Origin of the sequence: Halopseudomonas sp. (genome assembly GCF_036961105.1) — a bacterium.
Taxonomy (GTDB): domain Bacteria; phylum Pseudomonadota; class Gammaproteobacteria; order Pseudomonadales; family Pseudomonadaceae; genus Halopseudomonas.
In genome coordinates, this window is record NZ_JBALWW010000004.1 from 115,344 (window position 1) to 171,439 (window position 56,096).

Genomic DNA, 56,096 nt, shown 5'->3' on the forward strand with positions numbered 1-56,096 from the left:
CGCACCTGGTTGCTATCGGCGGCCGTGGCCAGGCCGGTGTGCAGACCCAGCGTACTGGCGAGCAGCAGAGCGCTTGAGAGTGACGACAGTCGCTGTCGCTGGAACGGGGGAAGACGCATGATTTTTCCTTGTTCTACTAAAAGTTGGCGTGTGGTTACCTTCCCTGTCACGCGAGAAGCAAAATCAGCTCAACTTTTTTTAAGAAATCTGACGGAGTTGTAAAAAAATCAGACCTGGCTGGCCGGTACCAGGCGCACCCAGTAGCGGCTCAGGCTGTGCAGGCGCACCGGCAGACTCTGGGTAAGGCTGGTCAGAATGCGGTCGGTGTCGGCCAGCGGGTAGGAGCCGGATATTCGCAGCTGTGCGATGGCAGGGTCGCAACCCAGATAACCGGGCCGATAGCGCGTCAGAGTCTGCACGAAACTGGCCAGCGGCATACTGGTGGCGACCAGCATTCCCTGGGTCCAGGCAAAGCGCTCTTCCTGCGTGGGTTGAGGGGCGGAAAGCCGATATTCGTCAAAGTGCGCGCTTTGTCCGGCGTGCATCACATTGGCGGCAACCGGTGCGTGGCTGGGGAAGACCTCCACCGTACCTGCCAATACGTCCACCCTGGAAACGCCTTCGCACTGCTGGACCGCAAAACGTGTCCCCAGGGGGCGCAGCATTCCTTGCGCAGTTACCACGCGGAGGTTGGGAGCAGGTGCGCGCGAGGCGGTGTTCAGCATCAGCTCGCCCTGCAGCAGCTCCACTTGCAGGCCGGTCGCGCTCTGCTCGAGGTTTGCCGCGCTGGCGGTGTTGAGATGTAGCTGGCCGCCACCGGGGAGCGCGACTGTGAGCTGTTCGCCGGTGGCGGTGCGAATATCGGCCAGCGTCTCGCGCCAAGGCAACTGATATCCCAGTGTGGCAAAGCTGCCGGCAAACAACAGCAGGCTCAAGGTCTTTACTGCGCGCCGGCGCTGCTCGCCGGCCGGACTGAGCAGGGCGGCGCGGGCAGCCGGGGTCAATGCCGTACCAAACTGCTTATTGGTCGTTTGAATGTGCGCCCAGGCGCGGCGGTGCAGTTCGCTCGCAGCCAACCAGGTTTGCAACTCCGCCTCGTCTGTCTCCCCCGCCAGTTGGGCAAGATGCCAGTCGACGGCTGCCAGCGCTACGCTGCGGGGAATGTTCATGGCTGGTTCAATCACTGGGTATCCAGCCCGAAATAGCAACGCAGGGCGGCGCGGCGCAGGTAACGCTTTACCGTGCTGATAGAGATGTTCAGCAGGCTGGCCACTTCTGCGTGGCCCATGCCGTCGAGCTGCACATGCAGGAACGCGCGGCGCACGACGCCGGGCAGGCCGTCGAGCAACTGGTCGATCTCGACCAGCGCTTCCATCAGCAGCGCCTGCTCCTCCGGCGATAACGCGTAGTGTTCGGGCTGCTCGGTCAGTGCCTCAAGATAGGCCTTCTCCAATTGCTCGCGGCGCCGCTGGTTTGACATCACCCGCTTGGCGACAGTGGTGAGAAAGGCTCGGGGTTCGCGTAGGCCGGGCAGCTCTTCCTTGGCCAGCAGGCGCATGAAAGTATCTTGGGCCAGGTCGGCAGCGCGGTGCGAGCAGCCGAGCCTGCCGAGCAGCCATCGCACAAGCCAGCTGTGGTGATCGCGGTAAAGTGCGTGCATGTCCATCGCCGGAACCTGTGCCTGTGCGCTGAAGGGCACCAGTCGTGCTTATTCAGCTAATGATAATCAGTCGCATTTTATGGTGAAGGCGTACCATTCGCAAGGGTGCTTTGCGCAGGTGGGAGATTCAGGACGGGAGGGGCGTGAGTGAATGCATTGAAAGCTGCGAGCGGCGGGCCGCTCGCGATGGCTAACGCTTCGCAAGGCGGCGCTGGTTCAGTTCAATTTCAGCGCAAAGTACATGAAGTCATGATCGTTACTGAAGCCGAGGGAGCGATACAGGCTTTGCGCGGCGACGTTGTCTTCGCCGGTCATGACGGTCATGCGCTCCACACCAGCCGCCTTGGCCAGCTCCTTGGCGTGGTTGATCAGTTTGTCGGCAACCAGTTGGCGGCGCGCTTCTTCTGTCACGTAGATACCTTTGAGTACCCAGGCGGCCGACAGCGTCAGCGCCGAGAAGCTGGGAATGAACTGGCAGAAGCCCATTGCCTTGCCGCTGTCCTCGTCTTCGGCGACGAGAATGATGGCCTGCTCGTGGACCAGGCGGGCCTCAAGGAAACGGCGTGAGGCTTCGGGTTTGGGCAACTGCCCGTAATACTCGCGGTACTTGATGAACAGTGGCGTGATTTCATCAAGGCGATCAACATCTGCCTGCACTATGCGCATACGAATACCTTGTTAATGGTCATTAAGTGGCTGAGAGGTTTTTTACGGTCATTGGCTTCATCCTGCATCAGCATGCGGCAATCTGCAATCAGCGACCATAAAAAAACCGCCGTACCTGAGGTAGGGCGGTTCTGGTGAGTGCGAGGCCTCTAGACCGAGAACGGTGGCAGCTTCTTGGCGACAGTCTGGCGTTTCAGGGTCACGTAATGGGGCATGCCGTTCTTGAAGGGAGGAAAGTCTTCCCCTTGAATCAGCGGCGACAGGTAGCGGCGACAGGCTTCGGTAATATGAAAGCCATCTTCGGTGATGAAGTCGCGTGGCATGAACTTCTCGACATTGGCCACATCCTTCAGCGGCGCTTCGATGATGTCCCATTCATAAGGTGCGTCGTTCAGGCGGCGAATCGCCGGCATGATCGAGTTCTTGCCTTCCAGGGCAATTCTTACCGCCGCTTGACCCAGTGCATAGGCCTGCTCCACATCTACCTTGGAGGCGATATGGCGGGCGGCGCGTTGCAGATAGTCCGCCACGGCCCAGTGGTACTTGTAGCCCAGCTCTTCCTTCACCAATTTGGCGATGGTCGGCGCCACACCGCCCAGTTGCGCGTGGCCGAAGGCGTCGGTCAGACCGGACTCGGAAAGGAACTTGCCATCACTGTTCTTGATGCCCTCGGACACGCCGATAACGCAGTAGCCGTAGGTTTTTACGCACTCATCAACGCGCGCCAGGAAGGCGGGCTGGTCGAATTCGATTTCCGGGAACAGCAGGATGTGCGGTGGCTGTCCCTCGCCTTCATTGGCCAGGCCGCAGGCAGCGGTGATCCAGCCAGCGTGGCGGCCCATGACTTCCAGGATGAACACCTTGGTGGAGGTGGCGGCCATGGAGGCGACGTCGAAGCCGGCTTCGCGGATCGAGGTGGCCACGTATTTGGCGACCGAGCCGAAACCGGGGCAGCAATCGGTGATGGGCAGATCGTTGTCGACGGTCTTAGGTACGTGAATGGCCTGGATCGGATAGCCGAGTGTTTCGGCCAGTTGCGAAACCTTGAGGCAGGTGTCTGCCGAGTCGCCGCCACCGTTATAAAAGAAGTAGCCAATATCGTGCGCCTTGAAGACCTCGATCAGGCGCTCATACTCGGCGCGGTTGGCTTCCAGGCTTTTCAGCTTGTAGCGGCAGGAGCCAAAGGCGCCGGATGGCGTGTGGCGCAAGGCGGCGATGTCATCGACCGACTCCAGGCTGGTGTCGATCAGTTCTTCGGTCAAGGCGCCGATAATGCCGTTGCGACCGGCGTAAACGGTGCCAATCTGTTCGGGGTGCAGGCGGGCGGTTTCGATCACGCCGGCGGCCGATGCGTTGATCACAGCGGTAACCCCGCCCGACTGGGCGTAAAAAGCGTTCTTGGCGGTCATGCGTACTCCATGTGTTGAGTCTGAAAATCGGTTGCCGCAAAGCTGCTGAGTCCGACCGCTGTTAAATTCGGTCAGCCTGGGTGCGAAGTGGTGCGGGCAGATGGGCGCAATGATAGCCCAAAGCAGTGTCGCTTGCATGACAATCGGGCCACAGCCCCTGTCGGCCGGACGGCCGTGCTAGTATCGCCACAACAAGGGCGCAGCAGGCCGGAAAGCAACTTTTCGGCCGCTGTACATGTCTGTTTGCCGGGTTGGCGAGTGATCAACGAAGGGTACAAGGCCTAATCAATGCATCTGCACATTCTGGGTATCTGCGGTACGTTCATGGGTTCGCTGGCGCTGCTGGCGCGCGAGCTGGGGCATCAGGTCAGCGGTTCGGACGCCAATGTCTACCCACCGATGAGTACACAGTTGGAGGCGCAGGGTATCGCGCTGCAGGAAGGCTATGATGCCGCGCATCTGCAGCCGGCGCCCGATCTGGTCATCGTCGGCAACGCCATGAGCCGCGGTAATCCCGCTGTGGAGTACATGCTGGATCAGGGAATGCCTTATGTGTCGGGCCCGGAGTGGCTGGCGCGCTACGTGCTGCAGGAGCGCTGGGTACTGGCAGTGGCGGGGACGCACGGCAAGACCTCTACCTCAAGTCTGCTGGCCTGGTTGCTGGAAGACGCGGGCATGAGTCCCGGCTTTCTGATCGGCGGTGTGCCCCAGAACTTCGGCATTTCAGCGCGTCTGGGCGATACACCTTTCTTTGTGGTGGAGGCCGATGAATACGACAGCGCCTTCTTTGATAAGCGCTCCAAGTTTGTTCACTACCGCCCCCGTACCGCGATTTTGAACAATCTCGAGTTCGATCATGCGGATATCTTCCCTGATCTGGCAGCCATTGAACGGCAGTTCCATCACCTGGTGCGCACCGTGCCCGCCGCAGGCCTGATCATTCGTCCGCAGGGCGTGGCGGCGCTGGATCGGGTGATCGAGATGGGCTGCTGGACGCCTTGCCAGACGACCGGCGAAGGCGGCGACTGGCAGGCGCGCTTGCTCAAGGCCGATGGCTCGCAGTTTGAAGTCTGGCTCAATGGCGAGCTGCAGGGCGTGGCTGATTGGCAGCAAACCGGCATGCACAGCGTGGCCAATGCCCTCTCGGCACTGGCCGCCGCACGCCATGTGGGGGTTACTCCAGCCCAGGGTATTGCCTCGCTGGGCGGCTTTCGCAACGCCAAGCGGCGAATGGAAAAGCTGGCCGAGATCAACGGCATCACCGTGTACGACGATTTCGCCCATCACCCCACCGCCATTGCGACCACACTCGCCGGGCTGCGCGCGCAGATTGGCGAACACAGACTGATTGCCATTATCGAGCCGCGGTCCAATACCATGCGCCTGGGCAGCCACATGCATGCCCTGCCCGACAGTGTGCGTGAGGCCAGCGAGGTGATCTGGTATCAGCCGCCGGGGCTGGACTGGTCGCTGGAGCCGGTGGTGCAGGGCAGCCTAGTGCCCGCACAGGTGATGACGGACCTGGATACAATAGTGCAGCAGGTGGTCGACAGCGCTACGCCTGATACTCGCGTGGTGATCATGAGTAATGGCGGCTTCGGTGGGATCCATCAAAAACTGGTGCGGGCTCTGGAGGCGCGGCATGGCTGAAGCGGTGGTCAAACGGGTTACCCTGGCGGTAACCGGTGCCTCGGGGGCGCAGTACGCCATGCGCCTGCTGGAATGTCTGGTGCAGGCCGGCGTTGAGGTCTCCTTCCTGATTTCCCAGGCAGCGCAATTGGTCGTGGCAACCGAAACCCAATGGCAATTGCCGGCCAAGCCGCAGGCGCTGGAAGCCTATCTAACCGAGCAGTTTGCTGCGCAGCCGGGGCAGATTCGCGTGTATGGCAAGCAGGACTGGATGGCACCGGTAGCCTCGGGTAGCGGCGCGCCGGCGGCCATGGTGGTCTGTCCCTGTTCTACCGGCTCCTTGTCGGCGATTGCCACCGGTGCCAGCAATAATCTGATCGAGCGGGCGGCAGACGTGGCGCTCAAGGAAAGGCGCAAGCTGATCCTGGTGCCGCGCGAAGCGCCGTTCTCCAGCATTCATCTGGAAAACATGCTGAAACTGAGCCAGATGGGCGCGGTGATATTGCCGGCGAGTCCAGGCTTTTATCACCAGCCTGAATCGGTAGCCGATCTGGTCGATTTTGTCGTTGCGCGCATTCTCAATCAACTGGGGATCGAGCAGCAGTTACTGCCGCGCTGGGGTGAGGCTGAGCCTCAGGGCAAGTGAGCTGCCATATGGCTGATATCGCGGGCGCCGCACGGCCTGCCCGCGATACAGGTGTTACGTCAGACGAAGTACAGTGACAACCCTTCGGAAATGAATGCGGGCTTGTCGACGCCCTCGATTTCCAGGGTGTTGCGTGCCTTCATCAGCCACTGCCCAGGGTTTTTCTCGGTGACGTCCAGGATGGTGGTGTGCAGGCGCACGCGTGAACCCACGCGTACCGGCTGGATGAAGCGCAGACTATCCATGCCGTAATTGACGGCCATCTTCAAACCTTCCGGGCGCGGCATCAGCCCAGCGGACAGCGCAGGCAACAGCGACAGAGACAGGAAGCCATGGGCGATGGTGCCGCCGAAGGGCGTCTGCTTGGCCTTTTCTTCATCAATGTGGATGAACTGGTGGTCGCCGGTGCACTCGGCAAACTGGTTGACCCGCTCCTGATCGATCTGCAGCCATTCCGAGTGGCCCATATCCTTGCCGATCAATGAGGTAAGTTCACTAACTGGTATAGCTGTCATGGCGTTCTCCGTGACTCTTATTGTGGCCCGCTGGGGGTGTGCGTAGCTGCCTGCTGCAATGCTAACCTTTGGAGCAAGCGTATCCGGCTGAATGGTTGCAAGCGCTGACGCAGGGGTCAATCAATCAGGACCTTATATTGGTTTGCTGAATGATCTGACCTTCTGCTGAAGGCTAAGCCCGACGGCTAACGATGACAAGAGGATTGCATGAGTCAGAAGATTGCGTTATTCCCACTTAAAACCGTATTGCTGCCAGGTTGCACTCTGGACCTGCAGCTCTTCGAGGCGCGCTATCTGGATATGGTCAGCCGGTGCTTCAAATCGGGCGAGGGCTTTGTGGTCGTGGCGCTGGAAAAAGGACCGGAGGCGGGTACCGGTGATTTGCGCTTCAGTGCCCTGGGCTGCGAAGCACGGATAGTGGATTTTCAACAGCGGGATAACGGATTGCTGGGGATCAGGGTGCTGGGCGCCCGCCGCGCGCAGGTGAGCCAGGTTGAGGTAGCTGAAGACGGGCTGGTCGTGGCACAAGTGCAGTGGCGCCCGGAAGCGGGAGATGCCGAGCTGGTAACCGAGCACGAAGAGCTCGAAGAGCTGCACGCCGCGCTATTGCAGCACCCGCTGGCGTCCGGGCTGGACTTGCCTCCCGTGGGCAACAGTCAGCAGGCCCTCGCGTATCAATTGGCCTATCTGCTGCCGTTCAGCCTGGATCAGAAAACCCATTTGCTGGCGCTTGATGAGCCGTCCGAGCGTTTGCAACAGATCCATGAATGGCTCGAGGTGCTGCAGGCATAACGGTAAATCTGGCGGGCGTGAGGTGGCGAGCTTTACCAGAATACCCAGGCTGCAGCCAGGAACGGCCAGCTGGCAATCAGCCAGCGCAGCGGTGTGGCCAATGGCGTCATCGGGCTGACCCGCTCGACCACCCAGCAGGCGAGGAGGCTGGCGCTAACGCCAACCAGCAGACTGCGAAGCATCTCCAGCGGTTCCAGTAAGCGGTGTTCGAGCACATTGCTGGCGATCATCAACAGCAGCGGCAGCAGATACAACAGCCAGGCGCTGCGTACCCAGAAATGCTGGCTGCGACTGCAGTTGACGACCAGCGCACAGAGTATGGTGGTGAGTAGGGCGTTGATGCTGGCACTGCCGCTTAGCGCTATGGCCCAGGCCATGAACAAGGCCAGGCTTAGTGCGCATAAATGCAGGACTGCGTGATTCCAGCGCCTGGCCAGTAGCAGAGCGGCGATAATCGGAGCTGCTACGAGTAAAATCTCCGGGGTGAGTATCTGTACCTCTCCCGCGCCCGGCAGGCGCAGATAATCTGCGCTGTCTACCAGGGTGCGATCGAATATCTGCAGGGCCCGCTGATTCATGCTCAAGGTCAGCAGTGATAGCAGGCAGCAGGCTGCCGCTACCAGGGAGCTCCAGCGTTTTTGCAGTTTCAATACGTACAGGCAGCAGCCGATCAGTATGCCTGCACCAATCAACAGGCTCAGCGCCTGATTCCAGAACAACGGTGGTACTGGCCATTGCGCAGCGCGGCCGGCGGTGTAACCGGGGATCAGATAGGCCGGAGCCCAGGCCAGCGCCGATAGCAGGTTGATTGCGACGAAGCGCCAGACCGGCATGTCGAACATGCCGGCCACCAGCGGGATCACTGGCCGTATCGGCCCGATGAAGCGCCCCAGCACCACGCTCAACCAGCCATAGCGACGAAAGAAGCGCTCGCCGCCGTCGATCCACTGCGGGTTGCGGCGGAACGGGCCGAAGCCGCGAATGTTGTGGTGGAAGTGGCGGCCGAGAAAGAAGCTGATCAGGTCTCCCAGCACGGCGCCACTGAAAGCCCAGATAACCGCAGTGCCCAGCGCCATGCCGCCGCTGGCAGCCATTGCCGAGACCGCAAACAGCAAAAAAACACCGGGCACTACCAGGCCTGCGATCGCCAGTGACTCGGTAAAGGAAATCAGAAAGATGGCCAGTCCCACCCATTGCTGATGGGCGGCCAGCCAGTCGGTGAGTTCAACCAGCAAAAGGCTGGCCCTCCAGCGCTGCTGTGGCGGCCTGCCCGGGTGTGAGCAGGCGGTAATCGCGCCCTTCTACGCGGGTTCGGCCCAGCGGCTTGCGCGTGCAGTAGGCGGCCAGTTCGGCGTCTACAAAGCGGTAGGGCAGGGCTTCATCGCGACCTGAGGGAATACCCAGGCGCGGAGTCTGGATGATCTGGCTCGGTTGGTAGCCGTCGTCCTCGATGAACAGCGTATCCGGGCAGAACGCCTGAGCATTCCAGTCTGCTACCCGTATCGCCAGTGAACGACATAGCAGGGTTTGTCCGGCGCACAAACGGTGAGCGGCCCGTGCGCTGCCATCGCGATTGGGGTTGAGCTGCTGCATGCGCTGCAGGCTTGCCGGCCCGCTGAGACTGTCGATCACCGGATAGCCTGATTTGAGCAGCACTCCGTTGCCGGCACCTGCGGCGCTGCAGTTCATCGAGTCGCCGCCGCGGGCGTAATACATGTAGATAATGCCGCCCTCCATGAAGAGCGCGCGTCTGGCGTGGGTGAAACCCAGCGAAGAATGACTGCCCTTTTCGTCCAGCATATAGGCTTCTGTTTCGATGATGCGCGCCGATAGCCAAAGCCCTTCCAGGTAGCGGCGAATCACCTTGCCCAGTAGGTCGACCGCCAGCGTGCGGGCGTCCTGCTGAAAAAACGAGGCTGGCAAGGGCCGCTTTGCGAGGTTGGAAAAAGGGTCAGGGTGCATGGTGCTCATTCTATCAGCATAGATATTGCAGACTGAATTGGTGCGTGGCTGCAGGATTCCTCTGGCGGCCCTGTCAAGTGCTGGGGGACCCGGCTATAATGCCGCATTTGCGTATACAGGTAACAGGTAACTGCATGAGTGCGGAACAGGTAGTCGTTTACATGACCGGGTTGGGCCAGAATGCCCGGCGCGCATCGCGGGTCATTGCCCGTGCAACGACCGCGGTCAAGAACGCCGCTCTGCTGGCAACGGCCGAAGCCATCGAGGCTGCGAGCGCGGAACTGGTCGCCGCCAACGAGCTGGATTTGCAGGCCGGTCGAGACAACGGCCTGGACGCTGCGATGCTCGATCGTCTGGCGCTCACGCCGGCGCGTATGCAGGCCATGGTCGAAGGTTTGCGGCAGGTTGCAGCACTGCCGGATCCGGTTGGTGCTATCGCTGATATGAAGTTTCTCCCGTCCGGCATTCAGGTGGGGAAGATGCGCGTGCCGCTGGGCGTGATTGGCATCATTTACGAGTCCCGCCCCAATGTGACCGTCGAAGCGGCCAGTTTGTGCCTCAAATCCGGTAATGCCTGCATTCTGCGCGGTGGCTCCGAGTCGATCCATTCCAATCGAGCGATTGCCGAATGCCTGCGCGTCGGGCTGGCGGCGGCCGGCCTGCCGAACGAAGTGGTACAGGTGGTGGAAACCACCGATCGCGCCGCCGTTGGCGCACTCATCACCATGCGCGATTACGTGGATGTGATTGTACCGCGCGGCGGCAAGGGACTGATCGAGCGCATCAGCAAGGATGCGCGGGTGCCGGTGATCAAACACCTGGACGGCATCTGTCATGTTTATGTGGATGATCGCGCCGATCTGGACAAGGCCGAAGCCATCGCTGTCAACGCCAAGACCCATCGTTACGGCGTGTGTAACGCCATGGAAACGCTGCTGGTGCACCAAGCGGTGGCAGCAGCATTCTTGCCCCGCGTCGCAGCCATCTATGCCGAGAAAGGTGTCGAGCTGCGCGGCTGTGCACAAACCTGCGCGTTGCTGCCACAGGCGACTGCTGCAACGGAGCAGGATTGGTCAACCGAATACCTGGCGCCGATTCTGTCGGTCAAGGTGGTGACGGACATGGATGCCGCCATCGAGCACATCAATACCTATAGCTCGCAGCATACCGACGCCATGGTCTCGGAAGACTTCACCCGCGCACGGCGTTTTTTGGCCGAGGTGGATTCCAGCTCGGTGATGATCAACGCGTCAACGCGTTTCGCCGATGGTTTTGAGTACGGTCTGGGCGCCGAGATCGGCATCTCTACCGATAAGATTCATGCTCGCGGGCCGGTGGGACTGAATGGTCTGACCAGCGAAAAGTACGTGGTATTCGGCGACGGCCACATCCGGCAGTGATGCGCGGATGAGGCAGCGAATCGGTCTGCTGGGCGGTACCTTCGATCCAGTGCACTTTGGCCACCTGCGCAGCGCGGTGGAGGTACTGGAGCGCTTGCAGCTGGACGAGCTGCGGCTGGTGCCCAGTGCTCGGCCACCGCACCGGGAGGTGCCTGGCGCCAGTGCCGATCAGCGCCTGGCGATGGTTGAGCTGGCGGTAACGCCGGGTTGCGGGCTGCAGGTCGATGACCGCGAGCTGCGCCGGGACCGGCTCTCTTACACTGTTGATACGCTGGAATCGCTGCGCGCCGAGCTGGGTGTTGAGGCTGCACTGTTCATGGTCCTGGGTTGGGACGCATTCTGCGGTCTGCCAAGCTGGCATCGCTGGCAGGAGCTGTTGCAGTTGGCACATATCGTGGTGTTGCAGCGTCCCGATTACAATCCGGACATGCCCGAGGTGCTAAAGGATTTGCTGGCTGCGCGCAGTGTCGACAGCCCCGAGCGTCTGGCGCAAAGCAGTAACGGTCACATTATTTGCCTGTCGCAGACGCCCTTGGCGATTTCTGCGACCCATATTCGCGGCCTGGTCGCCAGCGGCGCCTCACCGCGTTTTCTGTTGCCCGACGCCGTGCTTGACTATATTGAAACCCAAGGGCTGTATCGGCCCTGATATCGAGGATTTAAACGTCTTATGCAGATTGAAGAGCTTGCGCAACTGGTAGAGAACGCGCTGGACGAACTCAAGGCCAAGGATGTAGTACGGATTGACGTACGCGAACACACCAGTGTGACCGATTTCATGGTCATCGCCAGTGGTACGTCCAATCGCCATGTCAACGCCCTGAGCGATAACGTGGTGGAAAAGGCCAAGGAAGCCGGGCGCAAGCCGCTGGGCGTCGAAGGCAAGGGTTCCGGCGAGTGGGTACTGGTAGACCTGGGCGACGTGGTTGTGCACGTTATGCAGCCGGCGACCCGCGAGTTCTATGACCTTGAGCGCCTCTGGCAAAGTGCCGAATCACGCCGGGAACAGCAACAGCGGCCTGTGGAGTAAGCCTGTTTGCGTATTCGCCTGATCAGTGTGGCGTCACGCATGCCGCGTTGGGTGGAGCAGGGCTATCAGGAGTACGCCAAGCGGCTGCCGCCTGACCTGCCGCTGGAGCTGGTCGAGATTCCGCTGGCAACACGGGGCAAGAATGCCGATGTCAGTCGTCTGATGCGCCGCGAGGGCGAGCAGATGCTGGCGGCGGTGCAGCCGGGTGAACGCATCGTTACTCTTGAGGTAACAGGGCGGGCCTGGTCGACCGAAAATCTGGCCGAGAAGTTGGAGCAGTGGCGGTTGGATGCCCGCAACGTCAACCTGATGGTCGGCGGCCCCGAGGGTCTGGCCGACGAGGTGAGCGCGCGCAGCGATCAGCGCTGGTCATTGTCGCCGCTGACGCTGCCGCACCCGCTGGTACGCATTCTGCTGGCCGAACAGCTCTACCGCGCCTGGACCATTCTTAATCGTCATCCCTACCACAAGTGATTCATGGCCAAGCCCATCCACCTGAAAGACCACAGTAAGGACGCCGGCATAGTGCACCGTCGCCTGCTGCTGGCAGGCGTTTTTGTACTGGCGCTGATTGCCGCTCTGGTCGCGCGCATGTATTACCTGCAGGTCACACAATACGAGCATCATTCGACCCTGTCGGAGAACAACCGGGTTCACGTGCAGCCCATACCGCCGACTCGTGGCCGCATTTACGACCGCAATGGCGAGGTCCTGGCCGAGAACCGTCCCAGCTACAGCCTGACGATTACCCGCGATCGGGTAGCAGATCTGCCGGCTACCTTTGAGTTGCTCAAGTCGCTGCTGTCCCTGAGTGATGAAGATGTGGCCCAGGCCGAGCGCCGGCTGATGCAGGCCAGAAGGCCCTTCGAATCGGTGCCGGTGATGCTCGAGCTGACCCAGGAACAGATCGCGCGCATCGCCATCAATCAATTTCGCTTGCCCGGAGTAGAGGTGCAGGCCAGTTTTGTGCGCTATTACCCCTTTGCCGACCATTTTGCCCACGCTCTGGGTTACGTGGGCCGGATCAACGAGCAGGAACTCAAATCGATCGATACTGTGTCCTATGCCGGCACGCATTACATCGGCAAGACCGGTATAGAGCGCTATTACGAGGACTTGCTGCATGGCACCGTGGGTTACGAAGAGGTGGAAACCAACGCCCGTGGACGCGTATTGCGGGTGCTCTCGCGCACCGAGCCGGTACCCGGCAAGGACTTGACCCTGCATCTGGACGCCAACCTGCAGCGCGTGGCCGAGGAAGCCCTGGGCGACAGACGCGGCGCTGTCGTGGCAATAGACCCGGCCACCGGCGGTGTACTGGCCTTCGTCAGCAAGCCCGGCTTCGATCCCAATCTGTTTGTTACCGGTATCAGTTACGCCGACTATGGCGCCCTGCGTGATTCACTGGATCAGCCGCTGTTCAATCGCGTGCTGCGCGGCCAGTATCCGCCCGGCTCGACGATCAAGCCGGTGGTTGCCCTCGGGGGGCTGGATACGGGCGCGACCACCCGCAGTGCGCGGGTGTATGACCCTGGATTCTTTCAGTTGCCCAATTTCAGTCACAAGTACCGCAACTGGAACCGCAGTGGCGATGGCTGGGTAGACATGTCCTATGCCATCGCACGCTCCAACGACACTTATTTCTACGATCTGGCGAACAAGATGGGCATCGACAGGATGCATGATTTCATGAGCCGGTTTGGTATTGGACAGCGGGTGTCCATCGACATGTACGAAGAGGCGGCGGGTCTGATGCCCTCCAGCGACTGGAAGCGAACCAAGTACAGGCAGCCCTGGTACCCTGGAGAAACCCTGATCGCCGGGATCGGGCAGGGTTATATGCTGGCCACGCCGCTGCAGTTGGCGCAGACCATGGCGCTGATTGCCAATCACGGAAAATGGCATCGTCCCAGGTTGCTGATGGATGCCGAAGGGGTGCAACCGGATGAGTCGGATACGCCCGAGGATATCAAGCTGCGCAATCCTTCAGACTGGGATTTCATGACCCAGGCCATGCAGGATGTGATGCAGTCGCCGCATGGCACCGCGCGGGCCGCTGCCCAGGGCGCGCCATACAACATGGCTGGCAAAAGCGGAACGGCCCAGGTGGTGGCCATTGCCCAGGGTGAGCGCTACGACTCCAAGAGCTTGCGTGAGCGGCACCGTGACCACGCGCTGTTCGTCGGCTTTGCTCCCAGTGAAAAGCCCTTGATCGCCGTGGCTGCGCTGGTTGAGAACGGCGAATCCGGCGGCCGCGTCGCCGGACCTGTCGTGCGGGCGGTATTCGATGCCTGGATCTTGCCGCGCCTGCCCAAGCCCGAAGAAGAGGGCGAGAGCGCAGCTGAGGTCGGCAGCGCTACGCCATCCCAGGAGGCCGCACAATGAAGCGCCCCACGCCCATGCCGGCAGCGGCGGGTCTGCGTCGCCGCGAATCATTCTGGATGCGCATCCACGTTGATCCCTGGTTGCTGTTGTTGATTCTGGGCCTGGCGGCAGTGGACGCCTTTGTGCTTTATTCCGCCAGCGGCAAAAGCATGGGCATGGTTTATCGGCAGATGGCCTATTTTGCCGTGGGTATAGCCGTGATGGTGGTGATAGCGCAGTTCCAGCCACGTTTCATGCAACGCTGGGTGCCGGTGGCTTACGTTGGAGGGACATTGCTGCTGGTGGCGGTGCTGCTGGTCGGCACCGAGGCCAAGGGTGCGCAGCGCTGGTTGACCATTCCGGGGGTGATGCGTTTCCAGCCGTCGGAAATACTCAAACTGGTGATGCCCATGAGCGTCGCCTGGTACCTGGGTGCCAGGACCTTGCCGCCGCGCTTCAAGCATGTGGTGGGTACGCTGTTGATCATCTTTATACCCGTGGTGCTGATTCTCAAGCAGCCGGACCTGGGCACCTCGTTGCTCATTGCCGCCTCGGGCATCTTTGCTCTGCTGCTGGCCGGACTATTGTGGCGCTATATCATCGGCGCGCTGTTGCTGCTGGCTCCAGCGGCCGCAGGTATGTGGTTCTTTGTCATGCACGGCTATCAGAAGCAGCGGGTGTTGACCTTTCTCAATCCCGAAAGTGATCCTTTGGGCTCGGGCTGGAATATCATCCAATCCAAGGCTGCGATAGGGTCCGGCGGGGTATTCGGCAAGGGCTGGCTCCAGGGGACGCAATCGCACCTGGATTTCCTGCCGGAAGGTCACACCGACTTTATCATTGCGGTGTTGGCAGAGGAGTTCGGCATGGTCGGTGTCTGCTTGCTACTGTGCGTCTACATGCTGCTGATCAGTCGCGGTATGGTGATCACGTTGCAAGCGCAGGACGCATTCTGCAAACTGCTGGCAGGCAGCATCACTCTGACGTTCTTCGTCTATGTTTTCGTCAATATCGGCATGGTCAGTGGGCTGTTGCCGGTGGTGGGGGTGCCGCTGCCCTTTATCAGTTACGGCGGTACTTCGCTGATTACCCTGCTGTCGGGGTTCGGTATTCTCATGTCCATCCACACGCACCGTAAATGGATGGCAAAAAGTTCATGACATCGGGTCGGGATTAAAACAGAACATGTACAAAAACAACGTGGGCAGTCGCTGCCGCGGTATTGCCCGTTTGGCAGCAACGCTGGTTGGCGGGCTCCTGGCTGCGGGGGTTCAGGCCCAGGACTATGGCCCGCAGCACAGCGATGTGCCGGCCTTCGTCGAGAAGATGCAGATCGAGCACGGGTTTAGCGCCGAACACGTCCAGCAGGTGCTGGATCAGGCGGTACGTCAGGAGGCCATCCTCAAGGCCATTGCCCGCCCTGCTGAACGGGTAAAGCCCTGGCATGAGTATCGTGCCATCTTTATAACCGACAAGCGCATCGAAAGCGGCCTGGCTTTCTGGGACGAGCATGCCGAGGCGCTGGCTCGGGCGGAAAAGGAATACGGCGTAGAGCCGGAAATCATTCTGGCCATTATCGGTGTGGAAACCTTTTACGGCGGCAACATGGGCTCCTACCGTGTGATCGACGCGCTGACTACCCTGGGCTTTGACTATCCGCCACGGGCCGACTTCTTTCGTCGCCAGCTGGAAAGCTACCTGGTGCTGACCCGCGAACAGCAGATGGACCCACTGACCCTCAAGGGTTCCTATGCTGGCGCCATGGGCTATGGGCAATTCATACCCAGCAGTTACCAGGCCTTTGCCGTGGATTTTGACCACGACGGCGTAGTGGATATCTGGAACAACCCGGTGGATGCCATTGGCAGCGTCGCCAATTATTTCCATCAGCATAAGTGGCAGCATGGCGCCGCGGTAGCCATCGCGGCAGATGTAGAAGGGGATCAGGTTGCCCAGGGTATAACCCTTGAGCAGGGTCTCGAAGCGCGCAAGACGGTGGCCGAGCTGCAGCGCCTGGGCTGGACGCCGCGCACACAGCTGGAACAGGATGCAGAGGTCATGGCGTTCGAGTTTGATGCCGGGGAACGAATGCAGTACTGGCTGGGTCTGAACAACCTCTATGTGATCACCCGCTACAACCGCAGCGTGATGTATGCCATGGTGGTGCACCAACTAGCCGATTTGTTACGTGAGGCACGGCCGCAATGATGCCAGCATCCATCTCCTTTGCGCGTTGTACCCTGGGCTGCGTTGTGCTGCTGGCACTGGCGGCCTGCTCATCGGCGCCGAGTCCCAGCGGCAGCAGTGCTGGGGCGCCCGCTGCCGGCACGCCTGGCCCGGTGCGTACGGTGCACGATGGCCCGCCAAGTTACATGCAGGATGTGTCTCAGATACCAGACGCGGTGCCGGTACCGCATACCGGCCGTTACAAGGCCACGCCCTATTCTGTGCTGGGGCGCGACTACAACCCCATGCAGGACGGTCGCAGTTATCGCGAAGAGGGCGTGGCGTCCTGGTACGGTACCAAATTTCATGGTCAGAACACCGCCAATGGCGAGCTGTATGATCTGTACGGCATGACAGCGGCGCACAAGACTCTGCCGTTGCCTACTTACGTGCAGGTAACCAACCTTGAGAACAACCGGACCATTATCGTGCGCGTCAATGATCGCGGTCCCTTCTACTCTGACCGCATCATCGACCTGTCTTACGCAGCGGCAAAGAAGCTCGGTTATGCTGACCAGGGTACTGCGCGCGTGCGCGTGCAGGGAATAGATCCGGTTGCCTGGCAGCAGCAGAACAATCCCAGCTATCTGGTGCAGAGTCAGCCACCGGTAGCAGCTCCGATCACAGAAATCATACCGCCAGAACCGGTGGAAACCGGCCATACGGGTTATTACCTGCAGGTAGGCGCCTTCTCCAATGCGCAGTCTGCAGAGCAACTGCGACAGCGCCTGCGCGGCGTGGTAACGGCCAATGTCTTTGTCAGTGAATACCACGACCAGACGCGCACCCTGCACCGGGTTCGCCTGGGGCCGGTCAGTAGCCAGGACGAGGCCAGGCAGCTGATGGAGACGCTGCGGCTGGCCAACATGGGTACGCCTACGCTGGTTACGGTCAACTGATGTATCCCTTTAGAACCAACGCACTCCACCACTGATTGTGAGTAACATGCTGAAAAATCTGATATCTACCCTGCTTGTCACCGGCGCCACCCTGTTGTCTGTCAGTGCTCTGGCACAGACGCCGGCGCCCAACGCCCCTACGCTGGATGCGCAGACGGCAGCGCCCATAGTGCCAGCTGCGCCGGAACTCGCGGCCTCCAGCTACCTTCTAGTGGACGCCAGCAGTGGCGCTGTGCTGGTAGAACATAACGCCGATGAGCCGCTGCCGCCTGCCAGTCTGACCAAGATGATGACCAGCTACATTGGCAGTCAGGAAATCAAGCGTGGACAGATTGGCGAGAACGATCCGGTGCTGATCAGCGAAAAGGCCTGGCGCATGGGCGGTTCGAAGATGTTCATCAGGGTAGGTAATCAGGTTCCGGTTATCGACTTGATGCGCGGCATCATCATTCAGTCCGGCAACGATGCCAGTATCGCGCTGGCCGAACACATTGCCGGTAGCGAAGACGCTTTTGCCGACATGATGAACGGCCAGGCCAAACGCCTGGGCATGACCAACAGTCACTTTGTCAATGCAACCGGATGGCCGGCGGAGGGGCATTATTCTTCGGCGCGTGACCTTGCGACGCTGGCCCGCGCGATTATCGAGGATGACCCTGAAGCCCATTACAAGATTTACGGTGAGAAAGAGTTTGTCTGGAACGAAATCCGCCAGCCCAACCGCAATCTCATGCTCTGGCGTGACAGCACAGTTGACGGCTTGAAAACCGGCCACACCGAAGAAGCCGGCTATTGTCTGGTGGCGTCGGCCAAGCGCGAGGACATGCGGCTGATTTCGGTGGTCATGGGCACCAGCAGCGAGCAGGCCCGCGCTGCCGAAACCCAGAAGCTGCTGACCTGGGGTTTCCGCTTCTTCGAGACCAAGAGCTTCTACCAGCCTGGCCAGGTGATCTCCAGTACCCGCGTGTGGAAAGGCGCGCAGGACAAGGTTGATCTGGGTCTGCAGCATGGCCTGCAACTGACCTTGCCAAAAGGTCAGCTCGCCCAGCTGGAAGCGGGAATTACGCTGCAGACGCCAGTTCAAGCACCAATCAAGGCCGGTGACGTGCTCGGTCAGGTGGAGGTCAAGCTTGGCGACAAGGTCGTGCATTCCGCGCCGCTGGTCGCCCTGGCGGACGTCGAGCAGGCTGGTTTCTTCGGTCGCCTGTGGGACAGCATTCGTCTGTTCTTCTATGGGCTGTTCAACTGAAGCTGGGAGGGTAGCGCAATGGCTGACCGGACTGAACCGCAGGCACCGAAGATCGAATTTCCCTGCCAGTACCCCATCAAGGTGATAGGTACGGCCGGCGACGACTTCGCCGAGGTTATCTGCGCCGTAGTGCGCAAGCACGCGCCTGGCATGGATGCTACCTCGGTGGATATCAAGGACAGCAAAAATGGCCGTTTCCTGTCGCTGCGCGTGATTATCACTGCGACCGGGCCGGAGCAGCTCGATGCCTTGCATAAAGACCTCAAGGCGACGGGCCGTGTGCATATGGTGCTCTAGTGGCGCCCGTCCCGGAATTGCTGATTCGTGATCTGGGGCTGGTGGATTACCAGCCCACTCTGGAAGCCATGCGCCGCTTTACCGATGAGCGCGGCGCCGAAACGCCAGACGAAATCTGGCTATTGCAGCATCCGCGGGTATTTACCCAGGGACAGGCCGGCAAGGCCGAGCATGTATTGGCGGCAGGCGATATCCCGATCATTCAGGCGGAGCGGGGCGGTCAGGTGACCTACCATGGCCCAGGGCAACTGGTCGCTTATCTGTTGCTCGATCTGCGCCGGCTAGGGCTTGGCGTGCGCGAGCTGGTGACTGCCATGGAGCAGGCACTGGTCGAAGTGCTGCAGCTACACGGGCTGGAAGCTGCGCCCAAGCCTGATGCCCCTGGCGTGTATGTTGATGGTGCCAAGATTGCCTCACTGGGTCTGCGCGTGCGCCGCGGCTGCTCCTTTCACGGATTGGCGTTGAATCTGGACATGGACATGGAGCCGTTTCAGCGCATCAACCCCTGTGGTTATTCGGGATTGCGCATGGTGCAGCTGAGGGAGTTGGTGGAAGAGCCGGTTTCGATTACCTTGATCCAGCAGCAGCTGAGCCAGGCGCTCAAGCGGCGCCTGGGGTATGTTGCGGACTGATCAGCTCAGATTCAGCGCAGGGATCAGACTGTCGTCGATGGTCTGACCCGGCACGGCTACCGGCGCGGCCAACCCCAGGTTGTTCTTCTCGAACACTCGATCGGCGCGGTAGCTGGAACGCACCAGTGGACCGGCAGCGACCTCCATGAAGCCTTTGGCCAGTCCCAGCTCGCGGAAGTGATTGAACTCCTCGGGGCTTACCCAGCGCTGCACCTGCAGGTGGTTGCGGGTGGGTTGCAAGTACTGGCCCAGGGTGACGATATCCACGCCAATGGCGCGCAGGTCGTCAAAGGTCTGTAGTACTTCTTCGTCGGTTTCACCCAGCCCCAGCATGAGGCTGGTCTTGGTCAACACATCGGGGCGATGACGCTTGGCGTGTGCCAGTACCTTGAGCGTTTTCTCGTAGCCTGCACGGGGATCGCGGACCACATGGGTCAGGCGTTTCACGGTCTCGACGTTTTGCGCAAAGACCTCGAGACCGGAATCGACCACCTGCTCAATGGCACTCAGGTCGCCGTCGAAGTCCGGCGTAAGGGCCTCTACCACCACCTGTGGTGTACGCTGTTTGATGGCACTGACGCAGGCTGCATAATGCGCGGCGCCGCCGTCGGGCAGATCATCGCGGTCCACCGAGGTCAGCACTATGTAGCGCAGCGCCATGAGCTCGACCGATTTGGCGGTGTTCTCCGGCTCTTCACGGTCCAGCCAGCCATTGGGATTGCCGGTGTCTACCGCGCAGAAGCGGCAGGCACGGGTACAGACCGAGCCCATGACCATGATGGTGGCAGTACCGTTGGACCAGCACTCACCCATGTTGGGGCAGTGCGATTCCTGACAGACAGTGCTAAGACGATGTTCGCTGACGTTGCGCTTGACCGCTTCAAAACGGTCACCGCTGGGCGCTTTTACCCGCAGCCATTTGGGCTTGGGGGCAAATACCTGGGGCTCGTTCGAATTGCGGCGTTTCTGGCCATCCTTGATGGCGGGAATACCTTGGGCGTTGCGGAATTTCTCGCCACTGGAAACGGTTTTCTGCGAACTGTCGGACATCGAAATCAGGGCTCCTGCGGGTAGCGGCTCCACGGGGATTGTGCTGGGCACGGATAGGCTTGTGGCCACGGCGGAGTTTATCACAGAAAGTGCCCGGCGCACCGGTCCGGGGGAGCGGTGCGCCGGCTTGTAATCGCAGTGCCCCAGGCAGGCTCGCCCGAGGTGGGCGGCTATCCGCGGCGCAGCTGCTCCAGCAACTCGGGTGTCGGGTAGCCGTCGGCTGGCCAGCCAAGTTGCTGCTGAAGCCGACGGATCGCGGTGCGGGTATTGGCGCCTATGATGCCGTCGATGCCGCCCGGCTCGAAGCCCTGCTCAGTCAGCAGAGTCTGCAGTTCAGTGCGTTCGCTACGCGAGAGTGGGCGGTCCTCGGTGGGCCAGCCAGCAACGACCTTGCCGCCGCCCTGAAATCGTTCGGACAGCAAGCCAATGGCCAGCGCGTAGCTGGTGGAATTGTTGTAACGCATGATCGAGCGGAAGTTGCTCAGCACCAGAAAAGCCGGGCCGCGGTGGCCGGCTGGCAGTAGCAGCGCGGCGGAGTGCTCGCGGATATTCGCTGGCAAAGGGGTGCCCTTGATATCAGTCACGCCAAGATCGGCCCATTGCTGCACCGTCTTGCGTACGCTGCTGTCAGCCAATGCATAGTCAAACGACGGGGGTAGCTTGACCTCTTGACCCCAGGGTTGGCCAGGCTGCCAGCCGGACTGTTGCAGATAGTGGGCTGCCGATGCCAGCGCATCCGCCGAGCTGTTCCAGATATCGCGCCGCCCGTCCTGATCAAAATCCACCGCGTATTCATTGTAGGTAGTGGGAATAAACTGTGTTTGCCCCATGGCACCGGCCCAGGAACCCAGCATCTGCTCGGGTTCAATGTCGCGGTGCTGCAGGATATCCAGCGCGCCCAGCAGTTGGTCGTGGGCGAAGGCAGGGCGTCTGCCCTCGTGGGCCAGCGTGGCCAGGGAGCGGATGACCTGACGATCACCCATATTCTGACCGAAGTTGCTTTCCAGGCCCCAGATGGCCGCCAGAATGTGACGATCCACACCGTAGCGCTGCTCTATGGCATCGATTGAGGTGCGTTGTTCCGCCAGTTTGCGCTGGCCGGTTGCCACGCGCTGGCTCGAGAGTGCGCCGTCCAGATAGGCCCATACCGGTCGGGAAAACTCCGGCTGGCTGCGGTCAGCCTTGATTACGTCCGGGTCCGGGCTGACGCCTGCGAAGGCGCGGTCAAACAGCTGCGGCTCTATGCCGAGTGCCAGCGCCTCGGCGCGGAAGTCTGCTCGCCAGTCGGCAAAGCTGCGCTGCATGACCACCGGCTCCACCATCACATTGGCGGCGCTGGGTTGAGCGGCAGCTGGCCTGACGGGTTCGGCTTGCGCAATGGCCGGCGTGTCGGCGCAGGCAGTGAGACTGAACAGGCTGGCACAGGCAAGCAGACGGATGCCGGTACGGCGGTGAAACTGAAGGCGCATGCGTTAATTCCTGAAAGCGGTCTGGCACCGGGCATGGTGGCAGGATTTTGATCACTGCCTTGGAGGATACTGGCGCGCGAAGGTTCCTGCCAGCACTGCGCAGTAATGCGTATCACAGCCGTGCGGTGGTCGACATCGGGGCCTTGTGGTAAAGTCCGCAGCCTCCCCAAGAATGAATGACGGACCACGGCCATGTTGTGCCCTAACGGCGTTACGCCACCTTAGTTTTCTATCCCACCCCTGCGCAGATGCTTTCCCGGCGTCCTGTGTCCGTATTTCCGTATTGTTGTGCAGGCGAGGCCTCGCGCGTTCAAGCCATGCGGCAGTTGCACCTGACGGACAGTCTTTTCATTTTTCTCGAACCGGCAGAATCCATTTATGACCTTGATCGAATCCCTTCGCCAGCAATGGTTTTCCAACGTGCGCGGCGACGTGCTGTCTGGCCTGGTAGTAGCGCTCGCGCTGATTCCGGAGGCGATTGCCTTCTCCATTATTGCCGGGGTAGATCCCAAGGTAGGCCTTTACGCTTCCTTCTGTATCGCCGTGGTGATTTCCTTTACCGGCGGACGGCCCGGCATGATCTCGGCCGCTACCGGTGCCATGGCCTTGTTGATGGTGACGCTGGTACGCGAGCACGGGCTCGAGTATCTGTTGGCCGCCTCCATTCTGTGTGGCGTGTTGCAGATAGCGGCAGGTTACCTGCGCCTGGGATCGCTGATGCGCTTTGTGTCGCGCTCGGTGGTGACCGGGTTTGTCAATGCGCTGGCGATCCTCATTTTCATGGCGCAGCTGCCGGAGCTGACCAACGTGACCTGGCACGTATATGCCATGACGGCGGCCGGTCTGGTACTGATTTACGGCCTGCCCTGGCTGGGCAAATACACTTTCCCCGGCATTGGCCTGTATGCGTTGATCATCGGCTTTGCTCTGGTACTGGGCAGCCTGGATGCCAGCTTGGGTTATGGCGCGGCGACCATTGGTATAACGCTGGCGGTAATCTCTGCGCGCTGGAGTAGAAACCTGGTGATTCCGTCGCCGCTGGTATGCATTGTGCTGCTCACAGGCGTGGCCATGCTGTGGAACCTGGATATCCGCAGCGTGGGTGATATGGGTGAATTGCCCGACACCCTGCCGATATTTCTCTGGCCACAGGTGCCGCTGAACCTGGAAACCCTCGGCATCATTTTCCCCTACGCCGCTGCGCTGGCGGTAGTGGGCCTGCTTGAGTCCATGATGACCGCCACCATTGTCGATGATCTGACTGATACCAGCAGCGACAAGAACCGTGAATGCAAAGGTCAGGGCGTTGCCAACATCGGTTCCGGGCTGCTTGGTGGCATGGCCGGTTGCGCGATGATCGGGCAGTCGGTGATCAATGTGAAATCCGGCGGCCGCACCCGCCTGTCATGCTTTGTAGCCGGTGTCGTGCTGCTGCTGATGGTGGTGTTCGCCAGTGACTGGGTAGGGCAGATTCCCATGGCTGCCCTGGTGGCGGTGATGATCATGGTGTCCATTGGTACCTTCAGTTGGGATTCGGTGCGCAATCTGCGCAAGCATCCTTTGTCGACCAATATCGTCATGGTTTCGACTGTCGTAGTGGTGGTAGCAACCCACAATCTGGCCTACGGCGTCCTGGCTGGGGTACTGCTCGCGTCGCTGTTTTTTGCCAACAAGATCGGGCATTTCCTTTATGTTGACAGCGAGGCGAATGCGGACGGCAGCGAGCGGTCCTACCAGGTAGTCGGCCAGGTATTTTTCAGCTCAGCCGACAAATTTACCGCCAGCTTTGATTTCAAGGAAGTGCTTGATAAGGTGATTATCGATCTGAGTCGCGCGCATTTCTGGGATATCACTGCCGTGGGCGCGTTGGACAAGGTAGTGATCAAGTTCCGGCGTGAAGGCACCGAGGTGACAGTGTTGGGCCTGAACGAAGCCAGCGCGACCATCGTTGACCGCTTTGGCGTGCACGATAAACCCGAGGCCGCTGATCAACTGATCGGACATTGATGGGCGACCCAGAGGAGAGAAGGCAGATGAGCGAGATGCAAGCCAGGGCGGCCAAGGTGATGGCCTGTATCGACGGGTCTGGCGCGGCAATCGCAGTTTGCGATTATGCCGCCTGGGCCAGCCAAAGGTTGCAGGCACCGCTGGAACTGTTGCATGTGCTGGATCAGGGGCACGCGCCGGCACATGCCGATTTGTCCGGGAGCATCGGCTTGGGCAGCCGCGAGCATCTGCTCGTGGAGCTGGCCGAGCTGGATGAGCAGCGCGGCCGGCTGCTGCGAGAGCAGGGCAAGGTCATGCTGGAAGCAGCGGCTCAGCGCGTGCGCGCTGCGGGTTCGGTCGGGCCGGTGACGCGACAGCGCCACGGCGAGCTGGTGGATACCCTGCGCGAACTGCAGGACGAGATACGGCTGCTGGTCATGGGACGCCAGGGAGAAGTCAGCGACTCGCTCGCGCGCCACGTAGGCAGCCATCTGGAAAGCGTGATTCGCACCCTGCACAATCCCATTCTGGTGACCACGGGCGAGTTCAGTGCGCCGCGCAACCTGATGCTGGCCTACGACAACAGCCCGAGCACGCGCAAGGGCTTGGACATGCTGGCGCAGAGCCCGTTGTTTGCAGGCCTGCCAATCCACCTGCTGATGGTAGGCAGCGACAGCAGCGAGAACCTGGCCGCATTGCAAGAGGGGCAGCAGAAACTGCAACAGGCTGGCTTCAGCGTCACTACAGCGCTGCGCACTGGCGAAGTGGAAGCGACGTTGCTGGCGTATCAGCGCGAGGCGAATATCGATCTGATCGTGATGGGCGCGTATGGCCACTCGCGGATTCGTCAGTTTCTCGTCGGTAGTACCACTACGGGCATGCTGCGCAATACGCAGTGCCCGTTGCTTCTGCTGCGTTGAAACCGATGCACGGAGCTGGTTGAGCCCTTACAGTGTGAGGCGCACGCCCGCAGCTTCCACCAGAATGCGCGCCAGGCCGTCCCAGGGTGAGCCTGGTGCCTGGCCCTTGATCTGCGCATCCACTGTCTGCGCCGCGCCCAGCCAGCCTTCCCAGGCGCCCGCAGGATGACGCTCCAACGCCCTTTTCATTATCGGCTTGCGCTTGTCCCAGACGGGCGGGCGCTGGCTGGAAAAGACCTTGTCCAGCGGAATGCCGCGGGCGCTATCCAGTGCCATGCTGGCCAGGGTGCGCAACTCCCGCGTTAGCGCCCAGAGCACCACCGGCGCTTCCACGCCTTCGCCCTTGAGACCGTGCAGAATGCGCAGTGCCTGTTGCGGCTGACCCAGCAGCATGGCGTCCGACAGATTGAAGACGTCGAAACGGGCGCTGTCGGCAACCACCTGCTGGACCGTGTCCAGATCAAGCGAGCCGCCACTGCAGAATAATTTGAGCTTTTCGATCTCCTGGGCGGCTGCCAGCAGATTGCCTTCTACGCGTGTCGACAGTAGCTCCAGAGCGTCCGGGCTGGCCTGGATGCCGGCAGCCGCCAGACGGTCACGCATCCAGCCGGGTAACTGCTGCGCTTCAATCGGCCAGACCTGTACGAAACGGCTATCGGCGTGTTCGACCAGCGCCTTGGCCCACTTGCTGCGCATGGCGGTGCCATCGAGTTTGGGCAGGCTGATCAGCAAGGTGGTGTCGGCTGGCGGCTGCTCCAGATAGCCCAGCAGCGCCTTGGCACCCTGATCGCCGGGTTTGCCGGAGGGCAAGCGCAGCTCAAGCAGGCGTTGCTGGGCAAACAGCGACAGACTGTGGCTGGCTTCGTAGAGCTGCGACCAGTCGAAGTTGCGCTCGGTATGGAAGACCTGGCGTTCCTCGCTACCCGCAGCGCGGCAGGCCTTGCGAATCAGGTCTTCGGCCTCGCCGGTCAGCAGCGGATCATCGCCACTGACCACGTAGACCGGCACCAGACCCTCCTTGAGCTGGCGTGGCAGTTGCGCCGCGTTCAGCTTCATGGCGCTTTCAGGGGGTCTGCTGCTGATCGAGGGTCTGTTCGCGTGCCGACAACTCGGTTTCGGTCAGGCTGGACAAACGGAACAGCAACTGTCGCGTCAGGTCGCCACGCATTTCCTGGCGCAGCAGCTCTTCTTCTTCGCTGGTGCCGACGATATTGTCCTTGTCGTTCACGTAGGTACGCCGGGTATTCAGGGTCTCCGGGCCTACCAGAGCGCGACCCTGACGGTCAGCAATCTGGAAGGTAAGGTCGCTGGTCAGCTCGTACTCGGCCGGGGTAGCGCGGCTGGTGTAGCTGACGGCACGCCGGCCCTGGGATTCATTCAGCAGCTGCAACTGGTAGGGCGCGCTGGTGTTGACTTCTACGCCGTCGATTTCCAGGGCTTCAAGCACCTGCTGATAGGTCTGGCCATAGCGGTTGTGGGCGGTGACGTCCAGCTCGTTGAGGTCAACGTGGTCAACGCCGGTACCGCGCAGCTGAAAGCCGCAGCCGGAAGCGAGCAGGGCAGCACCGAGTACAGCGCAGCTCAGCAGCAGACGAGGGGTGGTCAGGGACATCTTGGCTCTCCGTTGCATAAATCAGTTGGCGACAATGTTGACCAGCTTGCCGGGCACGACTATCACCTTGCGGATGGTCAGGCCTTCGGTAAAGCGTTGTACATTCTCGTTTGCCCGCGCGGCGGCTTCAATGGCTTCGCGGCTGGTATCGGCGGCCACATCAATGTGCCCGCGCAGTTTGCCGTTGACCTGAATGACCAGTTGCAGGATGTCCTGGGTCAGGGCGTTTTCATCCAGTACCGGCCAGCGGGCGTCGATGATGGCATCACTGTGGCCCAGCGCCTGCCAGAGGCTATGACAGATGTGCGGGGCGATAGGAGCCAGCAGCAGGGCGACGGTTTCCAGCCCTTCCTGCAGTAAGGCACGGTCCTGCGCGCTATCTTGCGGCGCCTTTTCCAGCACGTTCATCAGTGTCATGACCGCAGCGATGGCGGTGTTGAACTTGTGATGCTGACCTATATCCTGGCTGGCCTGCTTGATCGCCAGGTGAATGGCGCGGCGAATCTCTTTCTGCGCATCGGTGATGCTGGCCAGATCCAGTGCGTCCGCCGGGCCGCCGTTGCTGGCAAAAGCATGGTTCAGACGCCAGACGCGGCGCAGGAAGCGGAAAGCGCCTTCCACGCCGGAGTCGGACCATTCCAGGCTCATATCCGGTGGTGAGGCAAACATCATGAACAGGCGGCAGGTATCCGCGCCGTACTGGTCGATCATCGCCTGTGGGTCGACGCCGTTGTTCTTCGACTTGGACATCTTCTCGATGCCGCCTATCTCGACCGGCTGACCGTCGCTTTCCAGCTTGGCGGCGAGAATCTTGCCCTTGGCATCGCGCTCGACAACGACGTCTGCCGGATTGAACCAGCTCTTGCTGCCATTGGCTTCCAGGCGGTAGTAGGTTTCCGCGATGACCATGCCCTGGGTCAGCAGGTTCTTGAACGGCTCGCTGGCTTCGATCAGGCCTTCGTCACGCATCAGCTTGGTAAAGAAACGCGCGTACAGCAGGTGCAGAATCGCGTGCTCGATGCCGCCGATGTACTGATCGACCGGCAGCCAATGGTTCGCCGCTTTCGGATCGACCATGCCCTGCTCGTAATGCGGTGAGGCGTAGCGGGCGAAATACCAGGAGCTTTCCACGAAGGTGTCCATGGTGTCGGTTTCGCGTTTGGCTGCTGCGCCGCACTTGGGGCAGCTGCAGTCATAGAACTCGGGCATGCGGGCCAGGGGCGAGCCGGCACCATCGGGCACCACGTCTTCTGGCAGTACCACTGGCAGTTGGTCTTCCGGTACCGGCACGTCGCCACAGCTGTCGCAGTGAATGATCGGGATCGGACAGCCCCAGTAGCGTTGGCGGCTGATGCCCCAGTCGCGCAGGCGGAACTGGGTACGTGGGGCGCCCAGACCGTTCTGCTCCAGCACATCACCGATGGCGGTAAAGGCGCTGGCAAAATCCAGGCCGTCGAACTCTTCGGAGTTGATCAGCTCGCCTTTCTCGCCGTAGGCGTCCTGCCAGGGTGCCGGGGTACTGTCGCCAGCGGAGGTGCGGATAACCGCTTTGATCGGCAGATCGTATTTGCCGGCAAACTCGAAATCACGCTCGTCGTGCGCAGGCACCGCCATCACCGCGCCTTCGCCGTAGGTCATCAGCACGTAGTTGGCGACCCAGACCGGCATCTTTTCACCGGTCAGCGGGTGCTTGACGAAGAGCGGCGTCGGCATGCCTTTCTTTTCCTGAGTGGCAATGTCGGCTTCAGCGACGCCGCCGCGCTTGCACTCGTCAATGAAAGCTTGCAGCTTGCTGTCATTGCGCGCGGCGAGGGTGGCCAGCGGATGCTCGGCGGCTACGGCAACGTAGGTCGCTCCCATCAGGGTGTCGGGGCGGGTAGTAAAGACCTTGAGGCGGCCTTCTTCGCCGATGCTGTCGGTATCGTAGGGGAACTGGACTTCCATGCCGACGGATTTGCCAATCCAGTTGCGCTGCATGGTCTTGACCTGCTCGGGCCAGCCCGGCAGATCATCCAGTGAGCTGAGCAGCTCCTCGGCGTAATCGGTAATGGCGAAGTAATACATGGGGATTTCGCGCTTCTCGATCAGCGCGCCGGAACGCCAGCCCTTGCCGTCGATGACCTGCTCGTTGGCCAGCACTGTCTGATCCACCGGGTCCCAGTTCACGGTCCCGTTCTTGCGATAGATGATGCCTTTCTCGAACAGCCTGGTGAACAACCACTGCTCCCAACGGTAGTAGTCGGGTTTGCAGGTGGTTACCTCGCGCGTCCAGTCTATAGCCAGCCCCAGACTTTTCAGCTGGGTACGCATGTAATCGATATTGGAATAGGTCCATTCGGCTGGCGCGACATTGTTGTTCATCGCCGCGTTTTCCGCCGGCATGCCGAAGGCATCCCAACCCATGGGTTGCAGCACGTTCTTGCCCTGCATGCGCTGGTAGCGCGCGATCACATCACCGATGGTGTAGTTGCGCACATGACCCATGTGCAGCTTGCCGCTGGGGTAGGGGAACATCGACAGGCAGTAGAAAGTGTCCTGATTCGGTGTCTCGCTGACCTTGAACGCCTCGGCGTTCTCCCAATCGTTTTGTGCGGCGGCTTCGATGTCACTCGGTGAATACTGTTCTTGCATGGCGTGGGTCTGGAGGCTCGTAGTGGCGAATGATGGCGAAAAAGTAATGGGGCAGGATACACCACCAGGCCCGCCACAGGTAGTCATATGCCATTCGTCGCAGAGCACATTGCCTGCTGCGCTGCGGGTCTATCCTCAGGAGGAGACGCGAGCTGCGCAACCCTGGGAGGGGGCACAACTGACATTCAACTTTGGGAGCCAGAGCATGAGTTGGAGAACACCTGAGACCATGGTCCATCGACAGCGTGACTGCAGCTACGGTCGAATTCTGCGTCGCCTGGACCAGGCGCTGGACATGGCTCATACCCGGCAATGGCTCACCGGCTATCAGGGTGGCGGCATTGCCGAACTGGAGGTGCAGGGTCTGAGTCAGCAGGACCTGACCGTGCTCTGGCAAATTCTCGAGACGCTGGACGCGAGCCCGTTACCGGGCGTTCTGCCGCCGCCGTCGCAACGCTACGATCAACAACACTGACACTGTCACCAGGCCAAGCGGCGCACTGCGCCAGCGCAGATAGGGCGTCAGCCCTTGCATTGGCTGAACCTCTCCGATCAAGACCTCCTGCTGAAACTGCGGAATACGGGCGCGTATGGCCCCGTGCGGGTCAATCAGTGCGGTAACACCATTGTTGGTGGCACGAATCATCCAGCGTTGCGCTTCAATCGCGCGCATCTGTGCCATTTGCAGATGCTGCAGGGGGCCAATGGAGCGGCCGAACCAGCTGTCGTTGCTGATGGTGATCAGCAGATCGCTTTGCGCCGCCTGTTTGGCGGCAAAATCGGGATAAACCGCTTCGTAACAGATCAGCGGCGCCAGCCGGTAGCCGGCGGCCAGCAGCGGTGGCTGGTCGGCCGGTCCGCGGCTGAAGCTCGACATCGGCAGGTTGAAAAAGTCGATCAGGCCGCGCAGTAACGCTTCCAGCGGCACATACTCGCCAAAGGGCACCAGCTTCTGTTTCAGATACTGGCTTTGCGGCTGGCTGCCACCGACGGTGATGCCGTTGTAAATCCGCAGGCCCTCAGGGTCCATCTCGTCGACCGGGATACCGGTGATCAGGGTGCTGCCACGCTCGGCCAGATTGGCTGCGATGCCATCAACGAAGTACTGGCTCTGGCTCTGCAGTACAGGTACCGCGGTTTCCGGCCAGACCACCAGGTCGGTGGCAGGTTGCGCGTAGGTCAGGTCGCGATACAGCGACAGCGTGTGGGTAATGTAATCCGGATCCCATTTCAACGACTGCTCTATGTTTGCCTGCACCAGATTCACGCTGAGCGGCTCGCCCTTGGGCTGAGTCCAGTTGACCTGCTGCAAGGCCAAACCGCCCAGCCAGAAGCTTGCGATCAGCAGCAAGGCCATACCGGCCTGCGCCGGGCGGCGCAGCAAACGCCATTCACTGAGCAGGCAGGCGCTGCATACGGCCAGTGCTCCCAGTAGCCAGACCCCGCCAAGGGGTGCCCAGCCACTGAGCCAGGTATGGGTGTAGGCGTAGCCCTGATAGAGCCAGGGAAAGCCGGTAAGGAACCAGCCGCGGAACATTTCCTGCACCACCCAGATGGCAGCAAAGCTCAGGCTGTCCGACCAGGCATTGCCGCTGCGCAAGAAACGCACCCAGACCCAGGCCCAGAGCGCAATCAGCAGAGATAGACCAAATTCCAGCCCGCCGGTCAGAAAACCTGCGAGCAGCGGCGAGGCGTTGCCGTGCAGATGAATGCTGATATAAATCCAGGAAACCCCGGAAACAAACAGGCCCAGCCCCCAGGCGAGCCCGCGCAGGGCAGCCTGGCGGCCATCGAGCTGCAACAGGCTCTGATACAGCAGCGCTATCGAGAGCAGTGCGAACGGCCAGAGGTTGTATGGTGCAAAGGCCAGGGTGCTGAGGGCACCCGCCGCGACCGCGATCAGGTGTCCGGTCAGGCCGGGGCCGCGCAAGCGGGCGAGCAAAGCGCGGGGCAGCAAGGCAAGACGCAGAGACATGCCGTTCCTTAGTTTGGTAGATGCCTGGGGCGGCTGTCAGGTATTGACCAGGGTGACCCGAAGAAGGTGTACCCGGCGACTGTCGGCGTTCAGTACCCGCACGCGGAAACCGTCCAGCTCGACCACCTCATTGCGCTTGGGCAGGTGGCCAAAGGCATTCATTACCAGCCCGCCGACGGTATCGAACTCCTCATCGGGAAAGTCGGTTTCAAAATGCTCGTTGAATTCATCGATCGGCGTCAGCCCCTTGACCAGATAATCGCCGCTGGGCAGGGGTTTGATCTGGCTGTCCTCGTCTACGTCATGCTCGTCTTCGATGTCGCCGACGATCTGTTCCAGCACATCTTCGATGGTGACCAAGCCGGAGACGCCACCGTACTCGTCGATGACCACGGCCATATGGTTACGCGTGGCGCGGAACTCCTTGAGCAGCACGTTCAGACGCTTGGATTCTGGCACAAAGGTGGCGGGGCGCAGCACGTCCTTGATGTTGAAGCGCTCCATGTTGTCTTCCAGCAACAACGGCAGCAGATCCTTCGCCAACAGGATGCCCAGCACGTCATCAATGCTTTCGCCAATGACCGGGAAGCGCGAGTGCGCTGCCTCGATGACTTCCGGCAGAAACTCGCGCGGTGTCTGGCTGGCCTTGATGGTGGTCATCTGCGAGCGCGGGATCATGATATCGCGCACCTGCATGTCGCTGACCTGCAGGGCGCCTTCGATGATCGACAGGGCCTCGATATCCAGGACTTCATTGGCGTGCGCCTCGCGCAGCAGCTCCAGCAGTTCCTGGCGGTTCTTGGGTTCATGGACAAAAGCCTGGACCAGCTTGTCCAGCCAGGACTTGTGTCCATTGGTCGATCGATCTTCGCTCATTGATCCTTACTCGTTGTCATCTAGATAGGGGTCGGCAATGCCCAGTTGCGCGAGTAGCTCGCGTTCCAGAGCTTCCATTTCTTCTGCTTCGGCATCGTCAATATGGTCATAGCCAAGCAAATGCAAGCAGCCGTGTATGACCATATGTGCCCAGTGGGCGTTCAGTGGCTTGCCCTGTTCCTGCGCCTCGCGGGCGACCACCGGGACGCAAACCACCAGATCGCCGAGCAGCGGCAGGTCAAGTTCGGGGGGCAGATCGGCGGGAAAGGACAGCACGTTGGTGGCGTAGTCCTTGCCGCGATAGGTGTTATTCAGGCTGCGGCCTTCGGCCGCGTCCACCAGGCGGATGGTCAGTTCACGGTCGGTACCGGCGCCCAGCGCCAGCCCGACCCAGCGTAAAAAACTGTCGTCGTCGGGCTGGTCGGGCGCCTCGCAAGCGCGCTGGATATCGAGCTCAATGCTCATCGTTATCCTGCTGATTCCGGCGCTGCTCATTCTTGCGCTCTTCGCGCTCCACTTCCTGCAGCTCCTCAAAGCGGTCGTACGCCTCGACGATGCGCTGCACCAGTGGATGACGCACCACGTCCTTGGACAGAAAATGGGTAAAGCCGATACCTTTCACGTCCTTGAGCACCTGCATCACATGGCCCAGGCCGGATTTGGTGCCACGCGGCAAGTCCACCTGGGTTATGTCGCCAGTGATCACGGCAGTGGAGCCAAAACCGATGCGCGTAAGGAACATCTTCATCTGTTCCAGCGTGGTGTTCTGGCTTTCGTCCAGAATGATGAAGGAGTTGTTCAGCGTGCGGCCGCGCATGTACGCCAGTGGGGCGACTTCGATCACCTGGCGTTCGATCAGCTTGGTCACCTGCTCAAAACCCAGCATCTCATAGAGCGCGTCATACAGCGGGCGTAGATAGGGGTCGATCTTCTGCGCGAGATCGCCAGGCAGGAAGCCCAGCTTCTCGCCGGCCTCAACCGCCGGGCGCACCAGCAGAATGCGGCTGATCTGCTCGCGCTCCAGCGCATCTACCGCGCAGGCAACGGCCAGATAGGTCTTGCCGGTACCGGCCGGGCCAATGCCAAAGTTGATGTCGTGTTCCTGAATCGAGCGAACATAGCTCTGTTGGTTTGGCCCGCGCGGCTGAATGGTCATGCGCCGGGTGCGCAGTATTACCGGCCGGTTGTCGCCGGTCTGGTTCAGCGTTTCGCTCAGGCTTTCCAGTCCGGATTCCTGCAGAAAAAGGTGCACGGTATCGGGACTCAGATCCTTGCTGTCGCGGGTTTCGCGGTACAGCTGGCGCAGGACTGCTTCGGCAGAACGGGCTATGGCTTCTTCGCCGATCAGTTCGAAATGGTTACCGCGATTGCGCACTTCAATACCGAGGCGTTGCTCGATCAGGTGGAGGTTTTCGTCGAACTGGCCGCAGAGGGCGGCGAAGCGCCGGGAATCAACCGGTTCGATGCTGAAGCGATGAATATGTAGAGGAGCGTTCAAAATAGTCCGTTAGTGGCCTGGAGGCATGGATGAAACGACAGAATAGCGCGCAAATCCGGCGCTGCAAAGCACCCCCCAAACCCGCTGGTCGCAATGGCGGCGGGCTGGGGTGGCAGATGCGCGAATGGGGGGCGGCATGTGGTTAATGCAGGGTCTCGCCGACCAGAGTGCCGCGCAACGAGTGGGGCAGGGCTTCGTCGATCAATACGTCGACAAACTGGCCGATCAACTGAGGGTTGTTGCTGCGGAAATTGACGATGCGGTTGTGCTCGGTGCGGCCCTGCAGCATGCCCGGGTCCTTCTTCGAGTAGTCGGTCACCAGGATGCGCTGGGTAGTGCCGGCCATGCGGCGGCTGTTCTCGAAGCCCTGTTGATTCAGGCGAGTCTGCAGAATCTGCAGGCGCTGCTTCTTGACCTCGTCGGGAGTGTCGTCCGGCAGGTCAGAGGCAGGCGTGCCGGGGCGTGAGCTATAGATAAAGGAATAGGAGAAGTCGAAACCCACATCCTCCACCAGCTTCATGGTCTGCTCGAAGTCGCGATCGGTCTCGCCCGGGAAGCCGATGATGAAATCGGAGCTCAGGATGATGTCCGGTACGGCGGCTCTGAGCTTGCGCACGCGGGATTTGTATTCCAGTGCGGTGTGGTTGCGCTTCATGCCGGCAAGCACGCGGTCGGAACCCGATTGCACCGGCAGGTGCAGATACTTCACCAGCTCGGGGACTTCAGCATGCGCCTGAATCAGGCTGTCGGAGAACTCCAGCGGGTGCGAGGTGGTGTAGCGAATCCGGTCGATGCCGTCGATGGCTGCCACCACGCGGATCAGATCCGCCAGATCGGCAATGCTGCCGTCATGGGTCACGCCGCGGTAGCCATTCACGTTCTGGCCCAGCAGGGTGACTTCACGAACGCCGTTTTCGGCGAGGTGGATGACTTCGGCCAGCACGTCGTCAAAGGGGCGGCTGACTTCCTCGCCACGGGTGTAGGGCACCACGCAGAAACTGCAGTACTTGCTGCACCCTTCCATGACCGATACAAAGGCGGTGGGACCGTCCACGCGGGGCTCGGGCAGACGGTCGAACTTCTCGATTTCCGGGAAGCTGACATCGACCTGCGGCTTGTGGGTGGTGCGCGCCGCATCGATCATCTCGGGCAGACGGTGCAGAGTCTGTGGGCCGAAGACCACATCCACATAGGAGGCGCGGCTGCGGATCGCATCGCCTTCCTGGCTGGCAACGCAGCCGCCTACACCGATGATCAGATCAGGGTTCTTCTCTTTCAGCGGACGCCAGCGGCCCAGCTGAGAAAAGACCTTCTCCTGCGCCTTTTCCCGGATCGAGCAGGTGTTGAGCAGAATTACGTCCGCTTCTTCTGCGTTATCGGTCAGTTCCATTGCCTGATGTTCACCGAGCAGGTCTGCCATGCGAGAACTGTCGTACTCGTTCATCTGGCAACCGTGGGTCTGGATAAAGAGTTTCTTGGCCATGGGATCTATGCTGGGCATCGCTTGAGAAAAGGGGCGATTATACACACAAGCAGGGGCCTTTGTTATGCCCCGCGCTGTGCTATCATGCGCGCCCGCCGAACGGCAGCCGCCGCGGCGTTCACGTGTTTTCCAAGGTGTTGGTCATTCCGCCATGAGTAAAGAAAAGCAGCCGGTTTTCCGGGTTATCTTCAACAACCAGGGACAGGTGTTCGAGCTCTACGCACAGCAGATCTTTCAGAGCGAGCTGTGGGGCTTTATGGAGATCGAGGAACTGATCTTCGGTGAGCGCTCCCAGCTGGTGGTCGATCCTGGCGAAGAAAAGCTGAAGAATCAGTTTGATGGCGTCAAACGCAGCTTTATTCCGGTGCACTCGATTATTCGGATTGATGAGGTTGAGCGGGTGGGGACGGCCAAGATCAGCGAGGCCAAGGGTGATGGCAGCAGTAATGTGATGCATTTTCCGATGCCGCCGCGGACGGATAGTTGATCAACTTGCCGCGATTGCCATTCGATTTTCGAGTTCAGTTGCTTTCCGCGCTCTTGCTGATCAGGCTTTTCGCCTTTTCCGGCGAGTTACTTTTCTTTGAATGGCCAAAGAAAAGATAACCAAAAGAAATCCACCCCGGCCAAGCTGGCCTCCGGCTTCCCTGCGTTACTCGGTGTTGAGCGCGCCTGCGGAACTCGTCGCTACGCTCCTCAGACAGTCCTCGGCTCTAATCGCTCAACCCCTGCGTTACTCGACAGCTTGGAACGGGGAATCATTGGTCGAGCACGGCGTGGTTTTCAGGTTTGGTTGTTTGGTCCAATACTGAGCCTCAAAACCTGCCGCTGCACGGACTGAACAGTCCCATCTGAGTGGGCGAGTAGCGCAGAGCTGCCGGGAATAAGCCCGAGGACTGTCTGAGGAGCGTAGCGACGAGTTCCGCAGGGCCCCGGCAGATCGAGCAACGCAGCGAACCCGAAGGGCCGCGCAGCTGGGTGCCCTGGGGGATCGCTAAGGGGGCATGGGCAAGCATGCCCCCTTGGCTCGCCTAGAGGCGAAAGCGTTAATAAGCTAAATAAAAAAGTTGAACAGCCTAATCGAGATTTTTGTCGTCGAAGGTTAGGCAAAGTCACGGATCTCTCAAGCTCAGCAGCTAGGCGGATAAGAGCCCTACTCCAGCAACTCCTCAATCTCATCGACATTCGACTCAGGCCGCAACTGAGGTTCTTCCATCTTCAGCGTCCCACTCAACTGCTCCTCTCGAATCTGCGCCAGATAATCCCGAAACAAGGTACCCAGCACATGGGTCGCCGCTGTCATTTCCTGCTGGTTCATCTGCAGGGCGACCAGGTCGGCGCTGTCCATGGCTTCATCGTGACCGTTGATGGAGGCCATTTTCAGGATGATGTAAGCCTGGGGCAGATTGCGCCTTACGCCTTCGCCCTGGAAGTGCATCATGCCAAGGCGATACTGAGCGCGGGGTTCGCCCTGAATGGAGGCCCGCTCCAGCCACTGCAGGGCAGTGGCATAGTTCTGCTCGACGCGCTCACCGCTGTAGTACAGCTGGCCGAGTTCGTACTGCGCCTGCATGTCGCCGCCTTCTGCCGCGCTGATGCAGGTATCGATGGCCAGAGGCAGGCTTTCATCGTCCACGCGCTCGAGCGCGCAGTGGTCATCGGCGCTGATCAGCAGAGGATTATCGTTCTCGGCCAGCGCCTGAGCGGTGGGCACAAGCAGCAGACCAAGAAGGGTGAGGCTTGGCAGCAGGCGGTACATGACGGATTCAGGTCCTCTCGGCGTTCGACTCATCGCTCGATGCCACAGTGGTGGGGTTGTGTCCATTGTGCGCCTGTTCGCTCAGCAGGCCAACTGTCAGGCCCGCTCCCAGCAGTGCGGGGAACAACCAGAACACCAGGGGTGAGCTTTCAAGCAGACCGGCCAGCGCCGCCGCATTGGCGCTGAACAGTGGGGCGAGAACGCCGAGCATAGTGGCGCCGCCTGCGAGTATCGGACGTAGATCACGCAACAGAATCAGTGCACAGGCAAGCAAGAGCAGCACCAGACCAAGCAGGCTGATACTCCATTGGTAACCATGCTGCATGTCCATGCGGCGCGTCAGCTCGAAGGCCGCCATCAGGCCCAGCAGGATGCGGCCCCAGTTGGCCGGCTGCCAGCGCAGGCCGAATGCGAGATAGAAACCCGACAAGCCGATTAGCGGCAAGCTGATGTTCTGGGCTGCCAGGCCCAGGATACGCTGCACATGGGCTAGCGTCTGGTGCTGGCTCAGATCACCAAAGGCCAGCAACAATGCGCTCGCAGCCGGCAGGCTGAGTGCCAGCAGGGCAGCATTCAGCGCTCCGCGGGCGTGGTTGTTGAGGCGGCTGCGGCGCTGTTTCAACCAATAGCCGAGAACGAGCAAGGCGGCACAGAGCAGCCCGTAGGCAAGGCTGATCATAGGGCGGCAAAGGCCTTTTCGGCCGCATCCAGGGTCAGTTGCAGCTCGACATCGCCATGGGCAATCGAGGTAAAGCCAGCCTCGAAGGCGCTGGGCGCGAGATACACACCGCCTTCGAGCATCAGGTGGAAGAAGCGCTTGAAGCGCTCGGCGTCACTGGCCATCACATCGTCAAAGGTGACGATGTCGTCGGCGCCAGAGAAATAGAGGCCAAACATGCCGCCAGCTTGTGTGGTAACGAAGGGCACGCTGGCTGCGTCGGCGCGCTCCTGCAGGCCAGCCAGCAGCCGGCTGGTGTAGTCGGTCAGCTCATTGTGGAAACCTTCTCGGCTGATCAGCCTGAGCGTGGTCAGGCCGGCGGCCATGGCCAGCGGGTTGCCCGACAGGGTGCCAGCCTGGTACACCGGGCCCAGCGGGGCAATCTGTTCCATCACCGCGCGCTTGCCACCGAAGCAGCCAACCGGCATGCCGCCGCCGATGATCTTGCCGAAGGTGGTCAGATCGGGAATCACGTTGTAATGCGCCTGGGCACCGCCAAGCGCCACGCGGAAACCGGTCATTACTTCATCAAAGATCAGTACTACGCCATGCTCGTCGCAGGCTTCACGCAGGCCTTGCAGAAAGCCCGGTGCTGGCGGTACGCAGTTCATGTTGCCGGCCACCGGCTCGACAATAATGCAGGCAACGTCCTGGCCGACCTTGGCCAGCGTCTCGCGCACGGCCTTTATGTCATTGAAGGGCAGGGTGAGCGTATGCTTGGCGAAGGCCGCAGGTACCCCGGCGGAATTGGGCACCCCCTGAGTCAGCGCGCCTGAGCCGGCCTTGACCAGCAGGCTGTCGGAGTGCCCGTGGTAGCAGCCCTCGAACTTGATGATGCTGTCGCGGCCGGTATAGCCACGCGCCAGACGGATGGCGCTCATGGTCGCCTCGGTGCCGGAGCTGACCATGCGCACCATGTCCATCGAAGGCACCAGTTTGCAGACCAGATCGGCCATCTCGGTTTCCATGGCCGTGGGCGCACCGTAGGACAGACCATGCTGCAACTGGTTGCGCACCGCGTTCAACACATCCGGGTGGCTGTGGCCGAGGATCATGGGGCCCCAGGAACCGACGTAGTCGACGTAGCGCTTGTCGTCTTCATCGGTAACGTAGGCGCCTTCGGCGTGCTTGAAGAACAGCGGCGTGCCGCCCACGCTCTTGAACGCGCGGACCGGTGAGTTGACGCCACCGGGGATGTGCTTCTGGGCGCTGGCGAACAGGGACTGTGAACGGGTCTCGGTAGTAGACATGACAAATTCTCTCAACAGGCGTTAATAAGTTGACTGAAGGTACTGGCGCGAAGTTGCACGGCGTCGGCATCCGGGGCGCCGAACAGGCCATTGATCACGGCCAGATAGTCGGCGCCAGCGCCGAGTAATTGCGGCGCGTTGTGCAGGGTAATGCCGCCGATGGCAATGATTGGCAGGCTGAAACGTTGGCGTGCCTGCTGCAACAGCACGGGCGTCGCCGCGGGCGCGCCGGGTTTGGTGACCGACTGAAAGAAGCGGCCAAAGGCAATGTAACTGGCGCCGCCTTCGACGGCCTGTTCGGCCAGTTCCAGGCTGGCGTGGCAGGTGGCGCCAATCAGCGCCTGCGAGCCCAGCTGCTGGCGCGCTTCGCGCAGCGAGCCATCTTCCTGGCCCAGATGCAGGCCCACGCCCAGGCGGCTGGCCAGTGCCAGATCGTCGTTGATAATCAGCTGGCAGTTGTGGCTTTTGCACAGCTGCGCCAGCTGGCTGGCTTCATCCAGACGGCGGCCGGCGTCCTGGCTCTTGTCGCGGTACTGCAGCCAGCGGGCACCTCCCCGCAAAGCGGCTTCTACATAAGGCAGCAACTTGCCGTCGGCGAGCAGCGTGCTGTCGGTAATGGCATACAGGCCGCGTTGGCTCACGAGCAGAAATCCAGCGGCAGGCGACGTGGTACGTACTGGCCATGGCCGGGCTGCTCGGCGTCGCGCAGCGTGCGCCAGGTGTAGTCGAGCGCCGAACGCACCGCGCTGACCAGTTCTTCGCCCAGCGCCAGGCGGCCGCTCAGCGCGCTGGCCAAGGTGCAGCCGGAACCGTGATAGCTGCCGGGCAGGCGGGCGCAGGTGAAGTCGTGCTGGCTGCCGTCCTGGCAATACAGGCGGTTGTGAATGTCGGCCTCATCGCCGTGGCCCCCGGTGATCAGCAGGTTCTGGCAGTAGGGCAGCAGCTTGGCCGCGCACTGGTCTGCCGTGCCCTCGGGCAGCTCTGCCAGAATGCGTGCCTCCGGCAGGTTGGGCGTGGCGATCACGGCCAGGGGCAACAGCCGCTCGCGCAGTGCAAAACCTACATCTTCCTTGCCCAGCGAGCCGCCGCCGCCAGCGCGCAATACCGGATCGCAGACCAGTGGCAATGCAGGGTTGGCCTGCATCAGCTCGATGACGGTATCGACCATCTCGACACTGCCGAGCATGCCCAACTTGACCGCCGATACCGGCATATCTTCGAGTACGGCATTGGCCTGCGCCAGTACCCATTCACGGTCAAGCACCCGGAAGTCGATCACATCGACGGTGTTCTGCACGGTGAGGGCGGTGACCGCCGGGGCGGCATGGCAACCCTGGGCCAACAGCGCCTCGATATCGGCCTGCAAGCCGGCGCCGCCACTCGGATCATGGCCAGAGAGGCAGAGAACGACAGGCTTGAAGGGATTGGGTTGGGGCATGGGTGTAGATTCCGGCTTGTTGACGGTACGGGAGGCAGGGTCGGCTGCGGCCATCGCCCTGCAAACAGTCCGCTAGCTTAACATCTCAGGCCGCCGGCGGGCAGCGGCGCGCTGTCTCAACTGCTGTGCAGCAGCAGTTGCCTGCGCTCGGCGTCATAGCGCCAATGCGCCTGCCCAGGTACCAGCTGTACGCCGCCCACCCAGTAGTCGCGCCTACCTCGGGCGGCAAAGCCGTCGGCCACACCGCGCAGCACCGCGTCGCCAAGGGCGGTGAGCCGCAATGGCCGTTGTGGCCATTTCAGATGACTCTTTTCTATCTGCAACAGCGGCGTTGCTCCTTCCAGCAAGGGTTGCAGCAACCACCAGAACATCAGATCGCCCAGATACGGTAGCGGCTCGGCCTCGCGCATAAGCCGGCTGAACACCTGACCGACACTGAGCGGGCCATTGGCTTTCAGTATCTGTAGCGTCAGCCGCTCGGTAAGCCCCAAGCCGTCACCTTCGCCGGGCAGTTGTTGCAGATGCCGCTCCAGTGCCTTGCCGAGCATCGGCAGTGCTGGCGTGCCGCTGTTGATCAACTGCAACAGCTCGCTCGGATCGGCGGCGGTCAGCGCCTGCCAAGCCGCGCTGCCGAGCTGCAGCAGGGCGTCGCTGATCGGCTGGCGCTGCGGCCAGAGCCAACTCAGCAGCTCGGGCGCCAGTTGGCCTATGCCGATAAAGCGCTGTACGCCGGGAATGCGGTCTACCGCGATCAATTCCAGTTTGGCGCCGGGCTGCAGCTGGTGCAGACGATGCAACAAATACGCGAGGATCAACTGATCGTAACTGTCGTGCTCAAACCAGAGCACCACGCGCTGGTAATCGTCCAACTGTTGCAACTTGTCATAGGCCTGCCGTTGGCGCGCCGCGACGTCGGGGAAAGTCATCCCGAAGGCGTCAGCCAGGAAGGCAGAACGATCATGCTCTAACGGCTCGGCTGCGCTATAGCGCAATGGGCCTATGCAATAGGGATCGGAGAACTCCAGAAAATCACCGGTGAACCCGGCGGTTTTCAGGCTGTGCTGAATGTCACTGCCGCAGCGGATATGCAGAGTTTTCAGATCAACGTCGCCGTGACGCAACAGGCGACGATTGGCGTGGCTGATGCTGTCGATGTGCTGCTTGAGCTTTGGCCAACTGGCAAAGCCGATTTCGCGGGCTATCACCAGCTGCGCCTCGGCCAGGCGCAGCGGTTCACTGCGCGGTGGCAGCCAGCAGTTGACGCGCTCCAATGCTGGACTCTCGCCGGCCTGGACAGCCTTGAGCAATTCCTTGGCACGCTTGCGCTGCTGCTCGAGATTGAGACGGCCGTGGCTGATCGGGTTATTTGAGGTGCTAGACATACGATCCCCTTATCGGGCCTGTGTCCGCCTGGCAGGCTGGGTGTCGTATGGACAGAATCGAAGGTGGTTACAGCGGGCGCAGCCCTTTCCGCGAACGGGGACGCCAGTCGGCGCGAGTCAGAGCATCGCTGCTTGGCTGCAGGTTGTCAATGACACCGCCTATGGCGCCTTCCGACACTGGCAAGGCCACGCGCGCTGTGTCTACACTGTGAGACAGCGTGAACACCACATCAGACCCACAACAAGGTGGTTTATGAAAGCGATTGACCAATGGTTCGACGAGTATGGCGAAAGCCATCGCAATCCGATGAACAAGCTGCTGCACTGGATTTGTGTACCGCTGATCACCTTCAGCGTGCTGGGCATTCTCTGGGCCATCCACCGCTGGGTCTCGATGCTGGCCGTGGCGGCGGCACTGGTCTTCTATGTAACGCTGTCGTGGCGCATCGCCGCAGTGATGCTGGTGGTTTCGCTGTTGATGCTGTTGCTCCTCAGCCTGATGACCTATGTGTTCTGGCCCTGCGTGGCCATTTTCGTGCTGGCTTGGGTGGGTCAGTTCATCGGCCATCATCTGGAGGGCAAGAAGCCCTCGTTTTTCAAGGACCTGCAATTTCTGCTGATCGGCCCGATCTGGTTGCTGGGCTTTCTGTTTCGGCTGTTCGGCTTGCGCTATTGAGCGCGGCCAGCGGCAGAACCACAAGGGGCGTCTGGTTACGCCCCTTTTTGTTGCTGCCCTGTTACTGCAACTGGTGCTTCATTACCTTGCCATTGGCGTTACGCGGCAAGGCGCTGTGCTCGCTGAATAGACGCGGAATCTTGTAATCTGCCAATAGTGGCAGCAGATAGGCGCGCAGGGCCTTGGCGCAGTCACACATGGGCTCGCGCAGGACAACGCAGGCTTTCACGGTTTCTCCCCACTCGGCATGTGGCACGCCAATCACCGCTACCTCGACGATTGCCGGATGCTGCTCCAGCGCACTCTCTATTTCGCGCGGGTAGATGTTTACCCCGCCGCTGATGATCAGCTCCTTCTTGCGCGCCAATACCCAGTAGTAGCCTTCGGCGTCGCGGCGCGCGATGTCGCCGGAATCCAGCCAGCCATCGGTATGCAGGCACTCTGCGGTGGCCTCGGGCTGGTTCCAGTAACCGAGCATGGTAGCGGCGGTACGAATCTGGATTTGCCCGGTACCTTCGCCTGAGAGGGGCTGCCCTGCCTCGTCGATCAGCCGCAGTTCGGTGTGCAGTGCGCCGCGTTTGCCGATGGAGCCGGCCTTGGTACGGTGCTCGACAGGTTTCATCAGGCTGCCGCTGGGGCCGGCTTCGGTCAGGCCATAGACGCAGTAAAGCTGGTCGGTGCCCATACGCTGGCGGATCAACTCGACCTGCTCACCAGAAAGGGGGCCGCCGCCGTAGACCCAGCAGGTCATGGAGCTGAGATCGCGCTGAGCGATGTCCGGCTGCTGCGCGGTGAGCAGATAGGCGATGGGGGCGCCGAAGAAGTGGGTGGTGCGCTCGCGCTCTACCGTGTCCAGCAGCAAGCTCGGAGTGAATTCCGGCAAGACGATATGCGCAGCGCCTACGTAGGTGCCGCCGAGCAGGAATACGTGCAGCGGCGCGGAATGAGTCAGCGGCATCATGTGCAGCAGGCGGCTGTCCGGGCGCACATCCATCTCTACCGCAGTGGTGTTGGCGACGGTCAGCAGGTTGCTGTGGTTGAACAGCACTCCCTTCGGCTTGCCGGTAGTACCAGAGGTGTAGAGCAGGGTACAGGGTGAGCTGGGCTTGATCGACTCAAGCGCATGGCGGTCTGGCAGTTCGGCTAGCAGCTCGGCCAGGTCGTCGAGATTCAAGCCGGCACAGGTGTCACTCAGCAGCGGCTGCAGGCTGCGGTATTGCTCGGCGCAGCTCAGCACCAGGTTGGCGCCGCAGTCCTGCAGAATATAGTCGAGCTCGGCCGGCGCCAGACGCGCATTGATTGGCACCACCACGGCGCCCAGGTTGAGCACGGCGAAGTAGCCCAATACCCAGGCGTAGCCGTTGGGCATGAAAAGCGCTACGCGGTCCTGCGGATTAATGCCGTACGCAGTGCTCAGGTGCGCGGCGAGCCGCAGGCTCTGCTCATGCAGGCAGGTCCAGTTGAGTCGGCACTCGGGGGTGATGAGGGCATCTTGATCTGGAAATTTGCGCGCATTGAGCGCCAGTAACTCGGGGATGTTCATGTTGCAGTCCTGTTCTTATTGTTTGCAGCAAGGGTTGTTGAATGAGCAAAGGCTGAATTCAGGTTCATTTTTCACCCGCGTCGCAGGCATTGCTTGGGCACGGGTTTAAATGGGTTCGTTGCGCCATTGGCCGGGCGCCAGATCGCCCAGTTGCCAATCGCCAATGCGTACCCGCACCAGGCGCAGGGTGGGCAAGCCCACAGCGGCGGTCATGCGTCGAACCTGTCGATTACGGCCCTCGCGGATGGTGATGGCCAGCCAACTGGTGGGTACGCTCTTGCGAAAGCGCACCGGCGGATTGCGCGGCCAGAGCTCGGGCTCGGTTATCGGTTCTACCTCGGCGGGTCGGGTCGGGCCGTCGTTCAACTCCGGTCCGGCACGCAGTTGCTCAAGCTGCGCCTGCGAAGGCTCGCCTTCCACCTGCACCCAATAGGTCTTGGCCAGCTTGTGTTTGGGGTCGGTGATACGCGCCTGCAGGCGCCCATCGTTGGTCAGTAGCAGCAGGCCTTCGCTGTCGCGGTCGAGGCGGCCGGCGGGATAGACGCCCGCCAGGTCGATGAAATCCTTGAGCGTGGCGCGGCCCTGGCCGTCGGTAAACTGGGTGAGCACGTCGAACGGCTTGTTCAGCGCAATCAGCTGCGGATTGGCTGGCGGTGCGGCAGCTTGTCGGCGCGGCTTTCCGGCAGCCAGTGAGCGTTGAGACGGGCGTGGACGTTTGTTCATAAGTTGCAATCCGGCGGTCAATCAGCGCGGCAGTGTATCGGCTATGGGCAGCACCGCAAGGGTTACCGTCGCTTTGCTGAACAGACGTTTCTCGCCATTTTTCACCGCAAATACTTCCGACTCCGCTACGCAAATCTGCCTGCCTGATTTCAGTACCTCGGCGCGGCACAGCAGGGTTTCACACACCGCAGGGCGCAGCAGGTTGAGCTTGAACTCGACGCTGAGCACGCTAAACCCTTCCGCCAGGGTCGTTGCCGCAGCCGCGCCAGCACAGTGATCCGCCAACGTGGTTTGCACCCCAGCGTGTACGAAACCGCCCTGCTGAAAATGCCTAGGCAGAATGCTCAGCTCGGCTTCCACCCAGCCCGCACCGCAGGCAGTGGGGCGTATGCCCAGATCGCCAATGAAATTGGCGCGGCTGAAACCGGCCTCGACACGCGCCTGAATTACACTCTGTTCGACTGGCATAAGCATTCCTCAGAGTGCGGCAGGTGTTGAGCGCGCCACCAGGGCTTCGACATCCAGCCCCTTGGGCAGGGTGCCGTAAGCCTGCCCGTGCTGACCCAGGCGACTGGCGATAAAGGCGTCGGATACCGTGGCATTGCCGGCGTCCAGCAGCAGCTTGGCCTGTAGCGCCACGGCTACGTCCTCGGTCAGCTGGCGTGCGCGGTACTGAATATCCTCGGTGTCGCGGAACTGCTGTTTCAACTGTTCGATGCGCTGGCCAAGCAGGGCTGAGCCATGGCCGTCGCCCAACTCGCTGAAGAGTGTGTCCAGCACGCCGGGCTCCTTGGACAGTGCCCGCAGCACGTCCAGGCACTGCACATTGCCGGAGCCCTCCCAGATCGAGTTGACCGGCGCCTCACGGTACAGGCGCGGCAGAATGGTTTCTTCCACGTAACCGGCGCCGCCCAGGCATTCCTGTGCCTCGTTGATCATTCCCGGCGCGCGCTTGCAGATCCAGTATTTGCCGATGGCGGTGACCAGCCGGGCGAACTTGTCTTCCTGTTCGTCGTGCGCGTTATCCAGCGCTTTGCCCATGCGCATGGTCAGTGCCAGCGCCGCTTCGCTTTCCAGCGCCAGATCGGCCAGCACGTTCTGCATCAGCGGCTGCTCGTTGAGTACGCGGGTGCCCACGGTGCGGTGCGCGCAGTGGTGCGCTGCCTGGGTGAGCGCCTGACGCATCAGGGAGCTCGAGCCGATCATGCAGTCAAAGCGGGTGAGCGAAACCATCTCGATGATGGTGGGCACGCCGCGACCTTCGGCGCCGACCATCCACGCCAGCGCCCCGCGAAATTCAACCTCGCTGGAGGCGTTGGCCCAATTGCCCAGCTTGTTCTTCAGGCGCTGAATATAAAACTGATTGCGCGAGCCATCCGGACGGTGGCGCGGTAGCAAAAAGCAGCTCAGGCCCTGGTCGGTTTGCGCCAGGGTCAGGAAGGCGTCGCACATGGGTGCCGAGCAGAACCATTTGTGGCCGACCAGTTCATAGGCCTGGCCGGGGCCGCCGGTGCCCACCGGATAGGCGCGCGTGGTATTGGCGCGCACATCGGTGCCGCCCTGCTTCTCGGTCATGGCCATGCCAATGGTCGCGCCGGTTTTCTGCTCGATCGGCAGGTTGCGCGGGTCGTATTGGCGCGAGAGTATTTTCGGTAGCCATTGCTCGGCCAGATCGGGCTGCAGGCGAAGTGCCGGGATGCAGGCGTAGGTCATGGTCATCGGGCAGCTGGTGCCGGCCTCGGCCTGGTTGTGCATATACATGGTGGCCGCGCGGGCGACCTGGGCGCCGGGGCGCGGGTCGGTCCAGGGTGCGCTGGTCACCCCGGCGCCAATGCCGGCGGCCATCAATTCATGGTAAGCGGGATGGAACTCCACCAGATCAATCCGATGGCCGTATCGATCATGGCTCTTGAATACCGGCTTGTTCTCATTGGCCAGAAAGCCGGCCTCCATCAGGCTGCCGCCCGCCAATTGACCGTAGGCGCTGAGCGCGTCATCTGCCCAGCCGCCGTTATAGCGTCTGACCCACTCCTGTAACGGCAGATCATCACGGTACAGGTTGATGCCGGTGAGCGGCGGCACCTGGTTGACTACCTCGTGGGTTTCAGCGTACTGGTGCAGGTTCATTGTGGTAGCTCCTTGGCGCCCAGGGCGCGCAGACAAAAGCGGGTGATGGTGCGGGTGACTGCTTCCAGGGTCTCGCTGGGCAGGCCGCTTTCACGGTCGGCGCGCGCTTGCGGCGAGAGCGGGCCGACCAGGGATTCGGCGATGGCGCCAACCAGGCAGGCTGAGGTAAGCGGAATGTTTTCCACGACAAAACTGCCGTCGGCCACGCCGTCGGCCAGGAGTTCGCCATAAATGGTGGCATAGGCCTGACGATAGAACAGGCGCTGGGTTTCGACCTCTTCTTCGGCCGGTTCGGCAATCAGGGCATAGGCCAACTGGCGGCTATGCCAGGCGCGCGCGGCAAACTGGGTAATGCCGTTGCGCAAACGGTCGCTGGCCTTGCCGGGCGCCAGGAACTGCTCCTTGAGGGTGTTGAGCTCGATCCGCGTGGCCTTGACGAATACATCCGCTGCCAAGGCGCCCTTGCCGGGAAAGTGGCGATACAAACTCCCGGTCGCCACACCCGCAGAGCCAGCCAGACCGCTCATGGTCAAGGCGGTAAAGCCGTTTTCAGCGACCTGTTGCAGGGCGCACTCAAGGATGTGTTCGCGTAGCGCCTGGTCACGTTCGATGCGTGTGGCGGTGGTGCGGTAAGCCATGGTGTGAATCCTGATTCATTACTTGCATGTAGTGAATCAGGATTCAGTTCTTTGTGCAGGGGACAAATCAGTCAGATTTGATGGTATTTCGGTCGGCGCGGTTGATCGGCTGGCTGGATATTGCGGGCTTGAAGGTTAGCCAATAAAGGCGATGGCCACTTCCTTGATCACAAAAGCAAACACGCCTAGCCCCAGGACGCTGAACAGTACTGCCGTACCGTAGCGCCCGGCTTTCGATTTTTTTGCCAGATCCCAGATGATAAAGCCCATGAACGCAACCAGGCCAAGGATCATCAGTGGCATGGCGATGGCTTCGAATTGATCGTAAGTCATGGGATGACGCCTCCAGACGGTAGAAAAAGGGTCGCTAGTATAACGGTAACTACCCTTTGGTTTTCCAATTCTGCGTTCAATTCAGACCCAGATGCTTGAGCGGCAGTTCAGTACTTGCCAGCACTTGGCTTAGAACAAAACTGGAACGCACGCTCGACACACCCTCGATGCGCGTGAGGGTGCCCAGCAACAATTGTTGGTAGTGTTCCATATCGGGTACCACCACCCGCAGGTGATAGTCTGCGTCCATGCCGGTGACCAGGCAGCAGTCGAGCACTTCGGGGCATTGACGAATGACGGCTTCGAAGCCGGCAAAGCGTTCCGGCGTATGGCGATCCATACCTATCATCACGAAAGCGGTCAGCTTGAGCCCCAGCATGGCCGGGTCCAGCAATGCCACCTGACGTCGGATCAGCCCGCTGTCCTCCAGCTGTTTGACACGACGCGAGCAGGGCGAGGGCGAGAGACCAATGCGCTCGGCCAACTCCTGGTTGCTGATGCGGGCGTCGTGTTGCAGGGCAGCGAGAATCTTCAGATCGTAGCGATCCAGGTTAACGGAATTCATGATTTAATCCATATTGCGCAGTTTGTGCGATTTTTAGCTAATTATTGTTGTATAGGCAAGTTTAAGTGCAATATTAGATAAGTTATTTCGCTGCGCTCGGCCTACTATAGTCAACAGTTTCAGCCAGAACCGGTCGTCCAGCCGGCTCGCTTATCCAGCGAGACGGGGCAAGCGCACTTACCAGGTGTGTCGCCAGCCGGTTACCCAGCTCACAAGGCACGGGAGCAAGGCAAGATCCCAAAAGGAGACAGGAGGACGTAAAAAAGGCGAGCTACCCAAGGGGTGGCTCGCCTTTTTGTTGCTGCCTGGTTTGACCGCGTTTCAGGCCGGGTCTTTGTGTACCAGCACTTCAGCCTGCGGGTAATGCGCGACTATCGCCAGACGTACCTGCTCGCCGCGCTCATGCGCCTCGGCCAGGCTGAGCTCGGCCGGCAGCTCCAGATGCAGCTGCATGAACCAGTGCTGCCCGGATTCGCGGGTGCGCAGGTCATGAATATCCAGTACACCGGGAATCGAGCGTGCCAGTTGCAAGGCGTGGGCACGCACCGCATCAGGCAGCTCGCGGTCCATCAGAATCTGCACCGCCTGGCGGCCGATCTGCAACGCACCGAACGCGATAAACAGGGCGATACCCAGGCCGAACAGGGCATCGGCACGCTGAATGCCCAGACTCGCCAGTAGCAGCGCGGCGATGACGCTGAGGTTAAGCAGCAGATCGGAGCGGTAATGCAGGGCGTCGGCGATAATGGCGGTGGAACCGGTGCGTTTGATCACGTGACGCTGCAGCGCCAACAGGCCAACGGTTGCCAGGATCGAGAACAGCATCACGGCAATGCCCGCCCAGGCGCCGTCCAGCGGTTCTGGATGCAGCAGCCGGTTGATACCCTGGAGCAGTACCAGCACGGCAGAACCGGTAATAAAGGCAGCCTGGGCCAGCCCGGCCAGGGCCTCTGCTTTGCCGTGCCCAAAGCGATGCTCCCGATCGGCCGGTTTGAGCGCGTAGCCAACGGCAAACAGGTTGATAATCGAGGCTGCGGCGTCCATCAGTGAGTCGATCAGGCCGGCCAGCAGGCTGACCGATCCTGACGCCAGCCAGACCCCGGCCTTGAGCGCAATCAGCAACAGCGCGACAGCCACCGAAGCGCGGGTCGCCAGTTTCAGCAGTCGCGCGTGTTCGGCGGGGTCCTGAGTTCGCTGCTGCATCAAGCGCGCGGTGTGTGGTGCAGCAGGGCAATGTGGCTGGGTGATGGTTGCGCGCTTTCTTGTGCTTGATCCAGCGGCAGATCAAGATTCAGTTCACGGTGCAGAATAGCTTGCAACTTGCTCTTGTCGATCTTGCCGTCAGCGTCGATTGCCGGTTCGAGCTGTGAGGGTTCAAGGCTGTAGCGGGCGTCCGGCAGGTATATGGCGCCGGTGGCAAAATCCACGGCAAAGGCAATCACGCCGGGCACTATGTAAAACAGCAAACCTATGCCGTTGAGAATGGCGACGCCGGTGTCGATCTCGCCGCTGATCTGTCCCCGGCGCTCAGGGTAGAAGACAGTGCCGCAGGCGGTCAATTGAGTGGTCAGGGCAGTGGCGAGCAGAATACAGGCAAGGGGCTTCAGACGCATGACAGCAAGTCTCCTGAGGGGGGAAGGGGCGAAGGCCAGCGGCGGCAATGCCGCCGCGCTGGCGTTCGTTGCTCATAGCATATCTGCGCCCCCGGCTGACTGAAAGCCTGCAACCCGTATAATGCGCCTCTCATTTACCAACACGGCCACATCATGAGCGATTTACCCGTCAGCCAGGTGCTGCCGCAGTTGCTGCACGCGCTGGAGCAGAGTACGGCGGCAGTGCTGCAGGCGCCACCGGGCGCTGGCAAGACTACGCTGGTGCCGCTGGCGCTGCTGGACGCGCCCTGGCTGGGTGATCAGAAAATCATTCTGCTGGAACCGCGACGGCTGGCAGCGCGCGCGGCGGCTGAACGTTTGGCCGACATGCTGGGTGAGCCGGTGGGGCAAACCGTGGGTTACCGGATTCGCCTCGACAGTAAGGTCAGCGCAGCGACCCGCATCGAAGTAGTCACCGAAGGCATATTGCAGCGTCAGTTACAGTCTGATCCCGAGCTTTCGGGTATCGGCCTGGTGATCTTTGACGAGTTTCACGAGCGCAGCCTGGACGCGGATCTGGGGCTGGCGCTTTGCGTGCAGACACAGGAGTACCTGCGCGACGAGCAGCCGCTGCGTCTGCTGGTGATGTCGGCCACCCTGGACGCGCAGGGCGTTAGCCAGTTGCTGAACGATGCGCCTGTGATCACCAGTATGGGGCGCCAGTATCCGGTCGAGGTGAGGTACGGCGCGCCTTGGGAGCCCAGGCAATTTGTCGAGCCACTGGTCTGTCAGACTGTATTGCAGGCGCTTGATGAACAAAGCGGCAGCGTGTTGGTGTTTTTGCCTGGCACGGCCGAAATTCGCCGCGTACAGGCGCAGCTGGAGCAGGCGCTGGCACAGCAGCCGCAGGTCCGGGTGACGCCACTCTATGGCGAGCTTGATTTCGCTATGCAGCGCCAGGCCATTCAGCCGGCACCTGCTGGCCAGCGCAAGGTGGTGCTGGCCACCGCCATCGCCGAAACCAGCCTGACCATTGAGGGCATTCGGGTGGTGGTGGATGCCGGACTGTCACGCGAAGCGGCTTTTGATCCGCAGACGGGCATGACGCGGCTACAGACGCGCCGGGTGTCGCGCGCCGCAGCCGAGCAACGGGCGGGCCGCGCTGGGCGCCTGGAACCTGGAGTCTGCTATCGGCTCTGGTCCGCCCAGCAGCACGATCAACTGGCGGCTCAGCGCGAGCCGGAGATTCGTCAGGCCGATCTGGCCCCCCTGGCTTTGCAGTTGGCGCATTGGGGTATACAGGACGCTGGCGAATTGGTCTGGCTCGACCCGCCGCCAGCGGCAGCATTGCAGCAGGGACGGGAGCTGTTGCAGCGTCTCGGTGCCATGCAGCAGAACGAACAGGGCTGGCAACTGACGGCGCACGGCGAAACCCTGATGCGTCTGCCTATGCACCCGCGCTTGGCGCACATGTTGGTATTGGGGCAGCGCTTTGGTCTTGGCCCGATAGCCGCCCGTCTGGCGGCTATCGTCGATGAGCGCGATCTGCTGCGCCGTGCCGCCAGCGTTGATGCCAGCCTGCGCCTGGCGCTGTTTGACGATGCGCGCGGCGCTGAGGTTGATCGCGGCGCCTTGCAGCGTGCGCGTAAGCTGTCCGAGCAGTGGCTGAGGCAGCTGCAGCGCCTACCGCGGGAGAATCCGGTAAGCGATCCGGCGCATGATAAGTGGGTGGGCGTACTCCTGGCGCTGGCCTACCCGGATCGCATCGCCCAGCGCCGTGGCGAGGTGGGCGGCGAGTACCGGCTGGCCAATGGCCGCGCCGCCGCCTTTATTGAGCCCGACTCGTTGCAGCAGTCCGGCTGGTTGGCAGTTGCCGCACTGGGCGGGCAGGTGGCGCAGCGTAACGCGCGAATATTCCTGGCGGCAGAGCTGGATGTGCCGGCGCTGCTGTCGCTGCAGCCTGCACTGCTGAGTCAGCGCGATACCCTCGCTTGGGACGCACGCAGCGAGAGCCTTCTGGCCGAACGTCAGGAGCGTATCGGCGAGCTGGTATGGCAGCGCACAGCGCTGCCGCAGATCGATCCGCAGCAACGCCAGCGCGCGCTCTGTGATGTGGTACGCCGGCAAGGATTGGCGTTGCTGCCCTGGACGCCGGCGCTACGCCAGTGGCAGGCACGCATCGCCCTGCTGCGCGCGTTGGACCTGGCCGATACCGGCACGAGCGAGTGGCCGGATCTGTCGGACCAGGCGCTGCTCGCTACGCTGGACATCTGGCTTGCACCTTATCTGGACAAGGTCGCCCGGTTGGCGCACTTCGCCAATCTGGAGCTCGCGGGCATGCTTGCCAGCCAATTGCCCTGGCCCCTGCCACAGCAACTGGATGAGCAGGCGCCAAGCCATTGGACGGTACCGACCGGCTCGCGCATTCGCATCGACTACAGCGAAACGCCGCCAAGCATCTCGGTGCGCCTGCAGGAAATGTTCGGCAGTGTCGACACGCCGCGCATCGCGCGCGGGCGTCAAGCGCTCAAGCTGCAGCTGTTGTCGCCGGCGCAGCGCCCGGTGCAGGTCACTCAGGATCTGGCAGGCTTCTGGCAGGGCAGTTATGCCGAGGTTAAAAAGGATATGAAAGGTCGCTACCCCAAGCACAAGTGGTAAGTTAGAGATTGACTGGTCATGTGTGAAAACATGCGGTTGACAATTCGCTGTGCTTTGAGGGGGTGTCATGGGCTTATCTAAACAAGAACGAGTAATCATCATTCGTCATGTGCCGAATGTTTTTTCTGAAATAAGTTCCTACCAGCTTAATGAATCATCAATACAAAAAGTATGTAGTGATGAAATATCCTATTTCACTACACCTAATTCTGCTTTCGATGAGCGGCATGACGTTTATTTGTTTCCATTCTTGCTTAATTCAGATGGCTCCCCGTGGGATGAGGCAAACCTTTTTTTATTTAAAGCCGCGAGAGACCATAAAAAAGGGTACTCGTTATCTAATTCAGTTAGACAGAAAGCGGCTTGGTTGCTGGACTATAAGATTTTTTGTGAGAAAAACAACATAAATTATATGGACTTTACTTGCCGAAAACCAATGAGGCCTACCTATAGATATTTTTCTGAGCTGGTTAGAGATGTTGAAGCTGGTACGCTAAAAAGAAATTTGTTGAACAAAAAAACAAGAGTTACATACGACTTATATAGCTATCTATCAAAGCAGCCTGGCTCAATAATTGATATTGAAAGAGTTGATTCTGTTAAATCGTTGACGTTGTTTCTTAAAGGCTCTCATGGTAGGGCTTATAGTGTTAATGTTGAAAAAAGAGGGCAAACGTTACGATCTTATAATAAAGGAGCCCCGGTTCATGTGGGCTTTGTTAGCGAGTACGGAGAGGAGCTTAGGCCGTTAAAGGAACACGAAAGAATAGAGTTGGTAAGGGTTCTTAATTTAGAACATTTCTCTGTAGACGAGCGTATTATGCACTTAGTTGGGATGGAGACTGGTGCGAGGAAGCAAACTATTCTTACCATGCGGATGAAGCACTTAGATGGTTTTTCGCCGGAAAAAAAACTAAAAGATGGAACTTATAAAATTCTTGCGGGGCCTGGCACTGGAATTGATACCAAGTTCGATAAAAAGCAGGCGTTATATTTTCCGCAGACTGTAGTGGATATGATTAGAACGTACGCAAATTGTAAGAAGGCGAGAGAGAGGCGTAGTAAATTTGTATCTAAGAATGGAGCGATTCTTGGTGAAGGCGATATGTATATTTTTCTCTCGCCAGAAGGCGATGCTCACTATATGGCAAAGAGTGATCCTAGATACAAAATTACGAAAAGTAAATCGCAAGGCCGCAACACATATTATACAAAAAAGAAAATATTAAAGTATGCGAAAGATTTTTTTCCAAAGGATTTTACTTTTCACTGGACTAGAGCAACTTATGCGTTGGGGTATTACAGGTGGCTTCAGCCGCTTTCTGCAAAGGGGTTAGTTACAGATGGTGACATTATATCCATGGTTCAGAAGCGAATGCATCATTCTGATCGGCTCACGACAGAGAATTACTTGAAGTTATTTGACGCAGTTGACGAAAGAGTGGCAGCCCAAGGGTCATATGAAAATCAAATCCTTGAAATATATGGCTCTGATGGAGGTGTTAAGGAATGATGTCTGACGCTTATTCAGAAAGAGAAACGGAGGTTCTCAGGCTCAAGGACCTTCTGGATATTGAATTGGCTCATCCGCAAAAGCTGCTTCTATATCTTCCTAAGTCAAATAAGGTAGGGCCGTATGATATTGGTGCTATTGCCTATCTGAAAAGACGATTCCAGAAATCGAAGGCTTCTGCAGGTGGGGCTCCATATCTTGTTGTAGAAAGCACGTTGCTAGAGCATAGATGCGAGTTTATAAGGAAGCTTGTCGATCATATATTGTCTTCTGGTTACTCAGAGAATTCATTGCTCGGCTTTTTACAAAAGATCAGAACTGCATTTTTAAAAATTGATAAGTACGAGGGAGCTGAAAATTTTCTAAGATCAATTGAAAAGACGCATGAGTTTTACATCATACTGACTTCTGAACTAAGGCATGAGGTTGGAGTTAACAAAATTACTCCAAGAAGCGCCCAGTTGCTGCAGTCCCAAGTTTGTCAAATAATCTCTGTTATGTTTGATTCTTCAGTATCTGATCATATTTCAAGGAATACAATAAGGTTTTCGGGTGAGGTAAATAAAACCTTGCCGAGAGAAATGAGTGAGCTGCGTTATGCGGCCAAGGTGTACGAAGGTTTGGCTAGTGGTTTAACCAGTTTTCTTTTGCAGCATAAAACATTCCCGTGCCTGTTAGAAATGCCTGACTATGAAACCTACCTGTTTCCATACTCGAATCATAGGGTAACCCCATACTGTTATAGGCCCGCAAAAGTCTACAATTATGAGCTGGGTAGGATTGCAACAGAAAGTGAGTTTTTTGCAAAGATACCTGATAGGAAGGAATCGTTTCTTAGAGAAGACCTAAAACAAGCTCATAGAAATAACTTTGCGGCCAACAGAGACCCGCGGTCAAAATCTCGTAGAGCTCTGGCAGCTACGGCAATGCAGTCTTTCCAAATGCTCTTTATGATGTTGACGGGCGCGTATATCTCGGAAATAGGTAAAATCGAGTTCGAGGGCGGATGGAATATATCGAAATCAATAACTAATAAGAGTTTTAGGGTGGTAAAGCTAAGAGCCGCTGGCCGGGTTCTACAATACGAGCTAGCTGCTAGTGGCGTTCATATTTTGCGAAATTATTTGCGGCTAAGAGAATGGGTGCTTGACGGCTGTGAATTTAAGTATTTGTTTTTTGGTCTAAAAGTTAAATCGTGGAGTGCTACAAAGCTACGAGAGGAAAATGTACGAAGTTTTCAAGACAAAAAGGTTATCGGTATATTTATGCCGCCAGAATTTGCTAGGCTCACGCCCAGGCAGCTTAGGAAGACAAAAAGTATTTTTCTTCATGAGGACCCGAACGTAGAAAAAGAAACAGTCGGTATGGTGATGAATCATACAGTTTCAACGAATGAAAATCATTACATGGAAGTGTCGCCTGATAAGTCGCGTAAAGAGTTTTCAAGGTTTTGGGAAGCGGTGAACGAAGCCGCTTCCCATGTTACGGTAGTAGAAGTCGATAGCAGCGAAAAGCACCGTAAAATTGCGTCGGGGCATTGCGATGACTTTTTGAATCCACAGCTTGCTATAGACTCTCCGCCTATAATTCCTGACTGTAAAACTCAGTATGGCTGCCTGTTTTGTTCGCACTATATTTGTCATGCAAACGACGAAGAAGATACACATAAACTTTTCAGCCTCCTTTACATTATCACTGGGGTTATGAATGGTGTTTCAGACTCTGATAAAGCAAAAGAGCTTTTCTCTACACTTCAAGCCAGAATTAGGAATATACTGTTTCAGGTTAAGATTAAGTCAGATGCAGGCAGAAAAAATGTAGCATTATATAGCCGGCGAGTTTTTGAGTTTGGAGAACTTACATCATACTGGGAAAGCCGCCTTCAGAGATATGAATCCTTGGGTCTGGTTTTCATGAATAAGGAAGAGGAGTATATTTTGTGAGAAAGCTCGGTTCTTATTCAAATCAGACCTACCTTGGTTTGGCGTCGATCAAGAGCGATCTAATTGGCTTTTCGGAGCCTGATGTCTATGAATATTCGACCGGTTTGAATGTCCCGGATAATTTTATAATATGTCGGGATAAAGAAGGGACGCCCACTGCGGTTTATGATTGGTTAGAGTGGAATTTAAAACCATACCGGCTCGGTGCTACAGGTAATTGCGTTTTTAACTTTGGCCGTATTAATGCAGAGCTTAAGTCGGAAGCGGGCTTGGCTATTATAAATGAAGCTAAAGAGATAATGTTTTCTCTAATGTATTTCGCTAGCAGTGGGGCTGCAGGGTGCTTGGGAGTAACCACGCTT

General features: G+C 59.8%; 56 protein-coding genes (2 of these 56 cut by a window edge). 23 read left to right on the top strand and 33 right to left on the bottom strand.

All coding sequences use genetic code 11. The features are described 5' to 3' along the window. The 5 genes from V7756_RS06880 to V7756_RS06900 form a co-directional block, all read right to left on the bottom strand. Positions 1-119 carry the 5' end (the start) of a TonB-dependent siderophore receptor gene (locus V7756_RS06880; RefSeq protein ID WP_335609413.1) on the bottom strand. The gene continues 2,332 nt to the left of window position 1, outside the view, so the window shows 119 of its 2,451 coding nt (coding positions 1-119); it begins with the start codon at positions 117-119; its stop codon lies beyond the left edge, outside the window. Between the two features lie 108 nt (positions 120-227). Further along, the gene (locus V7756_RS06885; protein ID WP_335609414.1) at positions 228-1,169 is read right to left on the bottom strand and encodes a FecR family protein; all 942 of its coding nucleotides are present in this window, start codon (positions 1,167-1,169) and stop codon (positions 228-230) included. Positions 1,170-1,180: 11 nt separating this feature from the next. After that, positions 1,181-1,666, bottom strand: coding sequence for a sigma-70 family RNA polymerase sigma factor (locus V7756_RS06890; protein WP_335609415.1), 486 nt, complete (start codon positions 1,664-1,666; stop codon positions 1,181-1,183). 210 nt (positions 1,667-1,876) lie between these two features. Continuing rightward, entirely contained in the window at positions 1,877-2,326 is a 450-nt protein-coding gene (locus V7756_RS06895) for a GNAT family N-acetyltransferase (protein WP_335609416.1), read from the bottom strand. Positions 2,327-2,475: 149 nt separating this feature from the next. Further along, a complete protein-coding gene (locus V7756_RS06900) occupies positions 2,476-3,735 on the bottom strand; it encodes a 6-phosphofructokinase (protein ID WP_335609417.1) in 1,260 nt (419 codons plus the stop codon). A 288-nt stretch (positions 3,736-4,023) separates the two neighbouring features. Between V7756_RS06900 and mpl the strand changes: the two genes are divergently transcribed. Beyond that, entirely contained in the window at positions 4,024-5,385 is a 1,362-nt protein-coding gene (mpl, locus tag V7756_RS06905) for a UDP-N-acetylmuramate:L-alanyl-gamma-D-glutamyl-meso-diaminopimelate ligase (protein ID WP_335609418.1), read from the top strand. Continuing rightward, positions 5,378-6,010, top strand: a complete 633-nt coding sequence (locus V7756_RS06910) for a flavin prenyltransferase UbiX (protein ID WP_335609419.1) — start codon at positions 5,378-5,380, stop codon at positions 6,008-6,010. The genes mpl and V7756_RS06910 overlap by 8 nt, the downstream gene beginning before the upstream one ends. A 59-nt stretch (positions 6,011-6,069) precedes the next feature. On the opposite strand, the gene V7756_RS06915 is transcribed toward V7756_RS06910, so the two are convergent. Further along, a complete protein-coding gene (locus tag V7756_RS06915; RefSeq protein WP_092285223.1) occupies positions 6,070-6,525 on the bottom strand; it encodes a MaoC family dehydratase in 456 nt (151 codons plus the stop codon). Between the two features lie 207 nt (positions 6,526-6,732). Between V7756_RS06915 and V7756_RS06920 the strand changes: the two genes are divergently transcribed. Next, complete coding sequence (locus tag V7756_RS06920; protein WP_335609420.1) at positions 6,733-7,317, top strand: LON peptidase substrate-binding domain-containing protein; 585 nt, start codon at positions 6,733-6,735, stop codon at positions 7,315-7,317. A 32-nt stretch (positions 7,318-7,349) separates the two neighbouring features. On the opposite strand, the gene V7756_RS06925 is transcribed toward V7756_RS06920, so the two are convergent. Beyond that, positions 7,350-8,552, bottom strand: coding sequence for a DedA family protein (locus V7756_RS06925; RefSeq protein WP_335609421.1), 1,203 nt, complete (start codon positions 8,550-8,552; stop codon positions 7,350-7,352). Beyond that, the gene (locus V7756_RS06930) at positions 8,542-9,279 is read right to left on the bottom strand and encodes a DNA-3-methyladenine glycosylase (RefSeq protein ID WP_335609422.1); all 738 of its coding nucleotides are present in this window, start codon (positions 9,277-9,279) and stop codon (positions 8,542-8,544) included. Before V7756_RS06930 ends, V7756_RS06925 begins: the two co-directional genes overlap by 11 nt. Before the next feature lie 134 nt (positions 9,280-9,413). On the opposite strand from V7756_RS06930, the gene V7756_RS06935 reads away from it, so the two are divergent. From V7756_RS06935 to lipB, 11 genes are all read left to right on the top strand, one after another. Further along, complete coding sequence (locus V7756_RS06935) at positions 9,414-10,679, top strand: glutamate-5-semialdehyde dehydrogenase (protein ID WP_335609423.1); 1,266 nt, start codon at positions 9,414-9,416, stop codon at positions 10,677-10,679. A 7-nt stretch (positions 10,680-10,686) separates the two neighbouring features. Next, positions 10,687-11,328 (top strand): nicotinate-nucleotide adenylyltransferase, encoded by a 642-nt coding sequence (gene nadD / locus V7756_RS06940; RefSeq protein WP_335609424.1) that lies wholly within the window; start codon positions 10,687-10,689, stop codon positions 11,326-11,328. A gap of 21 nt (positions 11,329-11,349) precedes the next feature. After that, entirely contained in the window at positions 11,350-11,709 is a 360-nt protein-coding gene (gene rsfS, locus V7756_RS06945; RefSeq protein WP_335609425.1) for a ribosome silencing factor, read from the top strand. Positions 11,710-11,715: 6 nt separating this feature from the next. After that, entirely contained in the window at positions 11,716-12,183 is a 468-nt protein-coding gene (rlmH, locus tag V7756_RS06950; protein ID WP_335609426.1) for a 23S rRNA (pseudouridine(1915)-N(3))-methyltransferase RlmH, read from the top strand. 3 nt (positions 12,184-12,186) lie between these two features. Further along, complete coding sequence (mrdA, locus tag V7756_RS06955) at positions 12,187-14,094, top strand: penicillin-binding protein 2 (protein WP_335609427.1); 1,908 nt, start codon at positions 12,187-12,189, stop codon at positions 14,092-14,094. After that, positions 14,091-15,233 (top strand): rod shape-determining protein RodA, encoded by a 1,143-nt coding sequence (rodA, locus tag V7756_RS06960; RefSeq protein WP_335609428.1) that lies wholly within the window; start codon positions 14,091-14,093, stop codon positions 15,231-15,233. Before mrdA ends, rodA begins: the two co-directional genes overlap by 4 nt. 25 nt (positions 15,234-15,258) lie before the next feature. Beyond that, complete coding sequence (gene mltB / locus V7756_RS06965; RefSeq protein WP_335609429.1) at positions 15,259-16,281, top strand: lytic murein transglycosylase B; 1,023 nt, start codon at positions 15,259-15,261, stop codon at positions 16,279-16,281. Then, a complete protein-coding gene (locus tag V7756_RS06970; RefSeq protein WP_335609430.1) occupies positions 16,278-17,198 on the top strand; it encodes a septal ring lytic transglycosylase RlpA family protein in 921 nt (306 codons plus the stop codon). The genes mltB and V7756_RS06970 overlap by 4 nt, the downstream gene beginning before the upstream one ends. A 94-nt stretch (positions 17,199-17,292) precedes the next feature. Next, on the top strand, positions 17,293-18,447 hold the full coding sequence (locus tag V7756_RS06975; protein ID WP_442908970.1) for a D-alanyl-D-alanine carboxypeptidase family protein: 1,155 nt from the start codon (positions 17,293-17,295) through the stop codon (positions 18,445-18,447). Between the two features lie 18 nt (positions 18,448-18,465). Then, positions 18,466-18,744, top strand: a complete 279-nt coding sequence (locus V7756_RS06980; protein ID WP_335609432.1) for an HP0495 family protein — start codon at positions 18,466-18,468, stop codon at positions 18,742-18,744. Next, the gene (gene lipB / locus V7756_RS06985) at positions 18,744-19,376 is read left to right on the top strand and encodes a lipoyl(octanoyl) transferase LipB (protein WP_335609433.1); all 633 of its coding nucleotides are present in this window, start codon (positions 18,744-18,746) and stop codon (positions 19,374-19,376) included. Before V7756_RS06980 ends, lipB begins: the two co-directional genes overlap by 1 nt. Here lipB and lipA read toward each other — a convergent pair whose 3' ends face one another. Beyond that, entirely contained in the window at positions 19,377-20,426 is a 1,050-nt protein-coding gene (gene lipA / locus V7756_RS06990; RefSeq protein WP_335609434.1) for a lipoyl synthase, read from the bottom strand. Positions 20,427-20,596: 170 nt separating this feature from the next. After that, complete coding sequence (locus tag V7756_RS06995; RefSeq protein WP_335609435.1) at positions 20,597-21,895, bottom strand: lytic murein transglycosylase; 1,299 nt, start codon at positions 21,893-21,895, stop codon at positions 20,597-20,599. A 384-nt stretch (positions 21,896-22,279) separates the two neighbouring features. On the opposite strand from V7756_RS06995, the gene V7756_RS07000 reads away from it, so the two are divergent. Both V7756_RS07000 and V7756_RS07005 read left to right on the top strand, forming a co-directional pair. After that, positions 22,280-23,902 (top strand): SulP family inorganic anion transporter, encoded by a 1,623-nt coding sequence (locus V7756_RS07000; protein WP_335609484.1) that lies wholly within the window; start codon positions 22,280-22,282, stop codon positions 23,900-23,902. 26 nt (positions 23,903-23,928) lie between these two features. Beyond that, the gene (locus tag V7756_RS07005) at positions 23,929-24,801 is read left to right on the top strand and encodes a universal stress protein (RefSeq protein WP_335609436.1); all 873 of its coding nucleotides are present in this window, start codon (positions 23,929-23,931) and stop codon (positions 24,799-24,801) included. Between the two features lie 27 nt (positions 24,802-24,828). Here the strand turns inward: V7756_RS07005 and holA are convergent, their stop codons facing one another. Genes holA through leuS form a run of 3 tightly spaced genes read right to left on the bottom strand, consistent with a single transcriptional unit; the run spans position 24,829 to position 29,044 of the window. Beyond that, complete coding sequence (holA, locus tag V7756_RS07010; protein ID WP_335609437.1) at positions 24,829-25,857, bottom strand: DNA polymerase III subunit delta; 1,029 nt, start codon at positions 25,855-25,857, stop codon at positions 24,829-24,831. Between the two features lie 7 nt (positions 25,858-25,864). Then, positions 25,865-26,413, bottom strand: a complete 549-nt coding sequence (locus V7756_RS07015) for an LPS-assembly lipoprotein LptE (protein ID WP_335609438.1) — start codon at positions 26,411-26,413, stop codon at positions 25,865-25,867. A gap of 21 nt (positions 26,414-26,434) precedes the next feature. Further along, entirely contained in the window at positions 26,435-29,044 is a 2,610-nt protein-coding gene (gene leuS, locus V7756_RS07020) for a leucine--tRNA ligase (RefSeq protein WP_335609439.1), read from the bottom strand. 205 nt (positions 29,045-29,249) lie between these two features. On the opposite strand from leuS, the gene V7756_RS07025 reads away from it, so the two are divergent. Further along, positions 29,250-29,519, top strand: coding sequence for a hypothetical protein (locus tag V7756_RS07025; RefSeq protein ID WP_335609440.1), 270 nt, complete (start codon positions 29,250-29,252; stop codon positions 29,517-29,519). Here V7756_RS07025 and lnt read toward each other — a convergent pair. From lnt to miaB, 5 genes are all read right to left on the bottom strand, one after another. Next, complete coding sequence (lnt, locus tag V7756_RS07030; protein ID WP_335609441.1) at positions 29,469-31,019, bottom strand: apolipoprotein N-acyltransferase; 1,551 nt, start codon at positions 31,017-31,019, stop codon at positions 29,469-29,471. The genes V7756_RS07025 and lnt overlap by 51 nt on opposite strands. A 36-nt stretch (positions 31,020-31,055) precedes the next feature. After that, positions 31,056-31,895, bottom strand: coding sequence for an HlyC/CorC family transporter (locus V7756_RS07035; protein WP_335609442.1), 840 nt, complete (start codon positions 31,893-31,895; stop codon positions 31,056-31,058). Positions 31,896-31,901: 6 nt separating this feature from the next. Next, on the bottom strand, positions 31,902-32,360 hold the full coding sequence (ybeY, locus tag V7756_RS07040; RefSeq protein ID WP_335609443.1) for an rRNA maturation RNase YbeY: 459 nt from the start codon (positions 32,358-32,360) through the stop codon (positions 31,902-31,904). Then, entirely contained in the window at positions 32,350-33,393 is a 1,044-nt protein-coding gene (locus V7756_RS07045) for a PhoH family protein (RefSeq protein ID WP_335609444.1), read from the bottom strand. Before V7756_RS07045 ends, ybeY begins: the two co-directional genes overlap by 11 nt. A 142-nt stretch (positions 33,394-33,535) precedes the next feature. Beyond that, positions 33,536-34,876 carry a tRNA (N6-isopentenyl adenosine(37)-C2)-methylthiotransferase MiaB gene (gene miaB / locus V7756_RS07050; protein ID WP_335609445.1) on the bottom strand — a complete coding sequence of 447 codons (1,341 nt, stop codon included), beginning with the start codon at positions 34,874-34,876 and terminating at the stop codon, positions 33,536-33,538. 151 nt (positions 34,877-35,027) lie between these two features. Between miaB and V7756_RS07055 the strand changes: the two genes are divergently transcribed. Further along, the gene (locus V7756_RS07055; RefSeq protein WP_335609446.1) at positions 35,028-35,363 is read left to right on the top strand and encodes a DUF1820 family protein; all 336 of its coding nucleotides are present in this window, start codon (positions 35,028-35,030) and stop codon (positions 35,361-35,363) included. A 666-nt stretch (positions 35,364-36,029) separates the two neighbouring features. On the opposite strand, the gene V7756_RS07060 is transcribed toward V7756_RS07055, so the two are convergent. The 6 genes from V7756_RS07060 to V7756_RS07085 all read right to left on the bottom strand — a co-directional run bounded on the left by V7756_RS07060 (position 36,030) and on the right by V7756_RS07085 (position 41,423). Beyond that, positions 36,030-36,635, bottom strand: a complete 606-nt coding sequence (locus V7756_RS07060) for a tetratricopeptide repeat protein (protein ID WP_335609447.1) — start codon at positions 36,633-36,635, stop codon at positions 36,030-36,032. A 7-nt stretch (positions 36,636-36,642) separates the two neighbouring features. Continuing rightward, entirely contained in the window at positions 36,643-37,314 is a 672-nt protein-coding gene (locus V7756_RS07065) for a hypothetical protein (protein ID WP_335609448.1), read from the bottom strand. Beyond that, a complete protein-coding gene (gene hemL / locus V7756_RS07070; protein WP_335609449.1) occupies positions 37,311-38,603 on the bottom strand; it encodes a glutamate-1-semialdehyde 2,1-aminomutase in 1,293 nt (430 codons plus the stop codon). The genes V7756_RS07065 and hemL overlap by 4 nt, the downstream gene beginning before the upstream one ends. Before the next feature lie 11 nt (positions 38,604-38,614). Then, positions 38,615-39,244, bottom strand: coding sequence for a thiamine phosphate synthase (gene thiE, locus V7756_RS07075; protein ID WP_335609450.1), 630 nt, complete (start codon positions 39,242-39,244; stop codon positions 38,615-38,617). After that, positions 39,241-40,041, bottom strand: coding sequence for a hydroxymethylpyrimidine/phosphomethylpyrimidine kinase (locus V7756_RS07080; protein ID WP_335609451.1), 801 nt, complete (start codon positions 40,039-40,041; stop codon positions 39,241-39,243). The genes thiE and V7756_RS07080 overlap by 4 nt, the downstream gene beginning before the upstream one ends. Positions 40,042-40,157: 116 nt before the next feature. After that, on the bottom strand, positions 40,158-41,423 hold the full coding sequence (locus V7756_RS07085) for a DUF1835 domain-containing protein (protein WP_335609452.1): 1,266 nt from the start codon (positions 41,421-41,423) through the stop codon (positions 40,158-40,160). Positions 41,424-41,676: 253 nt separating this feature from the next. On the opposite strand from V7756_RS07085, the gene V7756_RS07090 reads away from it, so the two are divergent. After that, positions 41,677-42,099: an Mpo1 family 2-hydroxy fatty acid dioxygenase gene (locus V7756_RS07090; protein WP_335609453.1), complete on the top strand. Its 423-nt coding sequence runs from the start codon at positions 41,677-41,679 to the stop codon at positions 42,097-42,099. A gap of 61 nt (positions 42,100-42,160) precedes the next feature. Here the strand turns inward: V7756_RS07090 and V7756_RS07095 are convergent, their stop codons facing one another. The 9 genes from V7756_RS07095 to V7756_RS07135 all read right to left on the bottom strand — a co-directional run bounded on the left by V7756_RS07095 (position 42,161) and on the right by V7756_RS07135 (position 49,641). Beyond that, entirely contained in the window at positions 42,161-43,642 is a 1,482-nt protein-coding gene (locus V7756_RS07095) for a class I adenylate-forming enzyme family protein (protein ID WP_335609454.1), read from the bottom strand. A 105-nt stretch (positions 43,643-43,747) separates the two neighbouring features. After that, entirely contained in the window at positions 43,748-44,365 is a 618-nt protein-coding gene (locus V7756_RS07100; RefSeq protein WP_335609455.1) for a pseudouridine synthase, read from the bottom strand. 21 nt (positions 44,366-44,386) lie between these two features. Beyond that, a complete protein-coding gene (locus tag V7756_RS07105) occupies positions 44,387-44,833 on the bottom strand; it encodes a PaaI family thioesterase (protein WP_335609456.1) in 447 nt (148 codons plus the stop codon). Positions 44,834-44,842: 9 nt separating this feature from the next. Next, on the bottom strand, positions 44,843-46,492 hold the full coding sequence (locus V7756_RS07110; RefSeq protein ID WP_335609457.1) for an acyl-CoA dehydrogenase family protein: 1,650 nt from the start codon (positions 46,490-46,492) through the stop codon (positions 44,843-44,845). Next, positions 46,489-47,130, bottom strand: coding sequence for a TetR/AcrR family transcriptional regulator (locus V7756_RS07115; RefSeq protein WP_335609458.1), 642 nt, complete (start codon positions 47,128-47,130; stop codon positions 46,489-46,491). Before V7756_RS07115 ends, V7756_RS07110 begins: the two co-directional genes overlap by 4 nt. A 135-nt stretch (positions 47,131-47,265) precedes the next feature. Beyond that, entirely contained in the window at positions 47,266-47,463 is a 198-nt protein-coding gene (locus V7756_RS07120) for a DUF2788 domain-containing protein (RefSeq protein WP_335609459.1), read from the bottom strand. A 76-nt stretch (positions 47,464-47,539) separates the two neighbouring features. Then, positions 47,540-48,028: an Lrp/AsnC family transcriptional regulator gene (locus V7756_RS07125; protein ID WP_335609460.1), complete on the bottom strand. Its 489-nt coding sequence runs from the start codon at positions 48,026-48,028 to the stop codon at positions 47,540-47,542. A 321-nt stretch (positions 48,029-48,349) separates the two neighbouring features. Next, complete coding sequence (locus V7756_RS07130; protein ID WP_335609461.1) at positions 48,350-49,231, bottom strand: cation diffusion facilitator family transporter; 882 nt, start codon at positions 49,229-49,231, stop codon at positions 48,350-48,352. Further along, entirely contained in the window at positions 49,231-49,641 is a 411-nt protein-coding gene (locus V7756_RS07135; RefSeq protein WP_335609462.1) for a polyribonucleotide nucleotidyltransferase, read from the bottom strand. Before V7756_RS07135 ends, V7756_RS07130 begins: the two co-directional genes overlap by 1 nt. A gap of 153 nt (positions 49,642-49,794) precedes the next feature. Here V7756_RS07135 and hrpB point away from each other — a divergent pair, with 153 nt between their 5' ends. From hrpB to V7756_RS07155, 4 genes are all read left to right on the top strand, one after another. Then, entirely contained in the window at positions 49,795-52,278 is a 2,484-nt protein-coding gene (gene hrpB / locus V7756_RS07140) for an ATP-dependent helicase HrpB (RefSeq protein ID WP_335609463.1), read from the top strand. Positions 52,279-52,345: 67 nt separating this feature from the next. Then, positions 52,346-53,791, top strand: a complete 1,446-nt coding sequence (locus V7756_RS07145) for a site-specific integrase (RefSeq protein ID WP_335609464.1) — start codon at positions 52,346-52,348, stop codon at positions 53,789-53,791. Continuing rightward, the gene (locus V7756_RS07150) at positions 53,788-55,734 is read left to right on the top strand and encodes a hypothetical protein (RefSeq protein ID WP_335609465.1); all 1,947 of its coding nucleotides are present in this window, start codon (positions 53,788-53,790) and stop codon (positions 55,732-55,734) included. Before V7756_RS07145 ends, V7756_RS07150 begins: the two co-directional genes overlap by 4 nt. Continuing rightward, positions 55,731-56,096, top strand: the 5' portion of a protein-coding gene (locus V7756_RS07155; protein WP_335609466.1) for a hypothetical protein. It continues 1,725 nt past the right edge of the window; only the first 366 of its 2,091 coding nucleotides appear in the window; its start codon is at positions 55,731-55,733; its stop codon lies off the right edge, out of view. Before V7756_RS07150 ends, V7756_RS07155 begins: the two co-directional genes overlap by 4 nt.

Excerpts from the sequence above, each read along its gene's own strand:
- V7756_RS07130 (WP_335609461.1), bottom strand. The coding sequence starts at position 49,231 with ATGCAGCAGCGAACTCAGGACCCCGCCGAACACGCGCGACTGCTGAAA.
- nadD (WP_335609424.1), top strand. The coding sequence starts at position 10,687 with ATGAGGCAGCGAATCGGTCTGCTGGGCGGTACCTTCGATCCAGTGCAC.
- lipA (WP_335609434.1), bottom strand. The coding sequence starts at position 20,426 with ATGTCCGACAGTTCGCAGAAAACCGTTTCCAGTGGCGAGAAATTCCGC.
- leuS (WP_335609439.1), bottom strand. The coding sequence starts at position 29,044 with ATGCAAGAACAGTATTCACCGAGTGACATCGAAGCCGCCGCACAAAAC.
- V7756_RS07115 (WP_335609458.1), bottom strand. The coding sequence starts at position 47,130 with ATGGCTTACCGCACCACCGCCACACGCATCGAACGTGACCAGGCGCTA.
- V7756_RS07085 (WP_335609452.1), bottom strand. The coding sequence starts at position 41,423 with ATGTCTAGCACCTCAAATAACCCGATCAGCCACGGCCGTCTCAATCTC.
- V7756_RS07015 (WP_335609438.1), bottom strand. The coding sequence starts at position 26,413 with ATGTCCCTGACCACCCCTCGTCTGCTGCTGAGCTGCGCTGTACTCGGT.
- rodA (WP_335609428.1), top strand. The coding sequence starts at position 14,091 with ATGAAGCGCCCCACGCCCATGCCGGCAGCGGCGGGTCTGCGTCGCCGC.
- V7756_RS07120 (WP_335609459.1), bottom strand. The coding sequence starts at position 47,463 with ATGACTTACGATCAATTCGAAGCCATCGCCATGCCACTGATGATCCTT.
- V7756_RS07095 (WP_335609454.1), bottom strand. The coding sequence starts at position 43,642 with ATGAACATCCCCGAGTTACTGGCGCTCAATGCGCGCAAATTTCCAGAT.
- V7756_RS07035 (WP_335609442.1), bottom strand. The coding sequence starts at position 31,895 with ATGAGCGAAGATCGATCGACCAATGGACACAAGTCCTGGCTGGACAAG.
- V7756_RS06970 (WP_335609430.1), top strand. The coding sequence starts at position 16,278 with ATGATGCCAGCATCCATCTCCTTTGCGCGTTGTACCCTGGGCTGCGTT.
- V7756_RS06885 (WP_335609414.1), bottom strand. The coding sequence starts at position 1,169 with ATGAACATTCCCCGCAGCGTAGCGCTGGCAGCCGTCGACTGGCATCTT.
- V7756_RS07080 (WP_335609451.1), bottom strand. The coding sequence starts at position 40,041 with ATGCCCCAACCCAATCCCTTCAAGCCTGTCGTTCTCTGCCTCTCTGGC.
- V7756_RS06895 (WP_335609416.1), bottom strand. The coding sequence starts at position 2,326 with ATGCGCATAGTGCAGGCAGATGTTGATCGCCTTGATGAAATCACGCCA.
- ybeY (WP_335609443.1), bottom strand. The coding sequence starts at position 32,360 with ATGAGCATTGAGCTCGATATCCAGCGCGCTTGCGAGGCGCCCGACCAG.
- V7756_RS06995 (WP_335609435.1), bottom strand. The coding sequence starts at position 21,895 with ATGCGCCTTCAGTTTCACCGCCGTACCGGCATCCGTCTGCTTGCCTGT.
- mrdA (WP_335609427.1), top strand. The coding sequence starts at position 12,187 with ATGGCCAAGCCCATCCACCTGAAAGACCACAGTAAGGACGCCGGCATA.
- lnt (WP_335609441.1), bottom strand. The coding sequence starts at position 31,019 with ATGTCTCTGCGTCTTGCCTTGCTGCCCCGCGCTTTGCTCGCCCGCTTG.
- mltB (WP_335609429.1), top strand. The coding sequence starts at position 15,259 with ATGTACAAAAACAACGTGGGCAGTCGCTGCCGCGGTATTGCCCGTTTG.
- V7756_RS06915 (WP_092285223.1), bottom strand. The coding sequence starts at position 6,525 with ATGACAGCTATACCAGTTAGTGAACTTACCTCATTGATCGGCAAGGAT.
- V7756_RS06930 (WP_335609422.1), bottom strand. The coding sequence starts at position 9,279 with ATGCACCCTGACCCTTTTTCCAACCTCGCAAAGCGGCCCTTGCCAGCC.
- V7756_RS06890 (WP_335609415.1), bottom strand. The coding sequence starts at position 1,666 with ATGGACATGCACGCACTTTACCGCGATCACCACAGCTGGCTTGTGCGA.
- V7756_RS06910 (WP_335609419.1), top strand. The coding sequence starts at position 5,378 with ATGGCTGAAGCGGTGGTCAAACGGGTTACCCTGGCGGTAACCGGTGCC.
- miaB (WP_335609445.1), bottom strand. The coding sequence starts at position 34,876 with ATGGCCAAGAAACTCTTTATCCAGACCCACGGTTGCCAGATGAACGAG.
- rsfS (WP_335609425.1), top strand. The coding sequence starts at position 11,350 with ATGCAGATTGAAGAGCTTGCGCAACTGGTAGAGAACGCGCTGGACGAA.
- V7756_RS06980 (WP_335609432.1), top strand. The coding sequence starts at position 18,466 with ATGGCTGACCGGACTGAACCGCAGGCACCGAAGATCGAATTTCCCTGC.
- V7756_RS06935 (WP_335609423.1), top strand. The coding sequence starts at position 9,414 with ATGAGTGCGGAACAGGTAGTCGTTTACATGACCGGGTTGGGCCAGAAT.
- V7756_RS06920 (WP_335609420.1), top strand. The coding sequence starts at position 6,733 with ATGAGTCAGAAGATTGCGTTATTCCCACTTAAAACCGTATTGCTGCCA.
- V7756_RS07065 (WP_335609448.1), bottom strand. The coding sequence starts at position 37,314 with ATGATCAGCCTTGCCTACGGGCTGCTCTGTGCCGCCTTGCTCGTTCTC.
- holA (WP_335609437.1), bottom strand. The coding sequence starts at position 25,857 with ATGAAGCTGAACGCGGCGCAACTGCCACGCCAGCTCAAGGAGGGTCTG.
- V7756_RS07100 (WP_335609455.1), bottom strand. The coding sequence starts at position 44,365 with ATGAACAAACGTCCACGCCCGTCTCAACGCTCACTGGCTGCCGGAAAG.
- V7756_RS07145 (WP_335609464.1), top strand. The coding sequence starts at position 52,346 with ATGGGCTTATCTAAACAAGAACGAGTAATCATCATTCGTCATGTGCCG.
- V7756_RS07060 (WP_335609447.1), bottom strand. The coding sequence starts at position 36,635 with ATGTACCGCCTGCTGCCAAGCCTCACCCTTCTTGGTCTGCTGCTTGTG.
- mpl (WP_335609418.1), top strand. The coding sequence starts at position 4,024 with ATGCATCTGCACATTCTGGGTATCTGCGGTACGTTCATGGGTTCGCTG.
- V7756_RS07125 (WP_335609460.1), bottom strand. The coding sequence starts at position 48,028 with ATGAATTCCGTTAACCTGGATCGCTACGATCTGAAGATTCTCGCTGCC.
- hemL (WP_335609449.1), bottom strand. The coding sequence starts at position 38,603 with ATGTCTACTACCGAGACCCGTTCACAGTCCCTGTTCGCCAGCGCCCAG.
- V7756_RS07055 (WP_335609446.1), top strand. The coding sequence starts at position 35,028 with ATGAGTAAAGAAAAGCAGCCGGTTTTCCGGGTTATCTTCAACAACCAG.
- V7756_RS07110 (WP_335609457.1), bottom strand. The coding sequence starts at position 46,492 with ATGAACCTGCACCAGTACGCTGAAACCCACGAGGTAGTCAACCAGGTG.
- hrpB (WP_335609463.1), top strand. The coding sequence starts at position 49,795 with ATGAGCGATTTACCCGTCAGCCAGGTGCTGCCGCAGTTGCTGCACGCG.
- V7756_RS07150 (WP_335609465.1), top strand. The coding sequence starts at position 53,788 with ATGATGTCTGACGCTTATTCAGAAAGAGAAACGGAGGTTCTCAGGCTC.
- V7756_RS07090 (WP_335609453.1), top strand. The coding sequence starts at position 41,677 with ATGAAAGCGATTGACCAATGGTTCGACGAGTATGGCGAAAGCCATCGC.
- V7756_RS06900 (WP_335609417.1), bottom strand. The coding sequence starts at position 3,735 with ATGACCGCCAAGAACGCTTTTTACGCCCAGTCGGGCGGGGTTACCGCT.
- V7756_RS07135 (WP_335609462.1), bottom strand. The coding sequence starts at position 49,641 with ATGCGTCTGAAGCCCCTTGCCTGTATTCTGCTCGCCACTGCCCTGACC.
- V7756_RS07025 (WP_335609440.1), top strand. The coding sequence starts at position 29,250 with ATGAGTTGGAGAACACCTGAGACCATGGTCCATCGACAGCGTGACTGC.
- V7756_RS07105 (WP_335609456.1), bottom strand. The coding sequence starts at position 44,833 with ATGCCAGTCGAACAGAGTGTAATTCAGGCGCGTGTCGAGGCCGGTTTC.
- V7756_RS07005 (WP_335609436.1), top strand. The coding sequence starts at position 23,929 with ATGAGCGAGATGCAAGCCAGGGCGGCCAAGGTGATGGCCTGTATCGAC.